This window comes from Azorhizobium doebereinerae UFLA1-100, assembly GCF_000473085.1.
Lineage (GTDB): Bacteria > Pseudomonadota > Alphaproteobacteria > Rhizobiales > Xanthobacteraceae > Azorhizobium > Azorhizobium doebereinerae.
Window position 1 is genome coordinate 1 of record NZ_AXBA01000039.1, and the last position, 47516, is coordinate 47516.

The 47516-nt window shown below is 69.8% G+C and carries 48 protein-coding genes; 27 read left to right on the top strand and 21 right to left on the bottom strand.

The features are described from left to right. Both YU1_RS30700 and YU1_RS30705 read left to right on the top strand, forming a co-directional pair. Window positions 1–981: DNA translocase FtsK (locus YU1_RS30700; RefSeq protein ID WP_035716341.1), on the top strand; the 981-nt coding region annotated here is incomplete at its 5' end. A 237-nt stretch (window positions 982–1218) separates the two neighbouring features. Continuing rightward, window positions 1219–2247, top strand: coding sequence for an outer-membrane lipoprotein carrier protein LolA (locus tag YU1_RS30705; RefSeq protein WP_245263416.1), 1029 nt, complete (start codon window positions 1219–1221; stop codon window positions 2245–2247). A gap of 36 nt (window positions 2248–2283) precedes the next feature. Here YU1_RS30705 and YU1_RS0122135 read toward each other — a convergent pair whose 3' ends face one another. After that, window positions 2284–2463: a hypothetical protein gene (locus tag YU1_RS0122135; protein ID WP_029005941.1), complete on the bottom strand. Its 180-nt coding sequence runs from the start codon at window positions 2461–2463 to the stop codon at window positions 2284–2286. Between the two features lie 248 nt (window positions 2464–2711). On the opposite strand from YU1_RS0122135, the gene YU1_RS0122140 reads away from it, so the two are divergent. Both YU1_RS0122140 and YU1_RS0122145 read left to right on the top strand, forming a co-directional pair. Continuing rightward, window positions 2712–3536: an exodeoxyribonuclease III gene (locus YU1_RS0122140; RefSeq protein ID WP_029005942.1), complete on the top strand. Its 825-nt coding sequence runs from the start codon at window positions 2712–2714 to the stop codon at window positions 3534–3536. 38 nt (window positions 3537–3574) lie between these two features. Further along, window positions 3575–4117: a hypothetical protein gene (locus tag YU1_RS0122145; RefSeq protein WP_029005943.1), complete on the top strand. Its 543-nt coding sequence runs from the start codon at window positions 3575–3577 to the stop codon at window positions 4115–4117. Here YU1_RS0122145 and YU1_RS30710 read toward each other — a convergent pair. Both YU1_RS30710 and YU1_RS0122155 read right to left on the bottom strand, forming a co-directional pair. Beyond that, window positions 4114–4626: a cyclic nucleotide-binding domain-containing protein gene (locus tag YU1_RS30710; RefSeq protein ID WP_084540045.1), complete on the bottom strand. Its 513-nt coding sequence runs from the start codon at window positions 4624–4626 to the stop codon at window positions 4114–4116. The two genes, YU1_RS0122145 and YU1_RS30710, sit on opposite strands and share 4 nt — an antisense overlap. Before the next feature lie 28 nt (window positions 4627–4654). Continuing rightward, a complete protein-coding gene (locus YU1_RS0122155) occupies window positions 4655–5341 on the bottom strand; it encodes a response regulator transcription factor (protein ID WP_029005944.1) in 687 nt (228 codons plus the stop codon). A 128-nt stretch (window positions 5342–5469) separates the two neighbouring features. Here YU1_RS0122155 and YU1_RS0122160 point away from each other — a divergent pair, with 128 nt between their 5' ends. The 6 genes from YU1_RS0122160 to YU1_RS30720 all read left to right on the top strand — a co-directional run bounded on the left by YU1_RS0122160 (window position 5470) and on the right by YU1_RS30720 (window position 10738). Continuing rightward, the gene (locus YU1_RS0122160) at window positions 5470–6009 is read left to right on the top strand and encodes a L,D-transpeptidase family protein (protein WP_029005945.1); all 540 of its coding nucleotides are present in this window, start codon (window positions 5470–5472) and stop codon (window positions 6007–6009) included. A 219-nt stretch (window positions 6010–6228) separates the two neighbouring features. Next, window positions 6229–7044: a (Fe-S)-binding protein gene (locus YU1_RS30715; protein WP_051357186.1), complete on the top strand. Its 816-nt coding sequence runs from the start codon at window positions 6229–6231 to the stop codon at window positions 7042–7044. Beyond that, entirely contained in the window at window positions 7041–8480 is a 1440-nt protein-coding gene (locus YU1_RS0122170) for a LutB/LldF family L-lactate oxidation iron-sulfur protein (protein ID WP_029005946.1), read from the top strand. Before YU1_RS30715 ends, YU1_RS0122170 begins: the two co-directional genes overlap by 4 nt. 39 nt (window positions 8481–8519) lie before the next feature. Beyond that, on the top strand, window positions 8520–9233 hold the full coding sequence (locus YU1_RS0122175) for a LutC/YkgG family protein (protein WP_029005947.1): 714 nt from the start codon (window positions 8520–8522) through the stop codon (window positions 9231–9233). Beyond that, a complete protein-coding gene (locus tag YU1_RS0122180) occupies window positions 9230–9880 on the top strand; it encodes a hypothetical protein (RefSeq protein WP_029005948.1) in 651 nt (216 codons plus the stop codon). Before YU1_RS0122175 ends, YU1_RS0122180 begins: the two co-directional genes overlap by 4 nt. Window positions 9881–10009: 129 nt before the next feature. After that, window positions 10010–10738, top strand: coding sequence for a thioesterase domain-containing protein (locus YU1_RS30720; protein WP_051357188.1), 729 nt, complete (start codon window positions 10010–10012; stop codon window positions 10736–10738). 21 nt (window positions 10739–10759) lie between these two features. Here YU1_RS30720 and YU1_RS0122190 read toward each other — a convergent pair whose 3' ends face one another. From YU1_RS0122190 to YU1_RS0122200, 3 genes are all read right to left on the bottom strand, one after another. Beyond that, window positions 10760–11068, bottom strand: coding sequence for an AzlD family protein (locus YU1_RS0122190; protein WP_029005949.1), 309 nt, complete (start codon window positions 11066–11068; stop codon window positions 10760–10762). After that, a complete protein-coding gene (locus tag YU1_RS0122195) occupies window positions 11055–11786 on the bottom strand; it encodes an AzlC family ABC transporter permease (RefSeq protein WP_029005950.1) in 732 nt (243 codons plus the stop codon). Before YU1_RS0122195 ends, YU1_RS0122190 begins: the two co-directional genes overlap by 14 nt. A 65-nt stretch (window positions 11787–11851) precedes the next feature. Further along, entirely contained in the window at window positions 11852–12787 is a 936-nt protein-coding gene (locus YU1_RS0122200; RefSeq protein ID WP_029005951.1) for a LysR family transcriptional regulator, read from the bottom strand. A gap of 162 nt (window positions 12788–12949) precedes the next feature. Between YU1_RS0122200 and YU1_RS0122205 the strand changes: the two genes are divergently transcribed. The 6 genes from YU1_RS0122205 to YU1_RS0122230 all read left to right on the top strand — a co-directional run bounded on the left by YU1_RS0122205 (window position 12950) and on the right by YU1_RS0122230 (window position 20586). After that, complete coding sequence (locus YU1_RS0122205; RefSeq protein WP_029005952.1) at window positions 12950–14443, top strand: FAD-linked oxidase C-terminal domain-containing protein; 1494 nt, start codon at window positions 12950–12952, stop codon at window positions 14441–14443. Between the two features lie 106 nt (window positions 14444–14549). Then, window positions 14550–15761, top strand: coding sequence for a glycolate oxidase subunit GlcE (glcE, locus tag YU1_RS0122210; protein WP_029005953.1), 1212 nt, complete (start codon window positions 14550–14552; stop codon window positions 15759–15761). Window positions 15762–15851: 90 nt separating this feature from the next. Beyond that, window positions 15852–17177, top strand: a complete 1326-nt coding sequence (glcF, locus tag YU1_RS0122215; protein WP_029005954.1) for a glycolate oxidase subunit GlcF — start codon at window positions 15852–15854, stop codon at window positions 17175–17177. A gap of 148 nt (window positions 17178–17325) precedes the next feature. After that, window positions 17326–17964 (top strand): thiamine phosphate synthase, encoded by a 639-nt coding sequence (thiE, locus tag YU1_RS0122220; protein WP_029005955.1) that lies wholly within the window; start codon window positions 17326–17328, stop codon window positions 17962–17964. Between the two features lie 64 nt (window positions 17965–18028). Continuing rightward, window positions 18029–19627 carry a malate synthase A gene (aceB, locus tag YU1_RS0122225; RefSeq protein ID WP_029005956.1) on the top strand — a complete coding sequence of 533 codons (1599 nt, stop codon included), beginning with the start codon at window positions 18029–18031 and terminating at the stop codon, window positions 19625–19627. Window positions 19628–19791: 164 nt separating this feature from the next. After that, window positions 19792–20586: a DUF2076 domain-containing protein gene (locus tag YU1_RS0122230; protein WP_029005957.1), complete on the top strand. Its 795-nt coding sequence runs from the start codon at window positions 19792–19794 to the stop codon at window positions 20584–20586. A gap of 36 nt (window positions 20587–20622) precedes the next feature. Here YU1_RS0122230 and pdeM read toward each other — a convergent pair whose 3' ends face one another. Both pdeM and YU1_RS0122240 read right to left on the bottom strand, forming a co-directional pair. Beyond that, window positions 20623–21324: a ligase-associated DNA damage response endonuclease PdeM gene (gene pdeM, locus YU1_RS0122235; RefSeq protein WP_029005958.1), complete on the bottom strand. Its 702-nt coding sequence runs from the start codon at window positions 21322–21324 to the stop codon at window positions 20623–20625. Between the two features lie 53 nt (window positions 21325–21377). Then, complete coding sequence (locus YU1_RS0122240; RefSeq protein WP_029005959.1) at window positions 21378–22481, bottom strand: NADH:flavin oxidoreductase/NADH oxidase; 1104 nt, start codon at window positions 22479–22481, stop codon at window positions 21378–21380. A 187-nt stretch (window positions 22482–22668) separates the two neighbouring features. Between YU1_RS0122240 and YU1_RS0122245 the strand changes: the two genes are divergently transcribed. Beyond that, a complete protein-coding gene (locus YU1_RS0122245) occupies window positions 22669–23130 on the top strand; it encodes a VOC family protein (protein ID WP_051357191.1) in 462 nt (153 codons plus the stop codon). A 74-nt stretch (window positions 23131–23204) separates the two neighbouring features. Continuing rightward, on the top strand, window positions 23205–23657 hold the full coding sequence (locus tag YU1_RS0122250) for a VOC family protein (RefSeq protein WP_029005961.1): 453 nt from the start codon (window positions 23205–23207) through the stop codon (window positions 23655–23657). Between the two features lie 114 nt (window positions 23658–23771). Here the strand turns inward: YU1_RS0122250 and YU1_RS0122255 are convergent, their stop codons facing one another. The 5 genes from YU1_RS0122255 to YU1_RS0122275 form a co-directional block, all read right to left on the bottom strand. Further along, on the bottom strand, window positions 23772–24986 hold the full coding sequence (locus YU1_RS0122255; RefSeq protein WP_035716361.1) for a lytic murein transglycosylase: 1215 nt from the start codon (window positions 24984–24986) through the stop codon (window positions 23772–23774). Between the two features lie 161 nt (window positions 24987–25147). Further along, window positions 25148–25462: a hypothetical protein gene (locus tag YU1_RS0122260; protein WP_029005963.1), complete on the bottom strand. Its 315-nt coding sequence runs from the start codon at window positions 25460–25462 to the stop codon at window positions 25148–25150. 614 nt (window positions 25463–26076) lie between these two features. After that, window positions 26077–27237 carry a YecA family protein gene (locus tag YU1_RS32890; RefSeq protein WP_084540049.1) on the bottom strand — a complete coding sequence of 387 codons (1161 nt, stop codon included), beginning with the start codon at window positions 27235–27237 and terminating at the stop codon, window positions 26077–26079. Window positions 27238–28252: 1015 nt separating this feature from the next. After that, window positions 28253–30853, bottom strand: a complete 2601-nt coding sequence (locus YU1_RS0122270; RefSeq protein WP_029005965.1) for a ligase-associated DNA damage response DEXH box helicase — start codon at window positions 30851–30853, stop codon at window positions 28253–28255. Between the two features lie 86 nt (window positions 30854–30939). Next, window positions 30940–31545, bottom strand: coding sequence for a hypothetical protein (locus tag YU1_RS0122275; protein WP_029005966.1), 606 nt, complete (start codon window positions 31543–31545; stop codon window positions 30940–30942). A gap of 455 nt (window positions 31546–32000) precedes the next feature. Here YU1_RS0122275 and olsB point away from each other — a divergent pair, with 455 nt between their 5' ends. Then, on the top strand, window positions 32001–33194 hold the full coding sequence (gene olsB, locus YU1_RS30725) for a l-ornithine N(alpha)-acyltransferase (protein ID WP_342447011.1): 1194 nt from the start codon (window positions 32001–32003) through the stop codon (window positions 33192–33194). A gap of 45 nt (window positions 33195–33239) precedes the next feature. Here olsB and YU1_RS0122285 read toward each other — a convergent pair whose 3' ends face one another. Both YU1_RS0122285 and gloB read right to left on the bottom strand, forming a co-directional pair. Beyond that, window positions 33240–33683: a cupin domain-containing protein gene (locus YU1_RS0122285; protein ID WP_029005967.1), complete on the bottom strand. Its 444-nt coding sequence runs from the start codon at window positions 33681–33683 to the stop codon at window positions 33240–33242. A gap of 139 nt (window positions 33684–33822) precedes the next feature. Next, window positions 33823–34596 (bottom strand): hydroxyacylglutathione hydrolase, encoded by a 774-nt coding sequence (gene gloB, locus YU1_RS0122290; RefSeq protein ID WP_029005968.1) that lies wholly within the window; start codon window positions 34594–34596, stop codon window positions 33823–33825. Window positions 34597–34758: 162 nt separating this feature from the next. On the opposite strand from gloB, the gene YU1_RS0122295 reads away from it, so the two are divergent. Both YU1_RS0122295 and YU1_RS0122300 read left to right on the top strand, forming a co-directional pair. Next, the gene (locus YU1_RS0122295) at window positions 34759–35490 is read left to right on the top strand and encodes a class I SAM-dependent methyltransferase (protein ID WP_029005969.1); all 732 of its coding nucleotides are present in this window, start codon (window positions 34759–34761) and stop codon (window positions 35488–35490) included. Window positions 35491–35636: 146 nt separating this feature from the next. Further along, window positions 35637–36446 carry a hypothetical protein gene (locus YU1_RS0122300; protein WP_029005970.1) on the top strand — a complete coding sequence of 270 codons (810 nt, stop codon included), beginning with the start codon at window positions 35637–35639 and terminating at the stop codon, window positions 36444–36446. A 209-nt stretch (window positions 36447–36655) separates the two neighbouring features. On the opposite strand, the gene YU1_RS30730 is transcribed toward YU1_RS0122300, so the two are convergent. Further along, on the bottom strand, window positions 36656–37003 hold the full coding sequence (locus YU1_RS30730) for a type II toxin-antitoxin system PemK/MazF family toxin (protein ID WP_051357193.1): 348 nt from the start codon (window positions 37001–37003) through the stop codon (window positions 36656–36658). Beyond that, entirely contained in the window at window positions 36990–37634 is a 645-nt protein-coding gene (locus YU1_RS30735) for a TetR/AcrR family transcriptional regulator (protein WP_051357196.1), read from the bottom strand. Before YU1_RS30735 ends, YU1_RS30730 begins: the two co-directional genes overlap by 14 nt. Before the next feature lie 239 nt (window positions 37635–37873). Here YU1_RS30735 and YU1_RS0122320 point away from each other — a divergent pair, with 239 nt between their 5' ends. Then, window positions 37874–38272, top strand: coding sequence for a RidA family protein (locus YU1_RS0122320; RefSeq protein WP_029005971.1), 399 nt, complete (start codon window positions 37874–37876; stop codon window positions 38270–38272). A gap of 33 nt (window positions 38273–38305) precedes the next feature. On the opposite strand, the gene metW is transcribed toward YU1_RS0122320, so the two are convergent. From metW to YU1_RS0122335, 3 genes are all read right to left on the bottom strand, one after another. After that, window positions 38306–38956 (bottom strand): methionine biosynthesis protein MetW, encoded by a 651-nt coding sequence (gene metW, locus YU1_RS0122325; RefSeq protein ID WP_029005972.1) that lies wholly within the window; start codon window positions 38954–38956, stop codon window positions 38306–38308. A gap of 1 nt (window position 38957) precedes the next feature. Further along, complete coding sequence (gene metX / locus YU1_RS0122330; protein WP_084540050.1) at window positions 38958–40169, bottom strand: homoserine O-acetyltransferase MetX; 1212 nt, start codon at window positions 40167–40169, stop codon at window positions 38958–38960. 101 nt (window positions 40170–40270) lie between these two features. Next, on the bottom strand, window positions 40271–40597 hold the full coding sequence (locus YU1_RS0122335) for a hypothetical protein (RefSeq protein ID WP_029005974.1): 327 nt from the start codon (window positions 40595–40597) through the stop codon (window positions 40271–40273). A 363-nt stretch (window positions 40598–40960) separates the two neighbouring features. On the opposite strand from YU1_RS0122335, the gene YU1_RS0122340 reads away from it, so the two are divergent. The 3 genes from YU1_RS0122340 (at window position 40961) to fdxA (ending at window position 45095) form a co-directional block, all read left to right on the top strand. Next, entirely contained in the window at window positions 40961–44362 is a 3402-nt protein-coding gene (locus YU1_RS0122340; protein WP_029005975.1) for a helicase-related protein, read from the top strand. 24 nt (window positions 44363–44386) lie between these two features. Continuing rightward, window positions 44387–44686, top strand: a complete 300-nt coding sequence (locus YU1_RS0122345) for an RNA-binding S4 domain-containing protein (RefSeq protein WP_029005976.1) — start codon at window positions 44387–44389, stop codon at window positions 44684–44686. A gap of 73 nt (window positions 44687–44759) precedes the next feature. Beyond that, window positions 44760–45095, top strand: coding sequence for a ferredoxin FdxA (gene fdxA, locus YU1_RS0122350; protein ID WP_029005977.1), 336 nt, complete (start codon window positions 44760–44762; stop codon window positions 45093–45095). Window positions 45096–45229: 134 nt separating this feature from the next. On the opposite strand, the gene YU1_RS0122355 is transcribed toward fdxA, so the two are convergent. Next, the gene (locus YU1_RS0122355) at window positions 45230–46243 is read right to left on the bottom strand and encodes a zinc-binding alcohol dehydrogenase family protein (RefSeq protein ID WP_029005978.1); all 1014 of its coding nucleotides are present in this window, start codon (window positions 46241–46243) and stop codon (window positions 45230–45232) included. 113 nt (window positions 46244–46356) lie between these two features. Between YU1_RS0122355 and YU1_RS0122360 the strand changes: the two genes are divergently transcribed. Next, window positions 46357–47232, top strand: coding sequence for a LysR substrate-binding domain-containing protein (locus tag YU1_RS0122360; protein ID WP_029005979.1), 876 nt, complete (start codon window positions 46357–46359; stop codon window positions 47230–47232). A gap of 69 nt (window positions 47233–47301) precedes the next feature. Beyond that, a partial coding sequence (locus tag YU1_RS30740; protein ID WP_035713436.1) for a transposase occupies window positions 47302–47516 on the top strand: 215 nt, incomplete at its 3' end.

The window sequence follows — 47516 nt, forward strand, 5'->3', positions numbered from 1 at the left end:
GAGCAGTGCCGCCTGATCATGGTGGATCCCAAGATGCTGGAACTGTCCGTCTATGACGGCATTCCCCATCTCCTCGCCCCGGTGGTCACCGATCCCAAGAAGGCGGTGGTGGCCCTCAAATGGGCGGTGCGGGAGATGGAGGACCGCTACAAGAAGATGTCGAAGCTGGGCGTGCGCAACATCGACGGCTTCAATGCCCGCGTCTCCGACGCCCAGAAGAAGGGCGAATCGCTCGCCCGCACGGTGCAGACCGGCTTCGACCACGAGACCGGCGAAGCCATCTATGAGCGCGAGGAGATGGAGCTGGGGCCGCTGCCCTACATCGTCGTCATCGTCGACGAGATGGCCGACCTCATGCTCACCGCCGGCAAGGATATCGAAGGCGCCATCCAGCGCTTGGCGCAGATGGCCCGCGCCGCCGGCATCCACCTGGTGATGGCGACGCAGCGCCCGTCCGTGGATGTCATCACCGGCACCATCAAGGCCAATTTCCCCACCCGCATCTCGTTCCAGGTGACCTCGAAGATCGACAGCCGGACGATCCTGGGCGAGATGGGCGCCGAGCAGCTGCTCGGCCAGGGCGACATGCTCTACATGGCGGGGGGCGGCCGCATCAGCCGCGTGCACGGCCCGTTCGTCTCCGACGAGGAGGTGGAGCGCGTGGTGCGGCACCTGAAGGCCCAGGGCGTGCCGGACTATGTGGACGCGGTCACCGCCGACATGGACGAGGACGGCGGCGAGGACGGCGCGGTGTTCGACAAGGGCGCGTTCGGCGAGGAGGGGCAGGACCTCTATTCGCAGGCCGTGGCGGTGGTGATGCGCGACAAGAAATGCTCCACCTCCTATATCCAGCGCCGGCTCCAGATCGGCTACAACCGCGCCGCCTCGCTGGTGGAGCGGATGGAGAAGGAGGGCGTGGTCGGCGCCCCCAACCATGCCGGCAAGCGGGAGATCCTGCTGTCCGACGAGGCGGCGGAATAGCCCCGCCGCAGCGGCCGGTTCGCCCCCGCTCACGCCCGCGTGCGGTGCGGCAGGCGGACACAGGATCGCCATAGGGAACAGCTAGAGCCCCGTTGTGCGGCTTGCATTTGCGGGCCGGACAGTGAAGCCTTTCCGATGCTGGGTTGCGCAGCGCATGAACGGGCCGGGCGTTCCGGCAGGGTCATCGTGGGAACCAAGCGCTAACAATGCGACGTATAAAGCGGGGATGTGCGCGACATGCGTGATTCGCGCTTCTGCCGGATACCCATGATGCCCCGCCGCCTTGCCCTCTCCCTCGCGCTTCTCCTCGGCATGGCGGCCGCGCCGGGCGCCCTGCTGCCGGGTGCCCTGGCGCCGGGTGCCTGGGCCCAGGGCATCCTGCTGCCGCCGGGGGAGATTCCGGGCGCGGCGGGCGGGCAGTCGTCCGGTTCGCTCCTGTTCTCGCCGCAGCCGCTGGCCCCGCCGCCGCCGCCGGCGCCGCGCGCCGCCGCGCCGGCCGCCCAGGCGCCCGCGGCCCAGGCTCCCTCTGCCCAAATCCCTGCCGCCCAGACTCCTGCCGCCCAGACTCCCGCCGCGCCGCCGGCGGTTCAGGCCGCCGTGCCGCTGCCGACGCAGCGCCCGGCCTCCGCCGACCAGCCGCGCCCGGCCGCGCCCGCCCAGGTGGCGGCGCCGCGCGGGCCGGTGCAGACCCCTGCGGTCGCCCCCGCGCCCGCCCAGGGCGATCTCGGCCGCGCCGACATCGCCACGGTGGACAAGCTCTCGGCCTATTGGAATTCGGTGCAGACCCTGGTGGGCACCTTCGTGCAGGTGGACGCTGACGGCACCCGCAAGACCGGCGACTTCTACATGCAGAAGCCCGGCCGCGTGCGGTTCGAATACAATGCCCCGACGCAGATCGAGCTGATCTCCAACGGCCAGTCGGTGGCGGTGCGCGACCGCAAGCTGAACACGCAGGACGTCACGCCTTTGGCGCAGACCCCGCTGCGCTTCCTGCTGGCGGATCGCATCGACCTGTCCCGCAACCCCAATGTGGTCGGGGTGTACCAGGACAATCTCTACATCTCGGTGGTGATGCAGGAGCAGGTGCCGATGATGGGCACCTACCGCCTGCTGATCATGTTCGACGCCAAGGACTACCAGCTGCGGCAGTGGATCGTGACCGACCCGCAGGGCTACGACACCTCGGTGGCGGTCTCGAAGCTGAACTACACCCAGCAGCCCGATCCGCGCCTGTTCAACATCAATTTCGAGCGCATGCTGCAATAGGCGGGCGGTGGCGGATAAGAGATGTCGCGAGACGGCTCAAGCCGCAGACTTGGATTTCTTGCCGGGGCCGCCGTACTCGGGCCGCAAGTCGCCGCTCTCGGTATAGATGCCTTCGGCAATGAGAGCGGCGCGTGCAGCTTCTTTGCTCACGGTGATCTTGTCCGTGTAGTCCTTGATCAGCTTCTTGATCGCGGTGCGGCGCTGCTCGTCGGTCATGAAATGACTCTCCTGATTTTGAAATAGCTCCTTTGGCGACCTCTTTGAAGGCGCGTCCCATTTTCCGGGTCTCAAAAGTGGCGGGGCGATCCTGGAATGGCGGATTCGAAAGCTCCTTGTTCGGAGGTCCTGAATTCGCGGTCTGGCACCGCCGCTCACCGTTTTGAACCCGCCAATCCCGAAAACCTTGCCCTCCGGGCGCCCGAAGGGCTAGTCAGGATGTCCCCCCTCCCGCCCCGGGTCGTGCCTTGCCGCTCACCGTCTGCACCTGGAACATCAATTCCGTCCGCATCCGTCTCGACATCGTCAAGGAGACCGTGGAGCGCCTCAAGCCGGACGTGCTGTGCCTTCAGGAAACCAAGTGCCAGGACGATAAATTCCCGCTCGCCGCCGTCCGCGAACTCGGCTTCCCGCATATCGCGCTCAACGGGCAGAAGGGCTGGCACGGCGTCGCCACCTTCTCCAAGCGCCCGTTCGAGGCGATCGAGAAGCAGGAGTTCTGCGGCAAGGGCGATGCCCGGCACATCGCCGTGACGCTGGGCGGCACGGCGGGGCTGGCGGCCCCGGTCACCATCCATAATTTCTACGTGCCGGCGGGCGGCGACGAGCCGGACCCGGAGATCAATCCGAAGTTCGCCCACAAGCTCGCCTTCCTGGACGAGGCCATCGCCTGGGAGCGCCTCACCGAGGCCGGCCGGCCGGCGGATGCGCACGCCATCCTGGTGGGCGACCTCAACATCGCCCCGCTGGAAACCGACGTGTGGAACCACAAGCAGCTGCTGTCCGTGGTCAGCCACACGCCGGTGGAGGTGGACCTGCTGAACCGCTTCCAGGCGGCGGGGCCGTGGGTGGACGTGATGCGCAATTTCATCCCGCCGGCGGAGAAGCTGTTCACCTGGTGGAGCTACCGCTCGCCCGACTACACCGTGAACGACCGCGGCCGGCGGCTGGACCATGTGTGGTCAAGCCGCGGCCTCGCGCCCAAGGCCCGCGCGATGACCGTGCTGAAGGAGGCGCGCTCCTGGGAGAAGCCCTCCGACCACGTGCCGGTGGCGGTGACGTTCGACATCTGAGGGCGCGGAGCGGCGCGTGCCGCAACCATGGAGGAACCATGGAGACCGCAGGCCGGGGCTGGGAATTGCGCATCGAGCGCCGCCGCGTGCAGCGGCGTGGCGGGCGGCTGCGGACCGTCGGCCTCTATCAGGTCTTCCACGCCGGCGTGGCGCAGCCCGGGCTCGCCGGCATGTCCGCCGAGCCGCACGGGCCGGGCGACAACAGGGTGATGGGGAACGGCCGGCGGCTGGAGGCCGGCGCCTATCCCCTGGCCACCCAGGCCGGCCGCGACTATGTCACCTTCGGTCATTGCGCCGGCGAGGATCCCGGCCGGACGCCGAAGCCGGCGCTGGCGGTGGACGGGACCGGCAACCGCACCGAGATCCTGATCCATCCTGGTCATGGCTTCCTGGCCAGCACCGGCTGCATCAATCTCGCGGCGCCCCTTGCCCGGGGCACGCGCGACATCGCTTTTCTGGACAGCCGCGCCCGTGTGGTTGCGGTGATCGAGGATCTGCGGGTTTTCGCCGGAGCCGGCTTCCCGCCGGAGAACGGCCGACCCATCGCCGGCGCCTGGCTGGTGATCGCGGGCGAGCCCTAGCGCTGCGGCGGCTTGCCGGGCGCCTGCGGCGGGCCGCGACGCGCCGGGCGGATGGGCGTCTCCAGCCGGTCGCGCACGGTGTCGAGCGCGCGCATCAGCGCGTCCACCCGCTGCGCGAAGGCCTGGCGCATCTCCACCGCCGCCTCGGGGAAGCTTTCCAGCACCCGCAGGAAGGTGGTGCGCGGGATGCGCATGACGGTGGAAGCTTCCACCGCCGCCGCCGTGGCGGGGCGCGGCCGGTCGAGCAGCAGCGCCGTCTCGCCGATCAACGCGCCGGGCAGCGCCTCCAGCGTGCCGCGCCGCTTGCCGGGGCTGCCGGAGAACACCTCCAGCCGGCCGGCGGCCACCACATAGCCGCAGTCGGCCGCGTCCCCGGCCTGGAACAGCACCTCGCCCGGGCGCAGGCGCTGCTGCTCGGCGCTGATCGCCAGGATGCGCAGCGCCTCGGGCGCCAGCACCTTGAAGGTGGGCACGCCCTGGAGGAGCACCACATCCTGGTCGAGGCTCACGCGCGGCTCCTGAGGGTGGCGGGCGGGATCACGGGACGAGCTTGTAGCCCCCGGCCTGGGTGGCGAGCAGGGTGGGGTTGGAGGGGTCGGGCTCGATCTTCTGGCGCAGCCGGTAGATGTGGGTCTCCAGCGTGTGGGTGGTCACGCCGGAATTGTAGCCCCACACTTCCTGCAGCAGGGTCTCGCGCGCCACCGGGCTTTTGCCGGCGCGGTAGAGATAGCGCAGGATCGCGGTTTCCTTCTCGGTGAGGCGGATCTTCGAGCCGCGGTCGGTCAGCAGCATCTTCGCGCCGGGGCGGAAGCTGTACGGGCCGATGGCGAACACCGCGTCCTCGCTGGCCTCGTGGCTGCGCATCTGCGCCCGCAGGCGGGCCAGCAGCACGGCGAAGCGGAACGGCTTGGCGATATAGTCGTTCGCCCCGGCCTCCAGGCCGAGAATGGTGTCGCTGTCGGTGTCGTGCCCGGTCAGCATGATGATGGGCGCCTTGAAGCCGTTGCGGCGCATCTGGCGCACGGCGTCGCGGCCGTCCATGTCCGGCAGGCCGACATCCATGATGACGAGGTCCACCGCCCCGTTCTTGGCGGCATCCAGCGCTTCCTGCGCGCTGCCGGCGGGAATGGCCTCGAACTCGTCCTGTAGCGCGAGCTGCTCGATCAGCGCGTCGCGCAGTTCCGGGTCGTCCTCGACCACCAGGATCTTCCACGCATTCGCCATGCAAACCTCCGTTACCCTGGTCGCCCCTTGCGGGGCTTGCGGGCACGCGAATCGCGCAAGTACATCACGCTCAGGGATTCGCGCAAATTTGCCCAGCTAAACTGGGCGCTAGGGGTATTATAGTAAATATGACCCGGCAACTTCCTGTGGGGATCTCGAAGATCGCCGTGCGCCGCCTGCCCGGCGGCCGCCATCGCGGCGTGCTGAGCGTGGCGGGCCGCACCCTTGCCGTGGCCTTGGGCCGGGGCGGGATCGGCTTCGACAAGCGCGAGGGGGACGGCCGCACGCCCGCGGGCGTCTGGCACCCGGTGCGGGTGCTCTACCGCGCCGACCGGGTGGCGCGGCCGCTGACGCGGCTTCCGGTGGCCGCCATCCGCCCGGCGGACGGCTGGTGCGACGATCCTCAAGACCGGCGCTACAATCGCCCCGTCGCGCTGCCGTTTCCGGCCTCCCACGAACGCCTGTGGCGGGATGATGGGCTCTATGACCTCCTGCTCGTGATCGACCACAACACCCGCCCCCGGGTGAAGGGACGCGGCTCGGCGGTGTTCATCCATCTGGCGCGGCCGGGCTACCGGCCGACCGAGGGATGCGTCGCGCTCAAGCCCGCCGACCTGCGCCGCCTCCTTACAGGGCTTGGGCCCGGCACGCGCATCATCATTTCGTGACGTGAGGCGGTGTCCACCGCTTCACTTTTCATTGGAGAAAATCCAATGATATAAACCGCATCGCGCCAGGGTCCGCAGAGGCCCGGCGCGTCGATGCGGAAATCAGCCGTCCCGGCCAGCCGGAAAAGGGCAGCGCCTTGATCGCGCGCCGCCCGCGCCCCGGCCGTCCGCGCGAGGCTCCTTCCCGCTGCCTCAGGCCCTAGGGATGACGCCTGTCCGATGTCCATGAGAGAGCAGAGCCCCGTCTCCGTCGGGCTTTTCGTCACATGTCTGGTGGACACCATGCGGCCGAGCGTCGGCTTTGCCGCCGTGCGCCTGCTGGAGGCCGCCGGTTGCGCGGTGAGCGTGCCGCGCCAGACCTGCTGCGGCCAGCCGGCGTTCAATTCCGGTGACCGCGCCACCACGCGGGCGCTGGCCGAGCAGATGATCACGGCCTTCGAGACCTTCGACTACGTGGTCGCCCCCTCCGGCTCCTGCGCCGGCATGATCAAGACCCATTATCCCGAGCTGTTCGTCGGCGAGCCGGACTGGATGCCCCGGGTGGAGCGCTTCTGCGCCAAGGTGTTCGAGCTGGTCTCCTTCCTCGCCGACGTGCGCGGCGTGACCCATGTGGCCGCCGCCTATGAGGGCACGGTGACCTATCACGACAGCTGCTCGGGCCTGCGCGAGCTGGGCATCCAGGCGCAGCCGCGCCAGCTGCTGGCGAGCGTCGCCGGCCTGACCCTGGCGGAGATGCCGGACAGCGACGTGTGCTGCGGCTTCGGCGGCACCTTCTGCGTGAAATATCCCGACGTCTCCAACGCCATCGTGGAGAAGAAGGCGGCCAACATCGTCGCCAGCGGCGCCGATACGCTGCTGGCGGGCGATCTCGGCTGCCTCATGAACATGGCCGGCAAGCTCCAGCGCGAAGGCCGCTCCATCCGCGTGCGGCACGTGGCCGAGGTGCTGGCCGGGATCGGCGACACGCCGCCCATCGGCCAGCCGCGCCCGAGCGCCGCGGGCCTCGGCGAAGCCGGGCAGGGGAGGAAGCCGTGAGCGTCCACATCACCTCGCCCGATTTCAAGGCCAACGCCCGCAAGGCGCTCGCCGACGCGCCGCTGCAACAGGCCCTCGCCAAGGTGGGGCCGGGCTTCATCGGCAAGCGCGCCGCCGCCGCCGACAAGCTGCCGGAGTTCAAGGCGCTGCGCGACAGCGCGCGGGACATCAAGAACCACACGCTGGCCCATCTCGACCTCTATCTGGAGCGCTTCGAGACCAAGGCGCGCGCGGCCGGCGGCCATGTGCATTTCGCCGTGGACGCGGCGCAGGCGCGCGACATCGTGCTCGACATCTGCCGCCAGCTCGGGGCGAAGACGGTTACCAAGGGCAAGAGCATGATCTCCGAGGAGATCGCGCTCAACGACCATCTGGAAGCCAACGGCATCGAGCCGGTGGAGACCGATCTCGGCGAATACCTCATCCAGATCCGCGGCGAGGGACCGTCCCACATCATCGCCCCCGCCATCCACCTCAACAAGGAGCAGGTGGAGGCGGACTTCCGCCGGGTGCATGCGGACCTGCCGCCGGAGCGCAACCTGTCCGAGCCCACCGCCCTGCTGGCGGAAGCGCGCGGCAAGCTGCGCGAGCGCTTCCTCGCCGCCGACGTGGGCATCACCGGGGCCAACTTCCTGGTGGCGGAAACCGGCACCTCGATCATCGTCACCAACGAGGGCAACGGCGACCTCACCCAGACCCTGCCGAAGGCGCACATCGTGCTCGCCTCGCTGGAGAAGCTGGTGCCGACGCTGGAGGACGTGAGCCAGCTCCTGCGCGTGCTGGCGCGCTCGGCCACCGGCCAGGAGATGAGCGTCTACACCACCTTCTCCACTGGCCCGCGCCGCGCCGACGACCTCGACGGGCCGGGCGAGTACCACGTGGTGATCCTGGACAACGGCCGCTCCGGCATGCTGGCCGGGCAGTTCCGCGAGATGCTCCGCTGCATCCGCTGCGGCGCCTGCATGAACCATTGCCCGGTCTATCACGCGGTGGGCGGGCATGCGTATGGCTGGGTCTATCCCGGCCCCATGGGCGCGGTGCTGACCCCCTCGCTGATCGGCATCGAGAAGGGCCGCAACCTGCCCAACGCCTCCACCTTCTGCGGCCGCTGCGAACAGGTGTGCCCGGTGCGCATCCCGCTGCCGAAGCTGATGCGCAACTGGCGCGAGAAGGAGTTCGAGCGCCACCTCACCCCCGCGACGCAGCGCTATGGGCTGGCGTTCTGGGCCTTCTTCGCCCGGCGCGGCTGGCTCTACCGGCCGGCGACGCGCGCCGCCATGGCCGTGCTGGCGCTGGCCGGCAAGGCGCGCGGCCGCTTCTCCAAGCTGCCGCTCGCCGGCGGCTGGACGCAGTATCGCGAGTTTCCCGCCCCCGAGGGCGGCACCTTCCAGGCCCAGTGGGCCGCCCGCACATCCGCCCAAAAGTCCGCCCGCTAAGCGGGCGCGCTGGTTTCCCTCATCCGGAGAAGCGCGCAAGTGACTTCCTCTTCTTCAGACCATTCCTCCCGCGACGTGGTGTTCGCATCCGTCCGCCGGGCCCTCGGGGTCAATGGCGCCGAGGCGCCCCGCCGCCAGGCGGTGGCCGATCGCATCGCCGGCCATCCGGAAGGCGTCATCCCCGCCCGCGCCCAGCTGCCGGCGGACGAGCAGATCGCCTTGTTCAAGGCCATGGTGGAGGCGGCGGCGGCGACGCTCGTCCATCTGCCGGACGCCGCCGCCGTACCGGGCGCGGTCGCCGCCTATCTGCGCGCGCGCAACCTGCCCATGAGCATCCTGCGCGGCGCCGACCCACGCCTCGCCGGCCTGCCCTGGCAGGACGAGCCCGCGCTCGACGTGTGGATCGGCCCCTCCGACGGCCGGCAATTGGCTGGCCTGTCCCACGCCTTCGCCGGCATCGCCGAATCGGGCACGGTGGTGATGCTGTCCGGGCCGGACAATCCCTCCACCCTCAACCTGCTGCCGGACCATCACCTGGTGGTGGTGGACGCCCGCGACGTGACCGGCACCTATGAGGAGGTGTGGACGCGCATCCGCGCCGCCTACGGGCCGGGCACGCTGCCGCGCACGGTCAACTGGATCACCGGGCCGTCGCGCTCGGCCGACATCGAGCAGACGCTGCTGCTCGGCGCGCACGGGCCGCGCAGCCTGCACGTCCTGCTGGTGGGCGAGATGCCGGCGGGCGAGGCGTGAGCGGCGCGATCGGGCCGCTGCGCAACCGCGTCGATCCGTTCGGCGCCATCGCCGCCCATCCGGCGCGCGGGCTGCTGATGGGCAATCGCGGCGGGCGCATCCACGATCCGCGCACCCGCACGCTCACCGGGCGGGCCTGGGTGTCGCGGCAGTGGATCTGCTGCGCGCTCACCTTCCGCGACCGCCGCCGGGCGGTGATGGGCGAGGGCTATACGGAACTGTTCTTCCTCGACGAGGTGGTGGCCTTCGCCGCCGGCCACCGGCCGTGCTTCCAGTGCCGCCGCGCCGCCGCCGAGGCCTTCGCCGCCGCCTGGGCCAAGGGCGAGGGCACGCTGCCGCCGGGCGCCGGCGAGATGGACCGGCGCCTGCATGCCGAGCGGCTCAACGGCACCCGCCGCCGCCTGCATCCGCGCCGGCTGGCGGACCTGCCCGACGGCGCCGTGTTCGAGACCCCCGAGGGGCCGGTGGCGGTGAAGGAGGGGCACCTGCTGCGCTGGAGCTTCTCCGGCTGGCACGCGATGGCCGGCGGCCCCGGACCGCAGGAGACGGTGCAGGTGCTCACCCCGCCCGCCGTGCTGCATGCCCTGGCCGCCGGATACCGGCCGCTGTGGCACCCGAGCGCCGCAGCGTCAATTCACCGGGAGTGATGCGCCGGCGCCACGCTTGGGGGGAAAAACGCACCGGGGGGACGGCCGCGCGGGGACCGATCGGGATGTTCGGCGTTGCTCACGACAGCAAATGTCGTCAGAAAACGACGGACACATGACGGTGAGCCTATGACGTTCCGCGCCCGTACCGCGTTCCCGCGCCTTCTCGCCCTGGCCTTCGCGGCCGTGGTCCTGTCCCTCGCCGCCCACGGCAGCGCCAGCGCCCAGCCCGGGCCGCGCGTCTACCTCATGCGCGGGCTCGCCAACGTCTTCTCCACCGGGCTCGACACCCTGGCCAGCAAGCTCCAGGCCAAGGGCATTTCGGCCAATGTCTATGAATATGGCCAGTGGCAGCAGCTGGCGGACGATGCGGTGGCCTGGTCGCGCGCCAACGGCAAGGCGCCGGTGGTGATCATCGGCCATTCGCTCGGCGCCGACACCGCCATCGAGATGGCCGAGCGCATGACCGCGCTGGGCATTCCGCCCCGCCTGGTGGTGACCTTCGATCCGGTGGGGGTGACGCAGGTGGGCCGCTCGGGCGGCCGCTTCGTCAATTACTACCAGTCCAACAACGGCTTCGGAAAGCGCCTGACCACCGGGCCGGGCTTTTCCGGCACGCTGGTGAACCGCAACGAGGACGCCGCCGCCGCCCAGGGCCTGGACCATTTCAATATCGAGAAGGCCGAGGCCCTGCACCAGGACGTGATCGCCATGGTGCGCGCCCTGGCCCGTCCCAAGCCGCGCCCGAAGCCGGCTCCCGCCGCCGATCCTGCGGCGCCCACGGCCGGCGCCGCCACGCCCGCGCCCGCGGCGTCCGCCCAGGCGCCGGCTGAGACCGTCAGCGCCGCCTCGCACTGACCGCCCGCGCGCCTCTCGGGATCAGCTCCCGAAGGCCCGCCATCCCGCCGCCACCGCCACCGCTGCGAGGACGGCGAAGAAATCGCTGCGCGTGAGCCTGGTGACGACGAACGCCGCCAGCAGGCCGGCCGCCATGGCGAGGTCGCCATGCACGGCGGTGGGGGCGACGATGGCCACCAGCACCGCGCCCGGCAGGCAGTCCAGGATCTTGTGCACGCGCGGCGTCAGCGGCACCAGGCGCATCAGGAAGAAGCCGCTGGCGCGGTTGAACATGGTGGCGGCGGCCATCACCAGGATGGCCAGCAGCGTCTGCGGATCAACGCTTGTCATCGGCATAGCCTCCGGCGATGGCGCCCGCCATGGCGCCGATGACGATGAACCACCAGCCCGGCACCAGATAGGACGCGGCGACTGAGACCACCGCCGCCACGCCCCAGCTCACCGCCTGCCGCCGGCCCTTCCAGTTCGGCACCAGCATGGCGACGAAGAAGGCCGGGACCACGAGGTCGATGGCGAAGCGCTTGGGGTCCGGCAGCCCGCCGCCGATCACCTGCCCGGCCGCGGTGGAGACCACCCACACCAGCCAGGTGACGAGGCCGGAGCCGATGAAGAAGCCGGCATCGCTGCCGCCATTGGTGCGGTAGCGCATCGAGGCGGCCCAGTTGTTGTCGGCCATCAGCAGCAGCGACAGATAGGCCTGCCAGCCGGGCAACTGCCCGAGCCAGGGCCGCATCGCCGCCGACATCAGGAAATGGCGCATGTTGACCGTGAAGGTGAGCAGCGCCAGCGCCAGCAGCGCGCCGGGGGTCCAGTATGCGGACCATCCTTCCAGCGCCACCATCTGGGCGAGGCCGGCGAAGACCAGCGCGCTGGAGAGGCTTGCCTCCAGCAGTGAGAAGCCCTTCTGCGCCGCGGCCGCGCCGAACGCCATGCCGAAGACGGCAAGGCCCGGCATCAAGGGGATCATGGTGCGCGCGCCCTCCGCGAGCCCGGCTCGGGTGATGGCGACGCGCGAGGAGGAGGCGCGCGAGGGGGAGGGAGGTGTCATGGGCGGCCGATGCGGGAGGAACGGCGGTTATGCCGGAGGGGACGCCATGCGCCAACCCGTTTTCGTCAGCCGCCGTGCCCCGGCTCGAACAGATGCTCCAGCCCCGCGTCCCACGGCGGCACCGAGCCGTAGAGCGCGGCGAGATGGTCGATGAACACCCGCACCTTCTGCGGCAGGAAGCGGCGCGAGGGATAGACCGCGAACACGCCGACCCGGTGCGAGGCGCGGTAGGCCGGCAGCACCACTTGCAGCGCGCCGCTGCTCAGCTCCGGCCCCACGTCCCAGGTTGAGCGGAGCGCGATGCCGACCCCGGCGAGCACCGCCTCGCGCACCACCTCGTTGGAATTGGTGCGCAGCGGCGAATGCACGCGCTGCGTCACCGGCCCGTCCGGCCCTTGCAGCCGCCAGGGATCCTGGCCGTGGGTGGCGAGCAGCACATGGTCGGCGAGGTCGGCGAAGGTCAGGGGCTCGCCGGCGCGCGCGACATAGGCCGGGGTGGCGCACAGCACCCGGTGGACCGGGGCGAGGCGCCGCGCCACCAGGCTGGAATCGGTCAGGTCCGCGATGCGGACCGCGATGTCGAAGCCGTCGCCGACGATGTCGACGAAGGCGTCGGAGAGTTCCAGATCCACAGTCAGCTCGGGGTTGGCGTCCAGCAGCGGGCCGAGATGGGGGGCGATGTGCAGCCGGCCGAACGAGGTGGGGGCCGACACCCGCAACAGGCCGCGCGCCTCCGACGAGCGGCGGGCGAGCTGGCTTTCCGCCTCCTCCACCGAGGCGAGGATCGACACCACCCGGTCGTAGAAGCCCTGGCCCGCCTCGGTCAGCGTGACCTTGCGCGTGGTGCGCTGGAACAGCCTTGTGCCGAGCCGCTCCTCCAGCCGCTGCACGCGCTTGGACACCACCGGCGGCGACAGCCCCAGCTCCCGCCCGGCGGCGGAGAGGCCGCCGGCGGTGACGATGCGGGCGAAGATCTCCAGGTCCGCGAGATTGCCGATCATCGGCCGCACCTCGGGCGAGGTGCGGCGGGCGGGGGCGGGATCGCGGCGCATTGTTTCCATGGCTGCATTTATTTTAGCCGCAGCGGCAATAATCAACGACAGATTTTCGCATCGAAACGATTATAGTCGCCGGTAACGAGAAACATTCTAGGGACGACCGCCATGACGGGCCTCAGGCTGCCGGAAGCGGATGCGGGGGTGCTGGCCCGCCGGGAAGAGATCATCGCCGCGCTGCGCGCCATCGTGCCCGGCGAGGGGGTCATCGCCCAGGAACGGGAGATGCGCCCGTATGAATCCGACGCGCTGACCGCCTACAAGCAACTGCCCCTCGTCGTGGTGCTGCCCTCCACCACCGAGCAGGTGGCGCAGGTGCTGCGCTATTGCCACGAGAACACGATCCGCGTGGTGCCGCGCGGCGCGGGCACCTCGCTTTCCGGCGGCGCGCTGCCGCTCGCCGACGCGGTGCTGCTCGGCATGGGCAAGTTCAACCGCGTGCTCGACATCGACTTTCCCAACCGCTGCGCCGTGGTGCAGCCGGGGGTCACCAACCTCGGCATCACCAAGGCGGTGGAGCACGAGAATTTCTATTACGCGCCCGACCCGTCCTCCCAGATCGCCTGCACCATCGGCGGCAATGTGGGCGAGAATTCCGGCGGCGTGCACTGCCTCAAATACGGCCTGACGACCAACAACGTGCTCGGCGTCGAGATGGTGCTCATCACCGGCGAGATCGTCCGCCTCGGCGGCAAGCACCTGGACGCCGGCGGGCTGGAATTGCTCAGCGTCATCATCGGCTCGGAGGGGCTGCTGGGCGTGGTCACCGAGGTCACCGTGCGCCTCCTGAAGAAGCCGGACATGGCCCGCGCCGTGCTGGTGGGCTTTCCCACCTCCGAGGACGCGGGCGAATGCGTCGCCCGCACCATCGCCGCCGGCATCATCCCCGCCGCCATCGAGATGATGGACCGCGACGCCATCGCCGCCGCCGAGGCCTTCGTCAATGTCGGCTATCCGCTCGATGTTGAGGCGCTGCTCATCGTCGAGCTGGACGGCCCCGAGGCGGAATGCGCCCACCTGCTGGAGGAAGTCTCCGCCATCGCCCGGGTCTGCAACGCCGCCACCCTGCGCGTGTCCACCAGCGAGGACGAGCGCCTCGGCTTCTGGGCCGGGCGCAAGGCGGCCTTCCCGGCGGTGGGGCGCATCTCGCCGGACTATCTGTGCATGGACGGCACCATCCCGCGCAAGGCGCTGCCCCTCGTCCTGGCGCGCATGCGCGAGCTGTCGGAGACGCACGGCCTGAAGTGCGCCAACGTGTTCCACGCCGGCGACGGCAACCTGCACCCGCTGATCCTCTATGACGCCAACAAGGGCGAGATGGATGCGGCGGAAGCCTTCGGCGCCGACATCCTGCGGCTGTGCGTGGAGGTGGGCGGCGTACTCACCGGCGAGCACGGCGTGGGCATCGAGAAGCGCGACCTGATGCCGGTGATGTTCGACGAGGTGGACCTCGCCCACCAGCAGCGGCTGAAATGCGCCTTCGACGCCGAGGGCCTGCTCAACCCCGGCAAGGTGTTCCCGACCCTGCACCGCTGCGCCGAACTCGGGCGCATGCATGTGAGCGGCGGGCAGGTGCCGTTCCCCGATCTTCCCCGCTTTTGAAGCAGTCTCAGGCGAAGTGGGAGCCGGTTCGCGTGAAGAGAATGCGAAAAACGCAAAATGAGGCCGTCCTCGCGGGGCGTGGATGGCGTGCAGCGCAGGGCGCGTCATGACCGATGTTTTGAAAGTGGCGGACGAGGCCGGGCTCGTCGCGGCGGTGCGCGCGGCCCTGGAGGCGGGCAAGACGCTGGACGTGACCGGGCGCGGCTCCAAGCGCGGCCTCGGCCGGCCGAGCCAGACCGACTGGACGCTCGACCTCTCCGGCCTCTCCGGCGTCACGCTCTATGAGCCGGAGGAGCTGATCCTCTCCGCCAAAGCGGGCACGCCCATCGCCGAGATCGAGGCGCTGCTCCAGGCGCGCGGCCAAATGCTGGCGTTCGAGCCCTTGGACTACGGCCCGCTGCTGGGCACGGCTGATGCGGCGGGCACGCTCGGCGGGGTCATCGCCTGCAATCTCGCCGGCCCCCGCCGCATCAGCCACGGCGCGGCCCGCGACCATGCGCTGGGCGCCCGCGCGGTGTCGGGCCGGGCGGAGGCGTTCAAGTCCGGCGGGCGGGTGGTGAAGAACGTCACCGGCTACGATTTGCCCCGCCTGTTCGCCGGCTCCTACGGCACGCTGGCGGTGCTGAGCGAGTTCACGCTGAAGGTGCTGCCGCGCCCGCCCATGGCGGAGACGGTGGTGCTGCCCGGCGTGGCGCCGGAGGTGGCGGGCCGGGCCATGAGCGCGGCCATGGGCTCGTCCTGCGAGGTGTCGGGGGCGGCCTATCTGCCGGCCCCCGTTGCAGCCCGCATCCCCGAACTGAATGTGGACGTGCCGGCGGTGGCGCTGCGGCTGGAAGGCTTCGAGCCCTCGGTGCGCGCCCGCCGCGCCATGCTGATCTCGGTGCTGATGCCGTTCGGCGCCGTCGAGGTGGCCGAGGATGCGGCGTCCGCCGCCATCTGGAGCGCCATCCGCGACGTGCGCCCGTTCGCCGGCACCGGGGAGCGGGCGGTGTGGCGCCTGTCCACCGCGCCGTCCGCCGGTCCCGCGCTCGCCGCCGAGCTGGCCGAGACGCTCGGCGCGGAGGCCTATTGCGACTGGGCGGGCGGGCTGGTGTGGCTGCTGCTGCCGGGCGAGGCGTCGCAGGCGGAAGCGGTGCGCGCCGCTCTGGCGCCGCATGGCGGCCACGCCACCCTGGTGCGCGCGTCCGCCGCCGAGCGGGCGGCCGTGCCGGTGTTCCAGCCCCAGGAGGCGGGCCTTGCCGCTCTGACGCGCCGGGTGAAGGCGAGCTTCGACCCCAGGGGCGTGCTCAACCCCGGCCGCATGTATGCGGGGATGTGAGATGGCCGCTTCAGCGCCTTCCGGGTGCCCCCTTCCCCCAGCAATCGAGTGCAGCGAAAACACAAGCGGCGGCACGGGAGGCCGTGACTGATGCAGACCACATTCTCCCTCGCCCAGCTCGCCGATCCGCATGTCTGCGAATCGGAGAAGATCCTGCGCACCTGCGTGCATTGCGGCTTCTGCACCGCCACCTGCCCCACCTATGTGCTGCTGGGCGACGAGCTCGACAGCCCGCGCGGCCGCATCTACCTCATCAAGGACATGCTGGAGAACGACCAGCCGGCGACGCAGGAGGTGGTCAAGCATGTGGACCGCTGCCTGTCCTGCCTCTCCTGCATGACCACCTGCCCCTCGGGGGTGCATTACATGCACCTCGTCGACCATGCCCGCGCCCATATCGAGCACACCTACAAGAGGCCGCTGTTCGACCGGCTGAACCGGGCGCTGCTGGCCTCCGTCATGCCCTATCGCGGGCGCTTCCGGCTGGCGCTCGCCGGCGCGGCGCTGGCCAGGCCCTTCGCGCCGCTGTTCGACGCCATCCCGCCGCTGAAGCCGCTCGCCGCCATGCTGCGCCTCGCCCCCGGCTTCCCGAAGGGCCGCTCGGTGAGCGAGGAGCCCGGCGTGCACCCCGCCGCCGGTCCGAGGCGCGCCCGCGTGGCGCTGCTCGGCGGCTGCGCCCAGCCGGTGCTGCGGCCGGAGGTGGACGAGGCCGCCATCCGCCTGCTCAACCGCCTCGGCGTGGAGGTGGTGCGGGTGGAGAAGGAAGGCTGCTGCGGCTCCTTCGTCCACCACATGGGCAAGGAGGAGCAGGGCCTCGCGCTGGCCCGCGCCAATATCGACGCCTGGTGCGCCGAGATGGACCGGGGCGGCCTCGACGCCATCCTCGTCACCGTGTCCGGCTGCGGCACCACCATCAAGGATTATGGCCACATGCTGCGCCTCGACCCCGCCTATGCGGAGAAGGCGAAGCGGGTCTCGGCGCTCGCCAGGGACGTGTCGGAATATCTCGGCACCCTCGGCCTGCCCAAGGCGGCCAGGCCCATGGGGCGGAAGGTCGCCTATCATGCCGCCTGCTCGCTCCAGCACGGCCAGAAGATCAAGGGCACGCCGGTGCAATTGCTGCGCACCGTGGGTTTCGAGGTGGCCGAGCCCATGGAGAGCCACATCTGCTGCGGCTCGGCGGGCAGCTACAACATGCTCCAGAGCGAGATCGCCGGAGAGCTGCGCGACCGCAAGGTGGCCAACCTGGAGAGGCTGGCGCCGGACATCATCGCCGCCGGCAATATCGGCTGCATGACGCAGATCGGCTCCGGCACGGGCCTGCCCATCGTCCACATGGTGGAACTGGTGGACTGGGCCACCGGCGGCCCGGTGCCCGCGCCGGTGGCGGCCGCGGGGCGTTCCGTGGCCGCCTGAGAACAATCCGTCCGGCATTGTTGCCGGACGGGCAAAAGTCTGTTGGCCGACCCGCTTGTTCCCGCGCGGACGGCCAGGGTCTATCTGCGGCCGTGCCGTCGCGTCCCTCCGCGCCATGGCCCCGCGCCTTCAAGGCACAGGAAGAGACATGCCCCGCCGGTTCGACCTTTCCCTCTATCTCGTCACCGATCCCGGCCTCACCGAGGCGCGGGGCCTGATCGAGACCGTGGAGCAGGCGGTGGCCGGGGGCGTGACCATCGTCCAGCTGCGCGATCCGCAGGCCAAGGGCCGCGCGCTGGCCGAGCAGGCCCGCGCTTTGCTCGGCCTGCTGGCCCCCAAGGGCATTCCCCTCATCGTCAATGACCGGGTGGATGTCGCCGCCGCCGTGGGCGCCCAGGGCGTGCACCTCGGCCAGGACGACATCGACCCCGCCGCCGCCCGCGCCATTCTCGGGCCGCAGGCCATCATCGGCCTGTCCATCGGCACGCTGGAGGAACTGGCCGCCTCCGACCTCGGCCCGGTGGATTATGTGGGCTGCGGCCCGGTGAAGGCGACCGGCACCAAGAGCGACGCCGGCGGGGCCATCGGCGTCGAAGGCCTCGCCTTCCTGCGCGCGCACATCGCTCTGCCCATGGTCGGCATCGGCGGCCTCAAGGCCGAGGATGCGGCCGATGTCATCCGCGCGGGCGCCGAAGGCGTCGCCGTCGTCTCCGCGCTCTGCGCCGCGCCGGACGTCACCGCCGCCGCCCGCGAACTGAAAGCCATCATCGACGGTGCCCGCCGCTGAGCGGCGGTCCTCCGAAGTTCTTTCGCGTTTTCGAACACCCACGTCCCAACTGGAGACCGACATCATGTCGACCCCCGCCTTGCCTACCGGCGTCGTCATCACCGGCGCCCTCGGCCCGCGCTACGAGGAGGTCCTGACCTCCGAGGCCCTCGCCTTCGTGGCCGAGCTGCACCGCTCCTTCGACGCCACGCGCCGCGACCTGCTGGCCCGCCGCACCGCCCGCCAGGCCCGCTTCGATGCCGGCGAGCTGCCCGACTTCCTGCCCGAGACCGCCAGCATCCGCGATGCCGAATGGACCATCGCGCCGCTGCCCCAGGACCTGCTGGACCGCCGCGTGGAGATCACCGGCCCGGTGGACCGCAAGATGATCGTCAACGCGCTGAACTCCGGCGCCAAGGTGTTCATGGCGGACTTCGAGGACGCCTCCGCCCCGCAATGGTCCAACATGATCGAGGGCCAGCTGAACCTGAAGGATCGCTGGGCCAACAGGATCGACTTCCATGACCCGTCCAACGGCAAGGACTACAAGCTCGGCGCCACGCCCGCCGTGCTGATCATCCGCCCGCGCGGCTGGCACCTGCCGGAAGCCCATGTGACGGTGGACGGCGCGGAGGTCTCCGGGTCGCTGTTCGATTTCGGCCTCTATGCCTTCCACAATGCCAAGGCGGCGCTGGCCCAGGGCTCCGGCCCGTATTTCTACCTGCCGAAGACCGAGAGCCACCTGGAAGCCCGGCTGTGGAACGACGTGTTCACGCTGGCGGAAGCCCGCCTCGGCCTGCCGGCCAAGACCATCAAGGCCACGGTGCTGATCGAGACCCTGCCGGCGGTGTTCGAGATGGACGAGATCCTCTACGAATTGCGCGACCATGTGGCGGGCCTCAACATCGGCCGCTGGGACTACATCTTCTCCTTCATCAAGCGGCTGGGGAAGAACGCCCGCTTCCTCACCCCGGACCGCGCCCGCATGGTGATGAACGAGGCCTTCCTGAAGGCCTATGGCGCGCTGCTGGTGAAGACCTGCCACCGCCGCAAGGCCTTCGCCATGGGCGGCATGGCGGCGCAGATCCCGGTGAAGAACAATCCCGCCGCCAATGACGCCGCCTTCGCCAAGGTGCGCGCCGACAAGGAGCGCGAGGCCGGCGACGGCTGCGACGGCACCTGGGTGGCCCATCCCGACCTCGTGCCGGTGGCCATGGAGGTGTTCAACCGCCTGATGCCCACCCCCAACCAGCTCCAGAAGCTGCGCCAGGACGTGAGCGTCACCCGCGACGACCTGCTGGTGATGCACCAGGGCGCGCGCACCGAGGGCGGCCTGCGCGAGAACATCCGCGTCGGCGTGCAGTATATCGAGGCGTGGCTGCGCGGTCGCGGCGCGGTGCCGCTGTACAATCTGATGGAGGACGCGGCCACCGCCGAGATCAGCCGCGCGCAGATCTGGCAGTGGATCCACCTCGGCGCCAAGCTGGAGGACGGCCGCACGGTGACGGGCGACCTGTTCACCAGCCTGCTCGATGACGAGATGGCCAAGCTGCGCGAGACGCTGACCCCCGCCGTCTACGACAAGGGCCGCTTCCCCGAGGCCATCAAGCTGTTCTCGGACATGACCCTGGCCAAGGATTTCGAGGAATTCCTGACCCTGCCGGCTTACAAGCTGGTGGCCTGAGCCTTCCCGGTCCGGGGCGGCCCCGCCGCGCCGGAGCCCGGCACCGTTACAAAAAATTCATGCGCCGCGCCCTTCCTGCGGCACTTTCCCGTGCGCATATGCCGGTCGTACTCAGCCCGCCTTCCGCTAGGGGAGGCGGGCCGATCAACCGACCGGAGACGATCATGACCCCCGAAGAACGCGCCCTCATCGATGGCCTGTTCGATCGCATGCGCGGCGTGGAGAACCAGCCGCGCGACGCCGAAGCCGAGGCCCTGATCGCCCGCCGCACCAGCGAGGCGCCGCACGCCACCTACACGCTGGCCCAGACCGTCCTCGTCCAGGAGCATGCGCTCCAGCAGGCCGCCGCCCGCATCCAGGAACTGGAAGCCCAGGCGCAGGCCGCGCAGGCGCAGCAGCCGGCCCCGAGCTTCCTCGGCGGGCTGTTCGGCGGCGGCGCGCCGCGCGGCACCTCGGTGCCCACCTCCGGCGCCCGCAGCACCGGGCCCATGGGCCTGCCGCAGGGCTATAACGCCCAGCAGCCCGGCTACGGCCCGCAGGCCGGCGCCCAGCCTTCCGGCCCGTGGGGCCAGCAGCCGCAATACCAGCAGCCGCAGTATCAGCCCCAGCGCCCCGGCATGTTCGGCGGCGGTGGCGGCGGCTTCCTGTCCGGCGCGCTCACCACGGCGGCCGGCGTCGCCGGCGGCGCGCTGCTGTTCGAGGGCATCAAGGGCCTGATGTCCGGCGGCACCGGACCCATCGCCCAGCAGGCCTCCTCGCTGCTGGAGCAGCCGGCGGCCGCGGCGGGCGATCTCGCCAGCCAGGCGCAGGAAGCCTTGGGCGGCGCCCCCGACACCAATGTGGCGGCTGCCGACACGGGCAATGACCCGTGGTCGTCCGGCGCGTCCGACACCGGCTACCAGGACGCCGGCTATGACGACGGCGGCGATTTCGGCGGCGACGATTCCAACTGGGCCTGACGTGATTAAGGGGCAGGGCCGCCGGGCGGCCCTGCCTCACTCGCCCAGGCAGGCGGTGCTGGCGATGCGGTAGGTGCGCGCCGCGCCCAGCAGGTGGGCCTCGAACGGGCCCGCGAACAGGCCGGCCACCGCGCCGTGGCGCACGTTCAGCCCGCCCGCATAGGCGCCCAGCGCCGGCAGCACGAGGCGGCGCCCGTCGGTGGCGAAGCAGCGGCGGCGAATGGAGCGGCCGCGCACGCTGAGCCGCGCCACCGGGTGCAGATGGCCCGCCACCTCGCCGGGCTCCGGCACCTCGGCTGGCTCATGGCGCAGCACCAAAGGCCCGATGCGCGCCTCGCGCGCCCAATCCCCTTCCAATTCCCCGTTCGGCTCGGGATCGTGATTGCCCGCGATCCAGAGGAAATCGCGCCCGGCGGCCAGCGCGCGCAGGCGGCGGCGGGCCTCGTCCGGCAGGCGCTCGGCGCCCCAGCGGTCGTGGAAGCTGTCGCCCAGAGCGACGATGCGGCGCGGCGCGAGGGCGGCCACCAGGGCCTCCAGCCGCGCCAGGGTTTCCGCCGTGTCGTAGGGCGGCAGCATCTGGCCGCGCCGGGCGAAGGCGGAGCCCTTCTCCAGATGCAGATCGGCCACCACCAGCAGATGCTCGTCGGGCCAGAACAGGCCGCCGCGCGGGTCGAGCCGCACCGCGCAGCCGTGAAGGGCGGTGAGCGGACCAGGACCGGAATCGGTGCGCGCGAGCATCCGCCTTCATGGCCCAACGTCCGCGCGCGGGCAAGCACGCGGACGCGGGCCCGTCAGCGGAACAATTGGCGCAGGCCGGAGGGCTGGCAGCGCAGGTATTGCGGCGCCGCCACCATGCTGGCGCCGAGCGCGGCCGCCGCATGCCAGGGCCAGCGCGGATCGTAGAGGATGCCGCGGGCGATGCCGATGGCGTCCGCCTTGCCGGTGGCCAGGATGTCTTCCGCCTGCGCCGGATCGGTGATCAGGCCCACCGCGATGGTGGTGAGGCCGGTGGCCGCCTTCACCGCCTCCGCCAGCGGCACCTGGTAGCCGGGCGCGACGGCGATCTGCTGCAGGGGCGACAGGCCGCCGGAGGAGACGTGGATGGCGTCCAGCCCGCGCGCCTTCAGCGCCTGAGCGAATTGGATGGTCTGCTCCAGGTCCCAGCCGCCCTCCACCCAGTCGGTGGCCGAGACGCGCATGATGACCGGAATGTGCGCCGGCAGCGCGGCGCGCACCGCCTCATACACCTCCAGCGGGAAGCGCATGCGGTTCTCCAGCGAACCGCCATAGGCATCGGTGCGGGCGTTGGAGAGCGGCGAGAGGAACTGGTGCAGCAGGTAGCCGTGGGCGCCGTGGATCTCCACCGCGTCGAAGCCGATGCGCGCGGCGCGCCGGGCGGCGTCAGCGAACGCGGTGCGCACCCGGGCGAGGCCGTCCGCATCGAGGGCGATGGGGGCCACGTCCGCATTGCGGAACGGCAGGGCTGAGGGGGCGAAGGGCACCCAGCCGCCGGCATCGGCGGGCACCTGGGCGGCGCCCTCCCACGGCCGGGCGGTGGAGGCCTTGCGCCCCGCATGGCCGAGCTGGATGCCGAACTTCACCTCGCCGGCGGCGGGAAGCTGCGCTCGCACCCGGGCCAGCACGCCGCCCAGCGCCGCCTCGGTGGCATCGTCCCACAGGCCGAGGTCGGCGGGCGAGATGCGCGCCTCCGGCTCGACGCCGGTGGCCTCGATGATGACGAGGCCGGCGCCGGACAGGCCGAGCGTGCCGAGGTGGATGAGGTGCCAGTCGGTGGCGGCGCCGTCGGTGGCCGAATACTGGCACATGGGGGCGACGACGATGCGGTTCTCAAGCGTGAGGGCGCCGAGCTTCAGCGGGTCGAACAGCAGGGGCATGGAAAGATCCGGAAGGCGGGAAGGAAAGGGCTGCGCCTTTCATACAGGAGCCGGCGGCGGCGCGGCAGGGCGCGGCCGGTCACGGATGCGCGCGCTGCGGCGGCGGGGCGGATTTTTTCCGGGCGCCGTGTCGGCGCCGGCCCGGCTGCCGCGTCCTTCGGGGACAATGCCGAAGGAGGACCCGCTTATGTCGCCATCTCCCACGCCATCCCCCACGCCTTCGCCCAAGCTCGTCTTCATCAACCTGCCGGTGGCCGATCTCGACCGCGCCATTGCCTTCTACGAGCGCATCGGGGCGCGGAAGAACCCGCAGTTCAGCGACCACACCGCCGCCTGCATGGTGGTGTCGGACGTCATCCATGTGATGGTGCTGACCCACCCGAAGTTCAAGGACTTCACCCCCCGCGCCATCGCCGACGCGCATCAGGTGAGCGAGGTGCTGATCTGCCTGTCCGCCGCCAGCCGCGCGGAGGTGGACGCCACGGTGGCGGCGGCGGTGTCCGCCGGCGGCAAGGCGGACCCCAGCCGCATGCCCGAGTTCGACATGATGTACGGCCGCAGCTTCGAGGACCCGGACGGCCACATTTGGGAAATCATGTGGATGGACCCGGCCATGAGCGCCTGTCCGGAGCAGGCGGCGAGCGCCTGAGGCGCCCGGCGGGCCGGATCGCCGCAGGCCATGGCCGCGCCGACGACGGCGCGGGATCAGCCAAGGAGGCTCTGATGTCGAAGATTTCCCCCTGCCTGTGGTTCGACGGCGAGGCGGAGGAGGCCGCGCGCTTCTATGTCTCGCTGCTGCCGGGCTCGCGCATCGAGACGGTGCAGACCAACCCCATCGACACCCCGGCCGGCCCCGCCGGCAGCGTGCTGGTGGTGGAGTTCACCCTGGCCGGCCAGACCTTCATGGCGCTGAACGGCGGCACGCGCTTCGCACACACGCTCGCCACCTCGTTCCGCATCGCCTGCGCCGACCAGGGGGAGGTGGACCGCCTGTGGGCGGCCCTGTGCGCGGATGGCGGGCAGGCGCAGCAGTGCGGCTGGCTGATCGACCGCTACGGCGTGCCCTGGCAGATCACCCCGGCCGCCCTGCTAGCCGACCCCGCCCGCGCCCCGCGTGTGATGGCCGCGCTCATGGGCATGGTGAAACTGGACCTCGCCGCGCTGGAAGCGGCCTGAGCCCTCCCGCCCGCTGGGGCCCGCCCCGGCACCGCCCCCGCAGGGGCGGGCCCCCAGCGCCGGCCGACTGCCGCTGCCGCCGGGCAGCGGCAGTCACGGGGAGCCGCGATGAGCCTACCGCGCCGCCCGCATCGCCTGGAGCACCGCTTCGCTCGGCCAGCAGTCCACCTTCAAGCCGGCGGATCTCTGGTAGGCGCCCAGCGCCGTGCGGGTCTGCATGCCGGCCTTGCCGTCGATCTTGTCGGTGTAGAGCCCGAGGCGCGCCAGATGGGTCTGCATCGCCTCCACCGAGCTGGTGCGCAGCTGCGTCGCCGCAGACCAGGGCGTGGCGAAGGGCTGCGGGGTCAGCATGCGGTCGGACAGGTGGCCGACGAACAGCACGTAGAGGTCGGAGAAATTATACTGCTTGATGACGAAGTAATTGGCCGTGGTGAGGAAGGAGGGGCCGTAGAGCCCCTCGGGCTGGAGCAGCGAGGCCGGCTGCGCCTGCTCGGCGGCGGAGGTGCGCTGCACCGGGCTGAAGCCGGCGCGCTGCCAGTCGCCGATCGGCCGCTGCACCTCCGGCACGCCCAGGGTGCAGTCGGCATTGGCCGGGGCGCGCACCTCATAGGCCCAGCGCACGCCGGGCTGCCAGCCCTTGTCGGCCAGCTGCTTGGCGGCGGAGGCGAGCGCGTCCGGCACCGAATGCCAAATGTCGACGCGGCCGTCGCCGTCGAGATCGACGCCGTGCTTGAAATATTCGGACGGCAGGAATTGGGTCAGGCCGGTGGCCCCCGCCCAGGAGGAGCGGAACTCCCTGCGCGTCACCGCCCCCGCGTCGAGGATCTTCAGCGCCAGGATGAACTCGTCGCGATACTGCTCCTTGCGGCGGCCCACATAGGCCTGCGTCGCCACCACGCGCAGGGTGTCGTGGGGGTCGGAGGAGCGGCCGTAGTCGGTCTCGCGGCCCCAGATGGCCAGCACCATGGTGCCCGGCACGCCGAACCGGCGCTCGATCTCCTCCAGCGCGGCGCGGTATTTCTGCATCAGCCGCTGCCCCTCGGCGGCGAGCTGGATGATGCGGGCTTCCTTCACATAGTCGGCCGGCACCTGCACGAACTCGGCCTGCGCCCGCGCGCCGGTGACGGGCCGCCCCGGCAAGGCGAGGTCCGGCAATTTGTAGTCCGGCTCCAGCCCGCGGGTCTCGCGCTCGAAGGTGGCGCGCGACACGCCGGCCGCCTGCGCCTCCGGCCAGAGCGCGGCGATGAACTGGGTGAAGGTCGCGTCCGCCGCGCGGGCGGGCGCCGGAAGCGCCAGCAGGCAGGACAGCAGGGCCAGGAAAACGCCCAGGAATACGCCTGGATAAGCGCCCGGATAGACGCCGGGGAAAAGAGCCCGGCGAAGGGCCGGGAGAAGGGTACGGCAACCGGATCGCACGGAACCGCTCATGCTGTGATGTGGACAGAAGGCATGCGCGACGATAGCACGGCGCCGCGCGGTCCTCTCCCCCCTCAGCTGCCGTTCCGCGCCTTCACCTTGCGTACCGCTTCCAGCTGGAAGCGCAGCGCGGTCAGCGCGTCCTGCTCCTTGGGGGTGAGCGTCGCCATGTCCACATGGGCCATCAGCACCTCCAGCGCGTCGCCGATGCGGCCGAGCTGGCGGCCGTAGCTGCCCACCTCGTCGAGGATCGCCTGTTCCGCTTGCGGGTTGCCGGACTGGCCGAGATTGATGCTGACGCCGGTGAAATTGGCCTTCTCGAAGAAGCGCCAGGGATTGATCGACTGCCACAATTGATCGGGCGCCAAGCCCATGGTCATCCGCGCCATCCACCCCTCCATCGCTCGTCTGCGGCGAAGGTTAAGCGGGAAGGGCGCGGTTGCATAGGCGGTCGGCGGCAGCCTTTCCGCGAGGGGCGGCAGGTCTTGGGGATGCACCGCGTTGGGGCGCGCCGGGCGGGGAGGCCCGGGCCGTGTCCGAGAGGCGAACCCGTGTCACGCCGCCTTGCCGGCGACGATGGCCTCCAGCTCACGCATCACGTCGTCCAGGTCATGGAGTGCGGCGCATTGGGATCTGCGCGTAGGCACTGCGCGGCTGTCTCCTTCGCGCCGGAAGCGGACCTTGCCAAGTGCGTGTCCGAACGTCCGGTATGGGCCGATCTCGCCTGGCACCTTCGATTGCTTCCGCGTCATGGGGCGTTCACCACTGGGCGCAGAAGACACCGCGCCTGTGGCCCGGCTGCCGATCGATGAAGCGTGACGAGGTTCTCTCCCGCTTGAAGCGGGGCGACGTGTTGCGCATGGGCTACGGGGCGCGCGGTCGCCTCTGGTGGTTTTAGCGCCCCTTCCGCGTGATCGCGGATGAGCGAATTGCGGGTCTGCGAAAGGCCGGCCTGCTGGCGGGCGAGCGCGACAGCCTGTTCGGCGATGGGGACGGCAGTCAATCATGGGGACTGAACCGGTGACGCCTCAACGACATTGCTGTGTCGCGGGTGAACTTCAAACGACCGAGCGGATGGGGGGAGTTGGAAATCCAGCTCCATTTTTAGGGACACAGAAGGAACCCCTCCCAGCTCATAAATGGTGTCGGCTGCAAGTTTGTTGAGGTGTTCTTTATGTTTTCTATCCAAATACTGGAACCAGTCTGGATTGAAGAAAACATTCTCAATGTGTTTCATTGCGAACTGCAAGCAAATTGACGCTAGCCGGCTGTCAGGAAGTTCCTTGAGCTGACCCGCAATGATTTGGCCAGGCGCGTTTTCGACACTTCGCCAAGAAATGCAAATCATCGCACTAGATTTACCCGCGAACGAAGAGACGAAAATCTGTTCGAGAAGTTCGTCCGGGTGTCCCTTCTGAAGTTCTCTGCCGTGTATGTCGGTAAATGGCGACCATGCACCTGCGAACATAAATGGCAACGGTGCGTCAAATTCAAAAATAATCGAACTAATATCTTCAAATCGTTTGGCTACCAAAGCTGATGTTAATGCGTCATGTGTGTGCTTAAATTCGCGTCGGGCAGCTTCGTTTCCTTCGTTAAATCCGTCGAGCATATTTTGAATTATGAACTGATCGAAAGCTGTTAAGCCTTTGTCTGCGCCCCGCAATGTTTCACGCAGATGAGCACTGGCATCTTTCCCGTAGAGTTCTCGGCTCATCGTGCGATAAGCCACCGCAAGGCATTGGTCGGGTCGACCGGAAAATTCCTCGTTTTCGATGCACGAGAAAAGGTCGCGGTCGTGGCCGCCGCAGAATCCATGGAATATTGATGCATCATTTATTCCAAGCTTTTTTGCAATAAGTTTTCCTCCATTCTTTTTCATTTCAGGAATGCTAGCCACATATTGCATAACGTGACCATTTTTGGCGATTTTTGATAAATTAGGTCCCTTTGAAACGGTGTGAGCTTTGATCACGCTGCCTTGACAGGCGCCCAAGCCCACGTCGTGGGCACAGCATTTCTTGACAGAAAAAGCTTTCCGATTCGCATCAACAGCATCCCATGCGTTTTCTTTTGGTTGCACATCTCGTGCGCGATGACATTTCTTAAATTTTACGCCAGAGCCGCACCAGCATGGGTCGTTTCTTTTTGGTTCTTTAATCATGCGAATCTCATTAGCGCGGGGCCGGCTTCGACCCTGACGGTGACTATGGGGCTATTTTGATCCTTCGCCCCGCGGGTGCAAGACAGACGCAGAGGCTCCGAGAAACGCAACTCAGCGTCGGAGGCGTCCGTTGCGGGCCGAAAGGGGTATTCTGCAGCCGGATCGCAGGCACAAAAAGCCCTACCGCTGGCCCAAGCCGATCGTGGGACCAGTGAGGGGCCACTCCCTGTGAATGCCCTAGCCGGGCCAGTACCGCCGCCCGGAGCGAATGGGCGGGGATCAGCGGGGCGCTGTGGCTGCGCCCCATCTTCGGAACCGCCTGATGATCTGCGGTCCTCGATTCATCCCGGCAATTAAGCTAGACACCGGAATGGCGACCGAAACCGGGATAGACGGCATGACCCAATTGCGCTTCGCCCATTCACCGCACCGGGTGCCGTGATGTGGAGGGCGCCGCCGATCATTTTAGGACTAGCAGCCCGCCACCGATGTCGCTGATCTGCATCCATATCAGGCTATCGTCCGTGGACGACCGCCAATTGATGAACCGGGGCGCGAGTCACGCCTCAGCGACCCATGAGCAGAGAATGCCGAGGATCAACTGCGACGCCCGGCCGTTCGGCGGCGGGCCAGGAGGTCGTAGGGGGGGAGGGCATGCTATAGGCCGCGAGGGTCGCAAACGAGAGCACGCGCCGCTATCGCGCACCTCGTGCATGCCCGGGCGGCGCTCACGCTCTGCGATCCACTGCGCCAGCGGCATCCCCTTCGGTCCAGACGAAGGCGCCGTCTTGCCGGTCTGTCCCTTGTAGGTGGCGACGAGTGCGGTGTCGGTTTTAGCGCCATAGGTCCTTGGCCACAGGATCTTCTGGCCGGAGACCCGTTGCCCGCAACAGGATCGATGTCCGCTTGCCAAGGAATTCTGCTGCCGGCCAATACCGGACGTGCAGGGGAGGTCTGCTTCTGGCGCGAAGCGGTCGTTCGCAACGGCGTGCCGGGCTGGCCGCTATTCCCCCTCTCACCCCATCGCCTCCCGCACCAGGTCCTCCTCCGCTTCCGCCAGTAGGGCCTCGTGTGTGTCCGGCCCGCCCACCGTCTCCCGCCCGATCTCCAGCAGCACCGGCACGGAGAGCGGCGAGACGTGCTCCAGCGGCTGGTGGATGATGTGGCCCCTGATACGGGCCAGCATGTCGGAGAGGCGGCGCACGTCGAGCAGGCCGGTGGCGGCGTCGGCGCGGGCGGCGCGCAGCAGAACGTGGTCCGGCTCGTGCCGGCGCAGCACGTCATAGACGAGGTCGGTGGAGATGGTGACCTGCCGGCCGGTCTTCTCCGTGCCGGGAAAGCGCCGCTCGATCAGGCCGGCGATCACCGCGCAGGAGCGGAAGGTGCGCTTCATCAAGGCCGATTCCGCCAACCAGGCTTCCAGGTCGTCGCCCAGCATGTCGGCGTCGAACAGGTCGGCCAGCGACAGCCGGCCGTCGCTCACCGCCGCGCCCATGTCGCCGGCGCCGTAGATGGCGAGGGCATAGTCATTGGCGACGAAGCCCAGCGGCTTCAGCCGCGCCCGTTCCAGGCGGCGCGTCAGCAGCATGCCCAGGGTCTGGTGGGCAAGGCGCCCCTCGAAGGAATAGGCCACCATGTAGAAGCGCCCGGCGCGGGCGAAGGTCTCCACCAGCAGTTCCGTGCGCCCCGGCAGGCGCGAGCGGGCCTGCTGCAATTCCAGCCATTCGCGCACCTGCGGCGGCAGCGCGGCCCAGCGGGCCGGGGCGGCGATGAGCGCGCGCACCCCCGCCGCCAGGAAGGTGGAGAGCGGGAACTTGCCACCCTGGTAGGAGGGCACGCGCGGCTCGGTGGCCGAGGAGCGCGAGACATAGACCTGGTCCTCTACCAGCGTCTCGTAGCGCAGGATCTCGCCGGCGAAGACGAAGGTGTCGCCCGGCACCAGGGTCTCGATGAAATATTCCTCCACCTCGCCCAGCATCCGCCCGCCGAAGCGCGGCCGCCCGGCGGGGCCGCCCTTGGCCGCGCCGCGCGCCGAGACGAGGCGGACCTTGAGCATGGTGGATTCGACGATGGTGCCGACGTTCAGCCGGTAGGTCTGGGCGATCTGCGGATTGGCCACGCGCCACAGCCCGTCCTTGGTGCGGCGGATCTTGGCGAAGCGCTCATAGGCGCGCAGCGCGTAGCCGCCGGTGGCGACGAAATCCAGCACGGCGTCGAAGTCGGAGCGGGGGAGGGCGCGATAGGGTGCGGCGGTCACCACCTCCGCATAGAGCGCGTCGGCCGCGAACGGCGCGGCGCAGGCGCTGCCGAGCACATGCTGGGCCAGCACGTCCAGCGCGCCTTGCCGCTCGGGCGGGGTGTCCTGAGCCCCCGCCGCCACCGCCTCCAGCGCGGCGCGGCATTCCAGCACCTCGAACCTGTTGGCCGGCACCAGCACGGCGTGGGAGCTTTCGTCCAGCCGGTGGTTGGCGCGGCCGATGCGCTGCATCAGGCGGGAGGCGCCCTTGGGCGCGCCCACGTTGATCACCTGATCCACGTCGCCCCAGTCGATGCCCAGGTCCAGCGAGGAGGTGCAGACCACGCCCTTGAGCCGGCCGGCGGCCATGGCCGCCTCCACCTTGCGCCGCTGCTCCACGTCCAGCGAGCCGTGGTGGAGCGCGATGGGCAGGTTGTCGTCATTGATGCGCCAGAGCTCCTGGAACAGCATTTCCGCCTGCCAGCGGGTGTTGACGAAGACGAGGCTGGTGCGGTGGCTGGCGATGAGGGCGTAGATTTCGGCGAGCGCATGCAGCGCCGTGTGGCTGGCCCAGGGCATGCGGGCCTTGGTCTCCAGCATGGAGAGGTCCGGCGCCGCGCCGCCCCGCGCCACCACGAGGTCGGCCAGGGTCTGTTTCTTCGGCAGGCCCTGGCCCTGCGCCACCAGATAGCGGCGCAGGTCGTCCGGCTCGGCCACGGTGGCGGACAGGCCGACGCTCTGGAGGCCGGGGGCGATGCTGCGCAGGCGGGCGAGCGCGAGCGCCAGCAGGTCGCCGCGCTTGGAGGTGACGAGCGCGTGCAGTTCGTCCAGCACCACGCGCTTGAGGCCGCTGAACAGGAAGTCCGCGTCCTTCGAGGCCAGCAGCAGGGCGATCTGCTCGGGCGTGGTGAGCAATATGTCCGGCGGGTCGCGGCGCTGGCGCTGGCGGCGGGAGGCGGAGGTGTCGCCGGTGCGGGTCTCGACGCGGATCGGCAGGCCCATCTCGGTGATGGGCGCCTCCAGGTTGCGGGCGATGTCCACCGCCAGCGCCTTCAGCGGCGAGATGTAGAGCGTGTGCAGCGGCGAGGTGCGCGGCGGCGGCTCGCGGCCGGCGGGGGCCGCCGCCTCGGCCTTCCTGGCCTTCGCGCGCGCCTTGCGGGCCTCCGGGCCGCGCGCCTCGCTCAGCTCCACCAGCGTGGGCAGGAAGCCGGCCAGCGTCTTGCCGGCGCCGGTGGGGGCGATGAGCAGGGTTGAGCGGCCGGCGCGGGCGGCGGCCACCAGGTCGAGCTGGTGCCGGCGCGGCAGCCAGCCGCGGGCGGCGAACCAGCGCTGGAAGACATCGGGAAGGGCGTCGGCGCGCCGCTGCTTCAGGGTGGACACGCCCCCTAAGATAGGGACGCCGCCGCGCCCGCGCGAGCGGGCACGGCGTTTATCGCGCGGCGTTTATCGGTCGCGTCGGCCGCGGGTCACGGCAGCGCGTTGAAGCTGACCGCCTCCACATAGGTGATCTGGCAGAGGTCGCCGATGTTCACCTGGGCGAGGTCGGCCAGCACCTTGGGGTCCGCCGCCTTGATGGTGCGGACATAGCCGTCCGGGCCCTCGAAGCTGAGCGTGCCGTTCACCTTGTCGATGTTCACCAGGATGGTGGTGATGGTGACGCGGCGCACGCCGAAGCCTTCCGGCCAGCCGGGCAGGCCGTCATTGAGGCCGACCTCGTTCACCACCTCGCCGGGCGTGCCCTGGCGCGCCTTGCCGAGCGCGGTGACGAGGCCGGGGACGAGGCGGATGATGATGCTCTCGCCGTTGCGCAGCAGGGAGAGGTCGCCGACGATCAGCGGCGCGCGCACGGCCCAGCGCTTGCCGTTCGGGGTCTCCAGCACGACGCGGCGGGTGGCCGGGTTGGCGCTCACCACCTTGGCGCGATAGGTCAGCACGTTCACCGGCCCGACGCCGGGCAACACGAACACGGTGGGCGTGCCCGGGAAGATCTGGGCGGCGGCGGGAACGGCGAAGCTGGCGAGGGCGCCGGCGCCCAGCAGAAGGGCGGCGCGGCGCGAGAAGACGTCGGACATGAGGAACCCCCGTTCGAAGCCGGACGCCACGCGCCCGGCGAATGGGTGCCGCAACCATGGAAGGCATCGCCCCTCGCGCCTCCCCGGCCGGGCGTCGCCGCGCGAATCAGTGGCAAGCCATTGATCCATCACGACAAGCGCCGCTCGGGCACGGCCGGGGACTGAGTGTCCCGACCGTGCCGGCTCTAACATGGTGCCGCCGCCGCCCGCAACCGCCGATGGGCGCCCCGGACCGGGCCGGGCATTGTCACAATGCTTTCCGAAAACTATGGTGAAGGTGTCGTTCACGGAACATCCGGCATGGGCGGAATGCGGAAAGCCGCAGCCGCCGGTGCCTGTCCGATCCGTCCGGCCTGCCGGATGGCGGGGGCGCAGGATGAGGGCGGCGCGGTCGCGCGCATCGTGCCGGCCCGCGCCGGCCCGGCCCCGGGACCGGCAGTGGGAGGGGCGGTGTGATGAAGCGCGACCTGACGAAGCCCGAGGCGGACGACGCGGCGGCATTCAGCCTGCCGGCCCTGTTCGGCAGGGGCATGGACGCGGCCAAGGAAGGCTTCGCCAAGTTCCCCGGCCCGTTCTTCCCGAGCCCCCTGTTCCCCGGCGCGTTCGGGAAGGACCTGTTCGCCAAGGATCTCCCCATAGCCGACCTCCCCACAGGGGACCTTCCCGCAGGCGACCTCATCACGAAGGATCCGGGCCTGTCGGTGAAGGGCCCGCGGCCCGAGGCCGGCAAGCCCATCTTCTTCCCCGGCGCGCTGCCGGCGGCCTCGCAGAAGCTGGTGACCGATTTCCGCGCCTATAGCGGCATCCGCCACCGCGAGGCGGTGCCGTTCGGCGAGCCGGTGGTGCTCGGCCGCCTCGGCGCGCTGGAAGTGCGCCTCGCCCGCACGGCGGGCGACGTGCGCCGCGCCCAGCGCCTGCGCTACAAGGTGTTCTACGAGGAGATGTCGGCGGTGCCGGACACCCCCTCGCGCCTCGCCCGGCGGGATTTCGATGCCTTCGACGCGGTGTGCGAGCACATCCTTGTGCTCGACCACGACGCCGGCAAGATCGTGCTAGGTCGCCGGAAGCCCAAGGTGGTGGGCACCTATCGCCTGCTGCGCCAGGAGGTGGCGAACCGCCACGGCGGCTTCTACACCGCCAGCGAGTTCGACGTGGGCCGGGTGGTGGACGGCCACCCGAGCCTGAAGTTCCTGGAGCTGGGCCGCTCCTGCGTGCTCAAGCCCTACCGCAACAAGCGCACGGTGGAGCTGCTCTGGCACGGCATCTGGACCTATGTGCTGCGCAACAAGATCGACGCCATGCTGGGCTGCGCCAGCCTGGAGGGCACCGACCCGGACGCTTTGGCGCTGCCGCTGTCCTTCCTGCACCACAATGCGCTGGCCCCGGAGGAGTGGCGCGGCCGCGCCCTGCCGAGCCGCTATGTGGAGATGAACCGCATGCCGGCGGAGGCCATCAGCCCCAAGGCGGCGCTGCAATCGCTGCCGCCGCTGGTGAAGGGCTATCTGCGCCTCGGCGGCTTCGTCGGCGAGGGCGCGGTGACCGACCACCAGTTCGGCACCACGGACGTGCTGGTGGTGCTGCCGGTCTCGGTCATCTCGCCGCGCTACGTGGAGCATTTCGGCCCCACCGCCAACCGCCACGCCATCTGAGCGGGCCCGCGCTCCGGTCCCCCGCGCTCCGTCCCCGGCGGCGGCTCACGCCTGCGGCGGGGCCCAGTCGGGCGGGGCGAGCTGGAAGCCGGAGAACAGGAAGGCCGGGGCCACGGTGCAGCCCACCAGCGTCCAGGCGCCCAGCGTCTCCGCCGACTGCCAGACGAAGGGCGGCACCACGCCCTGCGGCTCCTGGCCGGCGCCGAGGTCGGTGCCGAGCGTCAGCGTGCGGGCCGGCTCGCCTTCCGGCGCGATGCGCAGGGCCAGCGGCGCGCCGGCGTAATGGTGCCAGGTCTCGCTGGCGTCCACCCGGTGCCAGTGCGAGCATTCACCGGCCTGGAGCAGGAAATAGATCGCGGTGGAAGCCGCGCGGGTGCCCTCGGGGGCCATGTCGCGGAAGGTCTCGCGATAATGCCCGCCCTCGGGATGGGGCAGGAGATCGAGCCGCGCGATCACCTGCGCGGCGGAGAGGGTGGAGAGATCAGCCATCGCAATGCACTCTTGAACGGGTGTGGCCCGGAACGCGACGGCTCCGGACCGCCCCGGTTATGACCGGCGCCGCCTTAAGAAGACATGGCCAGCCTCCGAAAAGATGGCTAGCCCTTGAAAAAGTTGCCCCTTGAAGACGTCACCCCTTGAAGACGTTCTTGCGGGCGCGCAGCTCGGTGAAGACGGCGGCGGGGTCCGCCCCGGCGAGGCCCATGCGCTCGGCCATGTCCGGATCGTCCGCCCGCAGGAAGGGATTGGTCAGGCGCTCGTCGCCGAGCAGCGCGGGAATGGTCGGCTTGCCCTCCCGCCGCGCGCTCTCCGCATCGGCGACGCGGGCGCGCAGGGCGCCGTTGTCGGGATCGACGCTCAGCGCGAAATGGCCGTTGGCGACGGTGTATTCGTGCCCGCAGTAAAGCGCGTAGTCGTCCGGCAGGGTGCGCAGGCGCTGGAGCGAATGCCACAGTACCGGCGGATCGCACTCGATGGGCCGGCCGCAGCCGAGCACGAACAGCGTGTCGCCGGCGAACAGCAGGCGCTCCTCGGCGAACACATAGACCACGTGCCCGGCGGTGTGGCCCGGCGTCTCCATGACGCGGCCGATGAGCGAGCCCACCGCCACCGGGTCGCCGTCCACCACCTGGACATCGATGCCGGGGATGCCGGCGGCCTCGGCCTTCGGCCCCACGACGATCGCGCCGTACTGCGCTTTGAGCGCCAGCACGCCGTCCACATGGTCGCTATGGTGGTGGGTGACGAGGATGTGGGTGAGGTCCCACCCCTCCAGCTCCAGCGCGTCCATCACCGGGCCGGGCTCGGGCACGTCCACCACGGCGGTGGCCTCGGTGAGCGGATCGTGCAGCAGCACCGCGTAATTGTCGCTCAGGCACGGAATGACGCGGATATCCAGCGGCATGGAACGATCCTCCTGGGGCGGGCAGGCTGGGGCGGCAGGTCACATTGAGTAGCACGCCCGCGTCCGCAAACCATCCCGCTTCGCGTCGCATCCGGGTGCGGCGGATGCATGGCTTCCGCTCGATCCGGCCGGCTCTGCTATAAGGGAGGCGAGGAGAGCGAGATGTTCCTGGACGTGGTGGATCTGCGCAGCTTTTACGCCCAGCCGCTCGGCGTGGTGACGCGCCGCCTGATCGGCCGGGCGGTGCGGGCGCGCTTCGACGACGTGCGCGGCCTCTCGGTTCTCGGGCTCGGCTATGCCACGCCCTATCTCGGCGTGTTCCGCGAGGAGGCGGAGCGCTGCATCGCCGTCATGCCCGCCGCCCAGGGCGTGGTGCGCTGGCCCTCCGCCGCGCCGACGCTGGCCGCCTTGTCCGACGAGATGGAACTGCCCCTGCCCAATTCCTCCATGGACCGGGTCGTGGCGGTGCACCTGCTGGAGATGACGCCGGACGCCGCCGGGGTGCTGCGCGAGGTGTGGCGGGTGCTGGCGCCGGGCGGGCGGCTGCTGGCCATCGTGCCGAACCGGCGCAGCGTGTGGTCGCGCTTCGACACCACGCCGTTCGGCAACGGCTCGCCCTTCTCGCGCGGGCAGGTGGTGCGGCTTTTGCGCGAGGCGCTGTTCACGCCGGTGGGCTGGGGCGAGGCGCTCTATGTGCCGCCGATCTCCAGCAAATGGCTGCTGCGCACGGCGATCCCGTGGGAGCGGGTGGGCGGGCGCCTGTCGCTGCCGTTCGCCGGGGTGCATGTGGTGGAGGCCACCAAGCAGCTCTACCGCCCGGCGCCCTTGCGGCGCGCCCGCCTCGTCGCGCCGTCGCTGGAACCCGGCTTCGTGCCGGCGCTGCCGACGGGGTGAATGGCAGGGCGGGCACGGTTCAAACAAAAAGGGCGCTCAAAAGAGCGCCCTTCAATGAGTAAGCCGAGGATTCGTCCGCCGAAGCAACTGCCAATCTAGTCTCGACTTTTCAGCTACAATAATAGCTGGATGGGGGGAAACGGTCAATGGCGTTCGGTTCCGACGACGTCGCATCGCTGGCGCTTATGCTGTCTGCCGAGCGTCTCGGAGCATTGAACAAACTCACCGGATCGGCACAAACGAGTATTGAGTTGCACCAGCAGACGCTTCGCCTGAGCGCGTCGCTCATGGTCGTGATCGCCACGATCGAGATCGCTCTACGGAACGCGGTCTGCGAAAACTTGGCGCAACATTTCGGCGTGGCCGATTGGCTGCAACGGCCTCCGCTGCCGTTCACTTGGCGCACGCCCGAGAAGCAGAAGATCTCTGCGGCACACGACAGTGCAAAACGCGCCATGTATGCGAAACTCTCGCAGCGGGACAAGGCTTCGCTTGACGTCGGTATTCAGCAAACCGGCCACTCTCGCAGCCTCTCACATGTGGAACGGGTGAAAGCCAGACGAAAGCATATTCAAGTTTCGGAAGGCCAAGTCGTTGCGGAGCTTACGCTGTTCTTCTGGAAGCGGCTTTACGGCCCCGAATACGATCATTGGCTTTGGAAGCCGACCTTGAAGCGAACGTTTCCCCATCGAACGATCACTCGGGCGAAAGTCGCGGGTGAGCTTGAAAAGATATATCAAGCCCGAAACCGCATCGCCCACCATGAGCCCGTTCTACATCGGCGATTTTATGAAACATTGTCAGCCGTCGAATTCGTCGTTCAGAATATGATGGTTGCCGAGCCCAATGTATCGACGCCTCTGGCGCGCCTCCTGTCTGATGACGTCAGGGGCGTGATGTTGGAAGCGGAGCATCTACACGCGCGGCTCGATGCGTTTCGTCTCAGCGCGGTTTGAGGGCGGATTTGCAATGCACGCCGCGCCTCACTTCCGCGACAGCAGGAACACCGCCTGTTCGCCGAGCAGGTTCCACACCCACCAGGGCATGTTCACCCACACCCGGTGACCGGAGGACTCCAACGCCACGGCGACGCCGCGAGGGTCTTCACGAGCGGGGTCGTCAAGCGTACCGTCCAAATGCTGGGGGCCTGTTTCTCCGGCCGGATCTAAAGACCCAGATGCGCTTTCAGCCGCGCGGCGACCGCGGCCCAAATCTCCGCCGATGCGCATCCCTGCCGGTCTGCGTGGGCCGCTTCGATGGTGGCGATCTTGGCCGGGCGGATGACGGACGGTGCCGGCAATCCGGCCTCGGCATAGCCGGCGCCCAGCGGCACGTCGCCCGGCCAGGCCCGGTTCGCGGCGCTGGTGATCATGACCACCCACGGCAGGCTGCGGTCCTCACCCACCGCGCCGGACGAGACGATCAATGCGGGGCCGATGCTGGCGGGTGCCGCGGCCAGTGTCGGGAAACGGTACCGGACCACATCACACTGGGCGAAATCAGAGGTCGCCATAGGCTTTCCGGTCGGCGGCGTTCATCCCTTCGCCAAAGGCATCGGACGTCCGTAACCCCGAGACAAGGTATTCGAACGCCTCCACCGCCTTCTCCAGAACTGTGTGCGGATCGTCGGCTGCGGCGATCCAGAGCGCGGCGTTGAGCGCCGCGCCATTGACCAGCCGGGCCGCCGCTTCCGCATCCACGGGCTGAATCGTGCCATCGTCTATGAGGGCCTGAACCGTTTCGGTGGTCCGGCGCAGGCAGGCGGTCTGGTTCGGCCATTGCGAGGGATCGCCCAGAACCGCCGGGCCATCTAGCAGCATGATGCGCTGGATCTCCGGCTCCAGCGACATCTCGATATAAGCCACCCCTTCGGCCACAAAGGCGAGCCACGGGGTCTCCGCGCGCTGCTGCGCGGCCTGCATGCGGGCCAGCATCTCTGCATCCATCTGGTCGATGACCGCCTGCAACAGGCCCTTCTTGTCACCGAAATTGTGATAGAGCGCGCCCCGCGTCAGCCCGGCCTCGGCGGTGAGATCGTCCATGGAGGCGGCCGCATAGCCCTTCTCGGCGAACGCCTTTCGGGCAGCCCGAATGAGCTTGGCCCGCGTCTCCTCCATCATGCGCGCGCGCTTGCCGGCAGCCATCGCCGTGTCTCCAAAATTAACATACGCCACGTATGTAAACTTGACATACGCCCTGTATGTCTCATATGTGTTCGCATACGAGGCGTATTTCAACTCTTATCCTGCGCCCCATCGCCGGATGACCCCATCCGCCCGACCCTGGACGCCCCCTTGGAGCGCGATCCGATCAGCGTGCAACGCAAGCCGGTCGGCGCGTGCTCTGGGGGCGGACGCTCCGCCATGTCCGGAGAGGACCACAAATGACCAAGCGCGACGCGATCTTTCCCGCCGGCCGGCAGGCCCTCTATGAGATCAATAGCTATTCGGCGGCCATCCGTTCAGGCGATCTCCTGTTCGTCTCCGGGCAAGTCGGCAGCCGCGAGGACGGCTCGCCGGAGCCGGCGTTCGACAAGCAGGTCCAGCTTGCTTTCGACAATCTCGCCGCCGTACTCAAGGCCGCCGGCTGCACGTTCGACGACATCGTGGACGTGACCAGCTTCCACACTGATCCGGCGAACCAGTTCGACACGGTCAATGCCGTGCGCACGCGGATCTTCCCTGCGGCGCCCTATCCGAACTGGACGGCGGTGGGCGTGAACTGGCTGGCCGGCTTCGATTTCGAGATCAAGGTCATCGCCCGACTGCCGCAGGCGGCCTGAGCGCCTGATGCGAGGCGGCCGGCACGCCGCGCCTCATTTCCGCGACAGCAGGAAGACCGCCTGCTCGCCGAGCAGGTTCCACACCCACCAGGGCATGTTCACCCGCACCCGGTGGCCGGAGGAATCCAGCGCCACGGCGCGCTCCATGCGCGCGTCAACCGTCTCCACCAGGGCCACGAAGTCGCGGATGGTGCAGAAGTGGATGTTGGGCGTCTCGTACCAGGCATAGGGCATGTTGTCGGTCACCGGCATGCGGCCGTCGATCAAGAGGTCGATCCGCGAGCGCCAATGGCCGAAGTTCGGGAACGACACCACCGCGTGGCGGCCGATGCGCAGCATCTGCTCCAGCACCCAGCGCGGGCGGCGGGTGGCCTGGAGGGTCTGCGACAGGATCACATAGTCGAAGCTGTCGTCGGGATAGTGTGCGAGATCCACGTCCGCGTCGCCCTGCACGATGGCGAGCCCGCGCGCGACGCCGGCATTCACCCCCTCGCGCGACAGCTCGATGCCGCGGGCGTCGCAGCCGCGCGTGGTGGCCAGCAGGTCCAGCAGATCGCCATCGCCCGAGCCCACGTCGAGCACGCGCGAGCCGGGCGCCACCATCTCCGCCACCACCACGAGATCGACGCGCCCGCCCTGCGAGCGCACCGCGCTTTCATCCAGCGTCCGGTCCCGGTGCACCATGTCAGCGCGGCCTCGCCGGCGGCAGGCCGAGGGCACGCGCGGCGCTGTCCAGGAAGCCGCGGGCGATGTCGAACAGCACCGGCTCCTCCAGCAGGAAGGCGTCGTGGCCCTTGTCGCTCTCGATCTCCGCATAGGAGACGCTGGCGCCCGACGCGTTGAGCGCATGCACGATGGCGCGGGAATCGGCGCTGGTGAACAGCCAGTCGGAGGTGAAGGAGGCGACGCAGAAGCGCGTCTTCGAGGCCCGGAAGGCGTTGGCCAGCACGCCGTCATAGTCCGCCGCCAGGTCGAAATAATCCATGGCGCGGGTAACATAGAGGTAGGAATTGGCGTCGAAGCGCTGCACGAAGCTCTCGCCCTGGTGGCGCAGGTAGCTCTCCACCTGGAAGTCGGCGTCGAAGCCGAAGGTGGGCAGCACGCGGTCCTGGAGCCGCCGCCCGAACTTCCGGTGCAGGCCCTGGTCGGACATGTAGGTGATGTGCGCCGCCATGCGCGCCACGGCGAGGCCGCGATGCGGGGCGAGGCCCTGCGCCAGATAGGCGCCGCCGCACCAGTCCGGATCGGCCATCACCGCCTGCCGGCCGACCTCGTGGAAGGCGATGTTCTGGGCCGAATGGCGCGCGGCGGTGGCGATGGGCAGGGCGCAGAACACCCGCTCGGGATAGCTCGCCGCCCATTGCAGCACCTGCATGCCGCCCATGGAGCCGCCGGCGACGCAGAACAGGCGCTCGATGCCCAGGTGGTCGAGCAGCATGGCCTGCGCGTTCACCATGTCGCGGATGGTGACCACCGGCATCTCCAGCCCGTAGGGATGGCCGGTGGCGGGATTGGTGGAGGAGGGCCCGGTGGTGCCCATGCAGCCGCCGAGCACGTTGGCGCAAATGACGAAGAAGCGCTCGGTATCGACCGGCTTGCCCGGCCCCACCAGCGTCTCCCACCAGCCCGGCTTGCCGGTGACGGGATTGACGTTGGCCACGTGCTGGTCGCCGGTCAAGGCATGGCAGACCAGGATGGCGTTGGTGCGGTCCGCATTGGGCTCGCCATAGGTCTGGTAGGCGATCTGGAGACCGCGCAGGTCTACGCCGGCGTCGAGGCGCAGCGGCTTGTCGAGGCCGAAGCGCACCACCGGGGAATGCGGCTCGTCCGCCTCCCGGCGGGCCTTCACGTCATCCGCCGTCAGGCGTCCCGCCTCGATCTGCACCGTCTCTCCCATGGCGCAACCAAGCGACGGCGCCCCGCCGGTGTCAAGCAGTGCCGCATCCGGAATGGGACGGATGCGGCGGCAGCCTTAACGGCCCCGCTCAGCGGCCCAACTCAACGCCCCTGGCAGAGCGGGTCGATCTCCGGGCAGCCCAGCGCGTTGCGGTTGGTGCGGGGATCGGGCACCCGCCGCGTGGCGGGGGCGATGGAGCCCGTGGTGTCCGGGTCCGGCGCCATGGCGGCGTCGTCCGGCGAGGACCTCGGCACCGGCACCCGCACGCCGTTGGAATAGGTGCGCACGGCGGCGCCCGCCGGGCTGGTCTCCATGACGCCGCTTGCGCCGGCGCTTCCGGTGGATTGCGCCTGCGCCGGGGCGAGGAGCCCCGCGCCGCCGAGCGCGCCGGCGACGAGGCCGACCAACAGGATCGATGACTGCCGCATGGCGCCCTCCCGCTTGTGGCGTGCCTGCCACTGTGGCGGAAACCCGGCGGCGGCAGCGGCGGTTCCTCGCGGCGGGCGGTTTTGGCGAACGAAGCGGGATCCGGCCGGCGCATCCGATTCGGACACCGGCCGTTCCCGGCCCGTTCGCGGGCGGCCGGGCCGGTGTCCCGCATCGGGACGGCTGGGGGGGAATGGGCGGGCGGGAACGGGTGGGTCGGGGAACGAAGCGGGATTGCGGGGGCCGGGGCGATTCGGGCCACCTTTGTTCCGCCCATGTTCCGCGGTCCACTGGACGGGCCGCCCTTCCGTCCCGATATAGTCCCGCAACAGTCCAGAGCCCTCCCCGCCGGATCGCCCGCCCGAATGGATGACGTCTCCAAGCTCGCCGTGCTGCCGCCGTCCATCCGGGCGCGGGGGGTGACGGCCGTGCTCGGCCCCACCAACACCGGCAAGACCCACCTGGCCATCGAGCGCATGCTCGGCCATGAGAGCGGGCTGATCGGCCTGCCGCTGCGCCTGCTGGCGCGGGAGGTCTACCAGCGGGTGGTGGAGCGGGTGGGCGCCGCCCAGGTGGCGCTGATCACCGGCGAGGAGAAGATCAAGCCGAAGAACCCGCGCTACTGGGTGGCGACGGTGGAGGCCATGCCGCGCGACGTGGACGTGGCCTTCGTCGCCATCGACGAGGTGCAGCTGGCCACCGACCTCGACCGCGGCCACGTCTTCACCAACCGCCTGCTGAACCGGCGCGGCCGCTTCGAGACCATGCTGCTGGGCTCGGCCACCATGCGGCCGCTGCTGCAGAAGCTGCTGCCCGGCGTGACCATGGTGGAGCGCCCGCGCCTCTCCACCTTGATGTTCGCGGGCGAGAAGAAGATTTCCCGCCTGCCGCGCCGCTCGGCCATCGTCGCCTTCTCGGCCGAGGAGGTCTACGCCATCGCCGAGTTCATCCGCCGCCAGCACGGCGGGGCGGCGGTGGTGATGGGTGCGCTGTCTCCGCGCACCCGCAACGCCCAGGTGGAGCTCTACCAGAACGGCGACGTGGACTATCTCATCGCCACCGACGCCATCGGCATGGGCCTCAATCTGGACGTGGACCATGTGGCCTTCGCCTCCGACCGCAAGTTCGACGGCTGGCAGTTCCGCCGCCTGAACCCCTCCGAGATGGCGCAGATCGCCGGGCGCGCCGGCCGGGCCATGCGCGACGGCACCTTCGGCACCACGGGGCGCTGCCCGCCGTTCGACCAGGAACTGGTGGAGCGGCTGGAGGGTCACGTCTTCGATACGGCGCGGGTGTTGCAGTGGCGCAACGCCGTGCCGGGTTTCCGTAGCGTCAAGGCGCTGCTGGACAGCCTGGCGCGGCCGCCGCGCGAGGAGGGGCTGACCCGCGCGCCCACCGGCGACGACGTGCAAGTGCTGGAGATCATGAGCCGCGAGGCCGATGTGGCGAGCCGCGCCACCAGCCCCGCCGTGGTCGAGCGGCTGTGGGATGTGTGCCAGGTCCCCGATTATCGCAAAGTTTCCCCAGGTGCGCATGCGGAGCTTGTTTCCACGCTTTTTCAGCATGTCGGGACGGGTGGTCGCATCCCCGACGAGTGGTTCGCGCGTCAAATCGCCTTGACCGATCGCGCGGAAGGAGACATCGACACGCTGTCGAGCCGGATCGCGCAGGTGCGGACACTCACCTTCGTGGCCAACCGGCCTGATTGGCTAAGGGACCCGGAGCACTGGCAAGGCGTCACAAGAGGGGTCGAGGACAAGCTGTCCGACGCGCTTCACGAGCGATTGGCTCAACGTTTCGTGGACCGGCGAACCAGCATGCTCATGCGGCGCCTGCGAGAGAACACGATGCTCGAAACTGAGATCAGCAAGACCGGCGATGTTACCGTGGAAGGCCATGTGATCGGCCACCTCCAGGGATTCCAGTTCGCACCAGACCCGACCGCCGGCGGGGAAGAGGCCAAGGCGCTGCGCGCCGCCGCCCAGAAGGCGCTGGCGGGGGAGATCGAAACCCGCGCCAACCGCCTGTCCCAGGCGGTGGACGAGGCCTTCGTGCTCACCCATGACGGTACCATCCGCTGGACTGGCGAGGCCGTGGCCAAGCTGATCCCCGGCGACGAGGTGCTGAAGCCCCGCTTCAAGATCATCGCCGACGAGCATCTGACCGGCCCGGCCCGCGACCAGGTGGAAGCCCGCCTGACGCTGTGGGTGAAGGCGCATATCGACAAGCTGCTGGGCGCGCTGATCAAGCTGGCCGAGGCGGAGGACGTCACCGGCATCGGCCGCGGCATCGCCTTCCAGATCGTCGAATCGCTCGGCGTGCTGGAGCGCACCAAGGTGGCCGAGGAGATGAAGACCCTCGACCAGACCGCGCGCGCCACGCTGCGCGGCTACGGCGTGCGCTTCGGCGCCCACCACATCTATTTGCCCGGCCTGCTGAAGCCGGCGCCGCGCACCCTGGCGGCGGAGCTCTATGCGCTGAAGCACGGCGGCCTCCAGCAGAAGGGCCTGGACGAACTGCCGCACCTGGCGGCCAGCGGGCGCACCTCCATTCCGGTGGACCACGACATCCAGAAGGGCCTCTACCGGGCCGTCGGCTTCCGCGTGTGCGGCGAGCGGGCGGTGCGCGTGGACATCCTGGAGCGCCTCGCGGACCTCATCCGCCCGGCGCTGGCGTGGCGCCCCAACTCGCCCGGCCCCAAGCCGCCGGGCGCGGTGGACGGGCGCGGCTTCACGGTGACGGTCGGCATGACCTCGCTGGCCGGCTGCTCGGGCGAGGATTTCGCCTCCATCCTGAAATCGCTGGGCTACCGCATGGAGCGCCGCGCGGCGCCGCCGCCGGAGGCCGAGATCGCCCCGCTGTCCGAGGTGGTCGCCCCGGCGGAAGCCGCCGCCGAGCCGCAGGCCCTCGCCCCGGCGCCGGAAGGCGCCATCGAGGCCGACCTGCTGTTCGAGGTGGGCGAAGTGAGCCCGCAGGAGGCCCCCGAGGCCGAGGCTCCCGAGGCTGAGACGGTCGAAGCGGAAGCGGTGGACGCCGCCCCCGAGGTTGAGGCGCCCGAGGTTGAGACGCCCGAGGCCGAGGCGCAGCCCGAGGCCGCCGAGGACCTGCCGGACGCGCCGGTCGAGGAGGTGGCGGAAGCCGCCGCGGCCGAAGCTGCCGGCGAGAGCGCCGATCCCACCGCCGCCGAGAGTGCGGCCGAGGTCGGCGCCGTCGAGGCGCCTGCCCTTGGCGACGCCACGCCGGCGGAAGCCGAGGCCGCTGCCGCCGAGGCCGGGCCGGAGGAGGCCGCCCTCATCGAGGTGTGGCGTCCGGGCCGTCCGCCGGGCGCGCCGCGCCGCGAGGCCGCACCGGGTCACAAGCGCGACAACCGCAACGACAATCGGGGTGACGCGCGCGGCGAGCGCCGCGACGGCCGTCCCGGCCAGCAGCGCCGTGGCGCGCCGGGCCAGGGTGGCCGCCCGGAAGGCGCGCCGCAGGGCGAGCGTCCGGCCGGCGAGGCCCAGGGTGAGCGTCACGGCGAACGTCATGGGGAACGCCAGGGCGAGCGTCACGGTGAGCGCACGGGCCCGCGCCCGCCGCGCAACGACCGGCCGTTCCGCGGCCCGCCGCGCGAGGGCGAGGCGCCGCGCGGCCCGCGTCCCGAGCGCACCGAGCGTCCGCCGCAGCACCAGGAGCGCCGCCGCGAGAAGCAGGCGGACCCGGACAGCCCGTTCGCCGCCCTCGCCGCGCTGAAGGCGCGGCTGGAGGCGGAGAAGAAGGGCCAGTGAGCGCCCGCCGGGCGATGATCGGCCGTGCCCGCTGACGAGGACCGTCAGCGGGGCGATCGCCAGCGGCTCGACCGCTGGCTGTGGCACGCGCGGGTGGTGCGCACCCGCGCCGCCGCCGCGGATCTGGTCCGCTCCGGCCATGTGCGGCTCGACGGCGCCCGCGTCACCGGCGCCGCCCATGCGGTGCGCGTCGGCCAGGTGCTGACAGTTTCGCTCAATGCCGGTGTGCGCATCCTGCGGGTGCGCGGCTTTGCGGAGCGGCGCGGAGATGCTACGTCAGTCTCCGAGCTTTTGGATGATATCACAGATGATGTCGGTAAATAACGTGCGCCCGGTCCCGGCTTCGCTTGCGTTCGCGGGGCACGTGGGCTAGTCCGGCGCGCGAAAGGGACTTTCCATGACTTATGTCGTCACCGAGAACTGCATCCGCTGCAAGTATATGGATTGCGTCTCCGTGTGCCCCGTGGACTGCTTCTACGAGGGCGAGAACATGCTCGTCATCCATCCCGACGAATGCATCGATTGCGGCGTGTGCGAGCCGGAGTGCCCGGCCGAGGCGATCAAGCCGGACACCGAGCCGGGCCTGGAGAAATGGCTGTCGCTGAATGCCGACTACGCCAAGGCTTGGCCGAACATCACCTTGAAGCGCGACGCCCCGCCCGACGCCAAGGAATGGGATGGCAAGCCTGGCAAGGAAGAGCTGTTCTCCCCCGAGCCCGGCCAGGGCGACTGACTTAGAAACCAGCCCGGTCAGGGCGACTGGCTAGGAATTTGGCCCGGCGCAGGCGCCTGATCCCGGCCCTCCCGCAGACGTGACCGGCACCCGGCCCGGATGGCTTCCCATCCGGGCCGTTTGCGCGTGCGGGCTCAGAGGCCGTCCAGCACCAGCTTGCCGATGGTGCGGCCGCTCTCCACCCGGCCGTGGGCCTCGGCGAGGCTCGCCGCCGACAGCGCGCCCAGATGGCCGTTGGCGGTGGTCTTCAGCACGCCCGCGTCCACCAGGGCCGACACCTCGTCCAGCAGGCGGCGCTGCTCGGCCATGTCCGGCGTGCCGAAGCGCGGGCGGGCGAACATCATCTCCCAGTGCACCGACAGCGCCTTGGGCTTGAACGGGGCGATGTCCAGCACCTTGGGGTCGTCGATCACCCCCATGCGGCCCTGCGGCTTCAGCGCGCGCACGAGGGCCGGCAGGTGGCCTTCGGTGCCGGCGAGGCTCGCCACATAGTCCACCTCCGGAATGCCCAGCGCCTTCAGGCCCTCGTCCAGCGGCTGGCGGTGGTCGATCACATGGTGCGCGCCATGGGCCAGCGACCAGTCGATGGTCTCCGGCCGCGAGGCGGTGGCGATGACGGTGAGCCCGGTCAGCCGCCGCGCCAGCTGGGTGAGGATGGAGCCGACGCCGCCGGCGCCGTTGACCACCAGGATCGCCCCGCCGCCGGTCTTGCGGCCGTAGGGCACCTGGAGGCGGTCGAACAGCAGTTCCCAGGCGGTGATGGCGGTGAGCGGCAGAGCGGCGGCATCGGCGAAGCCGAGCGTCGCCGGCTTGCGGCCGACGATGCGCTCGTCCACCGCCTGGAGCTCCGCATTGCTGCCCGGCCGGTCGATGGCGCCGGCATAATAGACCGCGTCGCCCACCGCGTAGCCGGTGACCTCGGGCCCCACAGCCTCGACGATGCCGGCGGCATCGAAGCCGAGGATGCGGGTCTGCCCCTCCGCCGGGGCGGCGCCGGCGCGCTGCTTCACATCCACCGGATTCACCGAAACCGCCTTCACGCGCACCACGAGGTCGCGCGGGCGGGGCGTGGGGGCCGGGGCCTCGAACGCCACCAGCGGGCCGTGCGCGCTCAGCGGGCCGGGGGCCGCATAGCCGATCGCCTTCATCTCTCGTCTCTCCTGTTGCCGGCGGCCTGTGCCGCGTCGGAGGCGACCTTCCGCCCTTGCCGTCAAAACGGGAAACGAATAGTTCTAATCTCATCCAGTCGGAGGACTAATGGATGCGTCTCGATCTCGACATCGACCTGCTGCGCGCCTTCGTGGCGGTGGCGGAGACTGGCAGCTTCACCGCCGCCGCCGAGGGCGTCGGCCGCACCCAGTCGGCGGTGAGCCAGAAGATCCTGCGCCTGGAGGACCTGCTCGGCGTCCGCGTGTTCGCGCGCACCAGCCGCTCCCTGGCGCTGACCGCCGACGGCCATCGTCTGCTGCCCGCCGCGCGGCGCCTGCTGGAATTGAATGACGAGACGGTGCGGCTGTTCCGCGCCCCGCGCGTGGAAGGCACCATCCGGCTCGGCGTGGCGGACGATTTCATTCCCCACCAGTTGCCCGGCCTGCTGGCCCGCTTCGGCCGGCAGAATCCCGGCATCCATATCGCCCTGACCACCGGCATGAGCTGCGACCTCGTGACCGCGCGGGCGGAGGGCCGGCTCGACCTCGCCATCGTCCAGCGCGGCAAGGCGGAGGGCCGGGGCCGGGTGCTGTGGCGCGAGCCCATGGTGTGGATCAGCCCCGAGGGCTTCGCGGCCGATCCTACGCGCCCCATCCCGCTGGTGGTGCTGCCGCCGCCCTGCTCCTATCGCGGCATCGCCGAGGGCGCGCTGGCTGGAGTGGGCTGGACCGGGGCGGTGACCTGCACCGCCAGCAGCCTCATGGGCATCCAGGCGGCGGTGCGCGGCGGGCTCGGCGTCACCGTGCTCGGCCGCTCGTTCGCGGCGGCGGGGCTCGGCGTGCTCACGCCGGCGGACGGCTGGCCGGAGCTGCCGGAGATCGAGATCGTGCTGCTGGGCGAGGACAGCGCGCCGCCGGAACTGGCCGAGCCGCTGATCGCCTTCCTCGGCGAGACCCTGGCCGCGCCGCGCCTGCGTTTCGTGGCCTAGGTAGTGTGGACTCTTGGGGTTCCCGGGCTGAATGATCTGTGATTCAAAGCTGCCTTTGATGAGGCAGCGATGGGTGTTCTTGATCGACTGGTGCTTGGGGATGAGCAGTGGGCGCGGATAGCGCCGCACATCATCGGCGACGAGCGGACGCGCGGCTCTTCGGGCCGGGACAATCGTATGTTCATCGAGGCGGTGCTGTGGATCGTGCGCACCGGCTCGCCTTGGCGCGATCTGCCGGAGCTGTTTGGAGAATGGAACACCGTCTTCCGTCGCTTCAGCCGCTG

What these genes read in the sequence shown, in the direction of transcription:
- YU1_RS30705 (WP_245263416.1), top strand. Translation starts at nt 1,219, where the DNA reads ATGCGTGATTCGCGCTTCTGCCGGATACCCATGATGCCCCGCCGCCTT.
- YU1_RS0122135 (WP_029005941.1), bottom strand. Translation starts at nt 2,463, where the DNA reads ATGACCGACGAGCAGCGCCGCACCGCGATCAAGAAGCTGATCAAGGAC.
- YU1_RS0122145 (WP_029005943.1), top strand. Translation starts at nt 3,575, where the DNA reads ATGGAGACCGCAGGCCGGGGCTGGGAATTGCGCATCGAGCGCCGCCGC.
- YU1_RS0122155 (WP_029005944.1), bottom strand. Translation starts at nt 5,341, where the DNA reads ATGGCGAATGCGTGGAAGATCCTGGTGGTCGAGGACGACCCGGAACTG.
- YU1_RS0122160 (WP_029005945.1), top strand. Translation starts at nt 5,470, where the DNA reads ATGACCCGGCAACTTCCTGTGGGGATCTCGAAGATCGCCGTGCGCCGC.
- YU1_RS30715 (WP_051357186.1), top strand. Translation starts at nt 6,229, where the DNA reads ATGTCCATGAGAGAGCAGAGCCCCGTCTCCGTCGGGCTTTTCGTCACA.
- YU1_RS30720 (WP_051357188.1), top strand. Translation starts at nt 10,010, where the DNA reads ATGACGTTCCGCGCCCGTACCGCGTTCCCGCGCCTTCTCGCCCTGGCC.
- YU1_RS0122190 (WP_029005949.1), bottom strand. Translation starts at nt 11,068, where the DNA reads ATGACAAGCGTTGATCCGCAGACGCTGCTGGCCATCCTGGTGATGGCC.
- YU1_RS0122195 (WP_029005950.1), bottom strand. Translation starts at nt 11,786, where the DNA reads ATGACACCTCCCTCCCCCTCGCGCGCCTCCTCCTCGCGCGTCGCCATC.
- YU1_RS0122200 (WP_029005951.1), bottom strand. Translation starts at nt 12,787, where the DNA reads ATGATCGGCAATCTCGCGGACCTGGAGATCTTCGCCCGCATCGTCACC.
- YU1_RS0122205 (WP_029005952.1), top strand. Translation starts at nt 12,950, where the DNA reads ATGACGGGCCTCAGGCTGCCGGAAGCGGATGCGGGGGTGCTGGCCCGC.
- glcE (WP_029005953.1), top strand. Translation starts at nt 14,550, where the DNA reads ATGACCGATGTTTTGAAAGTGGCGGACGAGGCCGGGCTCGTCGCGGCG.
- glcF (WP_029005954.1), top strand. Translation starts at nt 15,852, where the DNA reads ATGCAGACCACATTCTCCCTCGCCCAGCTCGCCGATCCGCATGTCTGC.
- thiE (WP_029005955.1), top strand. Translation starts at nt 17,326, where the DNA reads ATGCCCCGCCGGTTCGACCTTTCCCTCTATCTCGTCACCGATCCCGGC.
- aceB (WP_029005956.1), top strand. Translation starts at nt 18,029, where the DNA reads ATGTCGACCCCCGCCTTGCCTACCGGCGTCGTCATCACCGGCGCCCTC.
- YU1_RS0122230 (WP_029005957.1), top strand. Translation starts at nt 19,792, where the DNA reads ATGACCCCCGAAGAACGCGCCCTCATCGATGGCCTGTTCGATCGCATG.
- pdeM (WP_029005958.1), bottom strand. Translation starts at nt 21,324, where the DNA reads ATGCTCGCGCGCACCGATTCCGGTCCTGGTCCGCTCACCGCCCTTCAC.
- YU1_RS0122240 (WP_029005959.1), bottom strand. Translation starts at nt 22,481, where the DNA reads ATGCCCCTGCTGTTCGACCCGCTGAAGCTCGGCGCCCTCACGCTTGAG.
- YU1_RS0122245 (WP_051357191.1), top strand. Translation starts at nt 22,669, where the DNA reads ATGTCGCCATCTCCCACGCCATCCCCCACGCCTTCGCCCAAGCTCGTC.
- YU1_RS0122250 (WP_029005961.1), top strand. Translation starts at nt 23,205, where the DNA reads ATGTCGAAGATTTCCCCCTGCCTGTGGTTCGACGGCGAGGCGGAGGAG.
- YU1_RS0122260 (WP_029005963.1), bottom strand. Translation starts at nt 25,462, where the DNA reads ATGGCGCGGATGACCATGGGCTTGGCGCCCGATCAATTGTGGCAGTCG.
- YU1_RS32890 (WP_084540049.1), bottom strand. Translation starts at nt 27,237, where the DNA reads ATGATTAAAGAACCAAAAAGAAACGACCCATGCTGGTGCGGCTCTGGC.
- YU1_RS0122275 (WP_029005966.1), bottom strand. Translation starts at nt 31,545, where the DNA reads ATGTCCGACGTCTTCTCGCGCCGCGCCGCCCTTCTGCTGGGCGCCGGC.
- olsB (WP_342447011.1), top strand. Translation starts at nt 32,001, where the DNA reads ATGAAGCGCGACCTGACGAAGCCCGAGGCGGACGACGCGGCGGCATTC.
- YU1_RS0122285 (WP_029005967.1), bottom strand. Translation starts at nt 33,683, where the DNA reads ATGGCTGATCTCTCCACCCTCTCCGCCGCGCAGGTGATCGCGCGGCTC.
- gloB (WP_029005968.1), bottom strand. Translation starts at nt 34,596, where the DNA reads ATGCCGCTGGATATCCGCGTCATTCCGTGCCTGAGCGACAATTACGCG.
- YU1_RS0122295 (WP_029005969.1), top strand. Translation starts at nt 34,759, where the DNA reads ATGTTCCTGGACGTGGTGGATCTGCGCAGCTTTTACGCCCAGCCGCTC.
- YU1_RS0122300 (WP_029005970.1), top strand. Translation starts at nt 35,637, where the DNA reads ATGGCGTTCGGTTCCGACGACGTCGCATCGCTGGCGCTTATGCTGTCT.
- YU1_RS30730 (WP_051357193.1), bottom strand. Translation starts at nt 37,003, where the DNA reads ATGGCGACCTCTGATTTCGCCCAGTGTGATGTGGTCCGGTACCGTTTC.
- YU1_RS30735 (WP_051357196.1), bottom strand. Translation starts at nt 37,634, where the DNA reads ATGGCTGCCGGCAAGCGCGCGCGCATGATGGAGGAGACGCGGGCCAAG.
- YU1_RS0122320 (WP_029005971.1), top strand. Translation starts at nt 37,874, where the DNA reads ATGACCAAGCGCGACGCGATCTTTCCCGCCGGCCGGCAGGCCCTCTAT.
- metW (WP_029005972.1), bottom strand. Translation starts at nt 38,956, where the DNA reads ATGGTGCACCGGGACCGGACGCTGGATGAAAGCGCGGTGCGCTCGCAG.
- metX (WP_084540050.1), bottom strand. Translation starts at nt 40,169, where the DNA reads ATGGGAGAGACGGTGCAGATCGAGGCGGGACGCCTGACGGCGGATGAC.
- YU1_RS0122335 (WP_029005974.1), bottom strand. Translation starts at nt 40,597, where the DNA reads ATGCGGCAGTCATCGATCCTGTTGGTCGGCCTCGTCGCCGGCGCGCTC.
- YU1_RS0122340 (WP_029005975.1), top strand. Translation starts at nt 40,961, where the DNA reads ATGGATGACGTCTCCAAGCTCGCCGTGCTGCCGCCGTCCATCCGGGCG.
- fdxA (WP_029005977.1), top strand. Translation starts at nt 44,760, where the DNA reads ATGACTTATGTCGTCACCGAGAACTGCATCCGCTGCAAGTATATGGAT.
- YU1_RS0122355 (WP_029005978.1), bottom strand. Translation starts at nt 46,243, where the DNA reads ATGAAGGCGATCGGCTATGCGGCCCCCGGCCCGCTGAGCGCGCACGGC.
- YU1_RS0122360 (WP_029005979.1), top strand. Translation starts at nt 46,357, where the DNA reads ATGCGTCTCGATCTCGACATCGACCTGCTGCGCGCCTTCGTGGCGGTG.